Below are 57671 nucleotides of genomic sequence, written 5' to 3' on the forward strand. Positions count from 1 at the left end.
GTGCCCGAATGGTCAGGATGGAGGCATGGGATTCCACGTCGATTCCGAGGCCGGGCGGCTGCGGCGCGTCATTCTGCACCGGCCCGATCTCGAGCTCAAAAGGCTCACCCCGAGCAACAAGGACGCGCTCCTCTTCGACGACGTGCTGTGGGTGCGCCGGGCGCGCGCGGAGCACGACGGGTTCGCCGACGTGCTGCGCGACCGCGGGGTGACCGTCCATCTCTTCGGCGACCTGCTCACCGAGGCCCTCGACATCCCGGCGGCCCGGTACCTGGTCCTGGACCGGGTCTTCGACGAGAAGGAGTACGGTCCGCTCGCCACCGACCACCTCCGGGCCACTTTCGACGCCCTGCCCTCCGCGGAGCTCGCCGAGGCCCTCGTCGGCGGCATGACCAAGCGGGAGTTCCTCGACGCCCACCCGGAGCCGACCTCCGTGCGGTTCCATGTGATGGAACTCGACGACTTCCTCCTGTGGCCCCTCCCCAGTCACCTGTTCACGCGCGACACCTCCGCCTGGATCTACGACGGGGTCTCCATCAACGCCATGCGCTGGCCCGCGCGTCAGCGCGAGACCGTCCACTTCGAGGCGATCTACCGGCACCACCCGCTCTTCCGCGACGAGGACTTCCACCTCTGGTCCGAGGGCCAGTCCGACTACCCGTCCACCATCGAGGGCGGCGACGTGCTCGTCATCGGAAACGGCGCGGTGCTCATCGGCATGAGCGAACGGACCACGCCCCAGGCCGTCGAGATGCTCGCGACCAAGCTCTTCGCCGCCGGGTCGGCCCGGACCATCGTCGCGCTCGACCTGCCGAAGAGCCGTGCGTTCATGCACCTCGACACGGTGATGACCATGGTCGACGGCGATACGTTCACCCAGTACGCGGGGCTCGGCATGCTCCGCTCCTACACGATCGAACCCGGCGCCGGGGACAAGGAGCTGAAGGTCACCGATCATCCGCCGGAGCACATGCACCGGGCGATCGCCGCCGCGCTGGGGCTCAGCGAGATCCGGGTGCTGACCGCCACGCAGGACGTGCACGCGGCCGAGCGGGAGCAGTGGGACGACGGGTGCAACGTCCTGGCGGTGGAGCCGGGGGTCGTCATCGCCTATGAGCGGAACTCCACCACCAACACGCATCTTCGCAAGCGGGGCATCGAAGTGATCGAGATTCCGGGGAGTGAGCTGGGGAGGGGACGGGGTGGGCCCCGGTGCATGAGCTGTCCGGTGGAGAGGGACCGCGTGGGGGCGTGAAAGGGTCAGGCGCCGTATAGAAATGTGGGGCGTCGTATAGACTTCCATTCGTTCCCGTGTTCGTCCCGTCCCCTCGTACTTCTGGAGCGCCCCCATGGCGACAGTTCCGACCGCCCTCGCCGGACGCCACTTCCTCAAGGAGCTGGACTTCACCGCCGAGGAGTTCCGTGGTCTGATCCAGCTGGCCGCCGAGCTGAAGGCGGCCAAGAAGGCCGGGACCGAGACGCGGTACCTGACGGGGAAGAACATCGCGCTCGTCTTCGAGAAGACCTCGACGCGTACGCGCTGCGCGTTCGAGGTGGCCGCCGCCGACCAGGGCGCCCACACCACCTACCTGGACCCCGCAGGCTCCCAGATCGGGCACAAGGAGTCCGTCAAGGACACCGCCCGCGTGCTCGGCCGGATGTTCGACGCCATCGAGTACCGCGGGCACGGTCAGGACATCGTCGAGGAACTGGCCGCGCATGCCGGGATCCCCGTCTACAACGGCCTCACCGACGAGTGGCACCCCACGCAGATGCTCGCCGACGTGCTCACCATGACCGAGCACTGTGACAAGCCGCTGACGGAGATCGCCCTCGCCTACCTGGGCGACGCCCGCAACAACATGGGCAACTCCTACCTGGTCACCGGCGCCCTGCTCGGGATGGACGTCCGCATCGTCGGGCCCCGGGTGCTGTGGCCGGAGCAGACCGTCGTCGATGCGGCCCAGCGGCTCGCCGAGGACTCCGGCGCCCGGATCACGCTCACCGAGGACGTGAAGGAGGGAGTCAGCGGCGCCGACTTCGTCGCCACGGACGTGTGGGTGTCGATGGGTGAGCCCAAGGAGGTCTGGGGCGAGCGCATCGCCCTCCTCGGCCCGTACGCGGTGACCATGGACGTGCTGCGCGCCACCGGCAACGACCAGGTGAGGTTCCTGCACTGTCTGCCGGCCTTCCACGACCTCGGCACCGCCGTGGGCCGCGAGATCCACGAGCGGCACGGGCTGACCGAGCTGGAGGTCACCGACGAGGTCTTCGAGTCCGGGCACTCCGTCGTCTTCGACGAGGCGGAGAACCGGATGCACACCATCAAGGCGGTCCTGGTCGCGACCCTCGCCTGACCAGGGCCGTGGCCTGACCAGGGCCGTGGCCTGACCGGGGCCTTGGCCCGAGGGGCTGCGACGACGGCCGTAGCGGCTGCGACGACGACCACAGCGCAAGCCCCACATCCTCCCGTACGATCCCCGGCGGAACCGGAACCACCCCTTCCGTGTCCGTCGAGCGGCCCACTCGGCCGCACCCCACCACTGAAAAGAGCACCACCCGTATGCCCGGCAGTCCTGCCAACCCGTTCCGCATCAAGTCCCCGCGGCTGCTCGTCGCCGAGGCCGGCGCCGATCTCTCCGGGCACGGCCTCAAGCGCCACATGGGCCTGTTCCAGCTCGTGTGCTTCGGCGTCGGCGCGATCGTCGGCACCGGCATCTTCGTCGGACTGTCCGACTCGGTCGCCCAGGCCGGGCCCGGCGTCGTCGTCTCCTTTGTGCTCGCCGCCCTGACCTGCGTTTTCACCGCGTTCGCCTTCGCCGAGCTGGGCGGCGCGATCCCGGTCTCCGGGTCGTCGTACTCCTTCGCCTACGCCGGGCTCGGCGAAGGGACGGCCTTCCTCGTCGGCTGGTGCCTGCTCCTGGAGTACGGCGTGTCCGTGTCGGCCGTCGCGGTCGGCTGGAGCCAGTACGTCAACGAGCTGCTGCACAGCCTCACCGGATGGCAGCTGCCCGCCGCGCTCTCCGCCGGGCCGGGCGACGGCGGGATCGTCAACCTGCCGGCCGTGATCGTCATCGCCCTGGCCTCAGTCCTCCTCGTGCGCGGGGTGCGCGAGAGCGCCCGGGCCACCGCCGCCATGGCCGTCCTCAAGCTGGCGATCCTGGTCGCCTTCTGCGCCATCGGGTTCACCGCCTTCAAGCACGGCAACCTGACGCCGTTCGCGCCGGCCGGCCTCGGCGGCATCGGCGCGGGCACCACGGCCGCCTTCTTCTCGTACATCGGCTTCGACGCGATCACCACCGCCGGTGAGGAGGCCCGCAACCCGCGGCGCGACGTCCCCGTCGCGATCCTGGTCTGCATCGGACTGGTCACCGTGCTGTACTGCGCGGTCGCGCTCGCCGCGATCGGCGCCATCGGCGGGCCCGCGGTCGGCGGTCGGCCCGCCGCGCTGTCGTACGTCGTCAACCAGGTCACCGGCTCCACGGTCGGCGGCGGTGTCATCGCCTTCGGCGCGGTCGTCGCCATCGCCTCGGTCGTGCTCGCCGTGATGTACGGCCAGACCCGCATCCTCATGTCCATGGCGCGCGACGGACTCATCCCGCGGGTGTTCGAACGGGTCTCGCCGAGGACCTCGACGCCGGTCGGCGGCACCCTGATCGTGGCGATCGTCTTCGCGATCCCGGCGGCCTTCGCCTCGCTGGACTCGGTGGTCAACCTGTGCACCATCGGCACGCTCGCCACGATGGCGGTGGTCAATGTGGCCGTGATCGCGCTGCGCCGCCGTGAACCGGGCCTCGCCCGCAGCTTCCGCGTGCCGCTCTACCCGGTGATGCCGCTGCTCGGCGTCGGCTTCTGCCTGTACCTGATGTACGAGACGGGCTGGGCGACCTGGGCGCAGTTCGCGGTGTTCCTCGTGGTCGGGTCCCTCGTGTACGCGCTCTACGGGCGCCGGCACTCCCGGCTCACGGCCGGGGCCGTCACAGCGGACGCCGCTGAGCGGGAACCGCAGGCAGTCTGAACCACACCGCCTTGCCGGACTCGGTGGGGCGGTGCCCGCAGGACGAGCTGAGCGCGCGGATCAGCAGCAGCCCCCGGCCGTGCTCCTGCCAGGGGTCGGGGGCCACCGGGAGCGGGTGGGTGAGGTGGCCGGGCGGCGCCGGGTCCGGGTCGTGCACCTCCACCGTGCAGCCGGTCGGCAGCAGCTCCACGACCAGCTCGATCGGCCCGTCCCCCGCGGTGTGCTCCACGGCGTTCGCGACCAGCTCCGCGGTCAGCAGCTCCGCGGTGTCGCTGTCGGCCGCGTGCTCCAGCTCCGCCAGTGCCGTACGGACCAGCGCCCGGGCGACGGGCACGGCGGCGGTGGTGTGCGGCAGGGCGATGCGCCAGCAGGCGAGTGCGGGGGATTCGTACAAGGCGGGTCCGTTCATGGCGCAGGCGGTCCTGCTTTCAACAAAGGGCATCGTACGGCGCGCCCCTCGGGGGGCGGTCGGCGGGTTTCGCCGGGGGCGTCGTCGGCCCCGGTACCGGGCTGCTTACCCGTACCGACGGCCCGTCGCGCACCCCCGGGCCTGCCGTTACCGGCCTGTCGAGAAGGTGTGACAGCCCGGGCGGTCTCTCCGCCGTAGCACCAGTCGTATCGCGCACTCATGACGACAGTCACAGATTGGTGATAACTTCGTGGGGCCGAGCAGCAGCGAGGACCGCCGCCCCCGTCCGAGGAGGCCGCCCGTCATGAGTCCCTTCACCGGCTCCGCCGCCCGCACCTCCGACTGGCGCCATGTGCGGTGCGTCCACGACAACGGGGTCGCCACGGTCACCCTGGCCCGCCCCGGAAAGATCAACGCGCTCACCTTCGGCGCCTACGCCGACCTGCGGGACCTGCTCGCCGAACTGTCCCGGGAGAAGTCCGTGCGCGCCCTGGTCCTGGGCGGAGAGGGGCGCGGCTTCTGCTCGGGCGGAGACGTGGACGAGATCATCGGCGCCACGCTGTCCATGGACACCGCCCGGTTGCTGGACTTCAACCGGATGACCGGGCAGGTCGTACGGGCCCTGCGGGAGTGCCCGTTCCCGGTGATCGCTGCGGTGCACGGGGTGGCCGCGGGTGCGGGCGCCGTCCTGGCCCTGGCCGCGGACTTCCGCGTGGCGGACCCCACCGCGCGCTTCCAGTTCCTCTTCACCAGGGTCGGGCTCTCCGGCGGTGACATGGGAGCCGCGTATCTGCTGCCCCGGGTGGTCGGGCTCGGCCACGCGACCCGGCTGCTCATGCTGGGCGAGCCGGTGCGGGCGACCGAGGCCGAGCGGATCGGCCTGATCAGCGAGCTGACGGAGGATGGCGGCGCCGACGAGGCGGCAAAGTCGCTGGCCCGCCGCCTGGCCGACGGCCCGGCGCTGGCGTACGCCCAGACCAAGGCCCTCCTCACCGCCGAACTCGACATGCCGCTCGCGGCATCGGTGGAACTGGACGCGGCGACCCAGGCCCTGCTGATGAACAGCGAGGACTACGCGGAGTTCCACGCGGCCTTCTCCGAGAAACGGGCGCCGAAGTGGCAGGGGAGGTGACCATGACCGGCACCGGAGGGCGGCCGCTGCGCGTCGCCGTCATCGGCGGCGGCCCCGGCGGGCTCTACGCCGCCGCCCTGCTCAAGCGGCTCGACCCGGCCCGCGAGGTCACCGTCTGGGAGCGGAACGCCCCCGACGACACGTTCGGGTTCGGTGTCGTCCTGTCCGACGAGACCCTCGGCGGCATCGAGCACGCCGACCCCGTCGTGTACGCCGCGCTGAAGGACGAGTTCGTGCGGTGGGACGACATCGACATCGTGCACCGGGGCGTGCGACACACCTCCGGCGGCCACGGCTTCTCCGCGCTCGGCAGGCGGCGGCTCCTTCAGATCCTGCACGAGCGCTGCCGCTCACTCGGCGTCGACCTGCGCTTTTGCGCCGGGGCCCCGCACCCGGCCCGGCTCTCGGAGGCGTACGACCTCGTCATCGCCGCCGACGGAGTGCACAGCGGCACCCGCGAGGAGTACGCCGAGGTGTTCCGGCCCTCGATCGAGCAGCACCGCTGCCGGTACATCTGGCTCGCCGCCGACTTCGCCTTCGACGCCTTCCGCTTCGAGATCGCCGAGACGGAGCACGGCGTGATGCAACTGCACGGCTATCCCTATAGCGCGGACGCATCGACCGTCATCGTGGAGATGCGCGAGGAGGTGTGGCACGCGGCCGGGTTCGCCGAACTCGACACCGCCGAGACCATCGAGCGCTGCGCCAAGATCTTCGCCGACGCCCTGCGCGGACGGCCGCTGCGCTCCAACAACTCCACCTGGACCACCTTCCGCACGGTCGTCACCGAGCACTGGTCCCACGGCAACCTGGTCCTGCTCGGCGACGCCGCGCACACCGCGCACTTCTCCATCGGCTCCGGTACGAAACTCGCGGTGGAGGACGCGCTCGCCCTGGTCGCCTGCCTGGAGGAGCACACCTCGCTGCCCGAGGCCCTGGCCGCCTACGAGGAGGAGCGGCGCCCGGTGGTCGCCTCCACCCAGCGCGCGGCCCGCGCCAGCCTGGAGTGGTTCGAGAAGCTGAGGCTGTACCTCGGCCAGCCGCCCCGCCAGTTCGCCTTCAACCTGCTCACCCGCAGCCGCCGCGTCACCCACGACAACCTGCGGCTGCGCGACCCCCGCTTCACCGAGGCGGTGGAGCGAGACTTCGGCTGCCCGCCCGGCACACCCCCGATGTTCACCCCCTTCCGACTGCGCGGCCTGACCCTGCGCAACCGGGTAGTGGTCTCGCCGATGGACATGTACTCGGCCGTGGACGGCGTCCCCGGCGACTTCCACCTCGTCCACCTGGGCGCACGGGCGCTCGGCGGCGCCGGGCTGGTGATGACCGAGATGGTGTGCGTGAGCCCCGAGGGCCGCATCACCCCGGGCTGCGCCGGCCTCTACACCGGACGTCAGGCCGAGGCGTGGCGGCGCGTCACCGACTTCGTGCACAGTCAGGCGCCGGGCACCGCGATCGGGGTGCAGCTCGGGCACTCCGGCCGCAAGGGCTCCACCAAGCTGATGTGGGAGGGCATGGACGAGCCGCTTCAGGAGGGCGACTGGCCGCTCGTGGCCGCCTCGCCGATCCCGTACAAACCGGGCGGCCAGACGCCTCGCGAGCTATCCCGCGCCCAACTGACCGACATCCGCGAGCAGTTCACCTCCGCCGCCGCCCGCGCCGCCCGCGTCGGCTTCGACCTCCTGGAACTCCACTGCGCCCACGGCTACCTGCTCTCCGGCTTCCTCTCACCGCTCACCAACCACCGCACCGACGCCTACGGCGGCTCGCTCGCCGGGCGGCTCCGCTTCCCGCTCGAGGTCTTCGACGCCGTGCGCGCGGTGTGGCCCGAGGAGCGGCCGATGACCGTGCGGATCTCCGCGACCGACTGGGCAGAGGGCGGCACCACGGCCGAGGAGGCCGTCGAGATCGCCCGCGCGTTCGCCGCGCACGGCGCCGACGCCATCGACGTGTCCACCGGGCAGGTGGTGGCGGAGGAGAAGCCGGCGTTCGGGCGCTCGTACCAGACGCCGTACGCCGACCGGATCCGCCACGAGACGGGCATTGCGGTGATCGCGGTGGGCGCCATCTCCTCCTGGGACGACGTCAACTCGCTGATCCTGGCCGGGCGCACCGACCTGTGCGCCCTCGCCCGGCCGCACCTGTACGACCCGCACTGGACCCTGCACGCGGCGGCCGAACAGGGCTACAGCGGGCAGGGTGCGGTGTGGCCCGCGCCCTACCGGGCGGGCAGCAGGCGCCCCAACACCGGCCGCACGGACGCCCCCAAACCCCGCCTGACATTGGGGGGTTGAAAGAAGACCTACGGCAGATCCGGCACGCCCGCGAACGCAGCCCCCGCGTCCCGCAGCCGCTCGTGCAGCGCCCGGAAGACCGCCGCCGAGCGGGCGCCCGGCCAGTTCGCGGGCAGCAGGCCGGCCGGCAGCCCCGGGTCGGCGTAGGGCAGATGGCGCCAGGAGTCCAGGGCGAGCAGATAGTCGCGGTACGCCTCCTCGGCCGGCGTGTCCTCGCGGGACTCCCAGTCGCGCAGCACGCGCGCGTGGCGGTCGAGGAACGCCTCGTGCTGCTTGGCGATCGCGGCCAGGTCCCACCAGCGCCCCACCGCCTCCGCGGTCGGCGCGAAGCCGAGGTGGTCCCCGCGGAAGAAGTCCACGTACGCGTCCAGGTGCAGCCGCTCCAGAGTGTGCCGACTTTCCTCGTACAGGCGTGCGGGGGCGATCCACACCCCGGGGGCCGCGGTGCCGAAACCGAGCCCCGCCAGCCGGGAGCGCAGCAGGTGCCGCTTCTGCCGCTCCGACTCCGGCACGGAGAACACGGCCAGCACCCAGCCCTCGTCCTTCGGGGGCGCCGTCGCGTACACCCGGCGGTCGCCGTCCTCCAGCAGCTGCCGTGCGTCCGGCGACAGCGCGTACCCGGCCGCGCCCGTCGCCGTGCGCTCCGGCACGAGCAGTCCGCGCCGCTTCAGCCGCGACACCGACGACCGTACGGAGGGCGCGTCCACGCCGACCGCGGCGAGCAGCCGGATCAGCTCGGCCACGGGGACCGGGCCGGGGGTGAAGCGGCCGTAGGCGCCGTAGAACGTGACGATGAGGGACCTCGGGGCGTGCTGAGCGTGCTGATCGGACACGTTGATCACTTTAGATCGTCGGCGTCACTCATGATCACCTCGCACGGGCACCGGGTCGGCGTCCGCCCGCAGCCGGAACCGCTGGAGCTTGCCCGTCGCCGTGCGCGGCAGCGCGTTGAGGAAGACGAACTCACGCGGGCACTTGTACGGCGCCAGCTCCGACGTCAGGAAGGCGCGCAGCGCAACCGGGTCGCTTCGCGCGCCCTCCCTGAGGACCGCGTACGCAACCACGATCTGCCCGCGCACCTCGTCGGGCCGCCCGACGACCGCCGTCTCGACCACGTCCGGATGGCGCATCAGGGCGTCCTCGACCTCGGGCCCGGCGATGTTGTACCCGGCGGAGATGATCATGTCGTCGGCGCGGGCCACATAGCGGAAGTAGCCGTCGGGCTCGCGGACGTAGGTGTCGCCGGTGATGTTCCAGCCGCCTCGGACGTACTCCCGCTGCCGTGGATCGGCGAGATAGCGGCAGCCGACCGGTCCGCGCACCGCGAGCAGCCCGGGCTCGCCGTCCGGTACGGGTACGCCGTTCGCGTCCTGCACCCGCGCGTGCCACCCCGGGACCGGAACCCCCGTGGTTCCCGGCCGGATCCGGTCGTCCGCGGCCGAGATGAAGATGTGCAGCAGCTCGGTGGCGCCGATGCCGTTGACGATGCGCACACCGGTGCGCTCGTGCCAGGCCCGCCAGGTGGCCTCGGGAAGGTTCTCGCCGGCCGACACACAGCGCCGCAGCGAGGTCGTGTCGTACGCGTCCAGCTCCTCGAGCATCGCCCGGTAGGCGGTCGGCGCGGTGAACAGCACCGAGACCCGGTGCTCGGCGATCGCGGGCAACAGCGCTCCGGGGCCCGCCTGTTCGAGCAGCAGGGAACTGGCGCCGGCCCGCAGCGGGAAGACGACGAGTCCGCCGAGCCCGAAGGTGAAGCCGAGCGGCGGACTGCCCGCGAAGACGTCGTCGGGACGCGGACGCAGGACGTGCCTCGAGAAGGTGTCCGCGATGGCGAGCACGTCGCGGTGGAAGTGCATGCATCCCTTCGGGCGGCCCGTGGTGCCGGAGGTGAAGGCGATCAGCGCCACGTCGTCGGCCGCCGTGTCCACCGGCGCGTACGGCTCCTCGGGCACCGGCAGACGCAGCAGGTCGTCGGGGGCGTCTCCGCCGTACGGGGTGATGCGCAGCCCGGGGACATCGGCCTTCACCAGGTCGTCCAGCACGCGGACGTCGCACAGGGCGTGGCCGACCCGGGCGATGTCGCACATCGTGCGCAGCTCGTGCGGGCGCTGCTGGGCGAGCACGGTGACCGCGATCGCGCCCGCCCTCAGGACCGCGAGCCAGCAGGCGGCGAGCCAGGGTGTGGTGGGGCCGCGCAGCAGGACACGGTTGCCGGGGACGACGCCGAGGCGGGAGGTGAGCGCGTGCGCGACGCGGTCGACACGGGCGCGGAGCTGTCCGTACGTCCACACGTCGCCGTCCGCCGTGCGGAAGGCAGGGCGGTCGGGGGCGGTGCGGTCGAGCAGCTCGACCGCGGCGTTCAGCCGTTCGGGGTAGCGCAGCTCGGGCAGGTCGAAGCGGAGTTCGGGCCACTGCTCGCGGGGCGGGAGATGGTCACGGGCGAAGGTGTCGCGGTGGGCGGTGGGGACCGGTGGCGGAGCCCCGGCCGACGCGCGGCCGGCGGTGTCCGTGGCGCTCGCTGTGTCCGTGGCGCTGATGGCGTCCCTCGGGTCCATGGCGTCTGGCCCCCTTGTCGTGGTGGGCTCGCGCATCGAGCGTATCGTGTTGGTGACGACAGTCAACGGTCCGCGATACGTTCGGGTGAGCAGCCCACCCGGCCCCGAGGGGCCGTCAGGGAGAGGGGACCGGCCATGACCGCATTCTCGCTCGACCCCGCCCAGCTGGCCTGGCGTGCGGAACTGCGCACCCTGGCCGAGCAACGGCTGCGTCCGCTCGCCGAGAAGGGTGAACCCGGCCGCGTCAACCGCGCCCTCGTCACCGAGCTCGGCCAACTCGGTCTGCTCGACCGGCTGTTCATTTCCGGGGCGCTGGAACTGTGCCTGATGCGGGAGTCCCTGGCGTACGCCTGCACCGAGGCGGAGACGGCCCTCGCCCTGCAAGGGCTGGGCGCCCACCCCGTGCACGCCTACGGGACACCGGCCCAGCGCGCCCGCTGGCTGCCCGGCGTCCGGGCCGGCACCACGGTCGCCGCCTTCGCGCTGACCGAGCCGGACGCGGGGTCGGACGCGGCGGCGCTGTCCCTCGCGACCGAGGCCGACGGCCCCTCCGGGTGGCGGCTCACCGGCCAGAAGTGCTGGATCTCCAACGCCCCGGAGGCCGACTTCTACACCGTCTTCGCCCGCACCACCCTCGGCGCGGGCGCCCGCGGGGTGACCGCGTTCCTCGTCCCCGCCGACCGCCCCGGCCTGACCGGCGCCCCCCTCGACATGCTCTCCCCGCACCCCATCGGCACGCTCGCCTTCGACGCGGTGCCCGTGACCGACGACGACCTGCTCGGGGAGGCGGACCGCGGCTTCCGGGTCGCCATGGGCACCCTCAACCTCTTCCGCCCCAGCGTCGGCGCGTTCGCGGTCGGCATGGCACAGGCCGCCCTCGACGCGACGCTCGCCCACACCGCCGCACGGGACGCCTTCGGAGGTCGGCTCAAGGACCTCCAGGCGGTCTCCCACCAGGTCGCCGAGATGGCCCTGCGTACCGAGGCGGCCCGTCTCCTGGTCTACTCGGCGGCGACGGCGTACGACGAAGGAGCCCCGGACGTCCCGATGCGGGCCGCCATGGCGAAGTTGCTCGCCACCGAGACCGCGCAGTACGTCGTCGACGCCGCCGTGCAGCTGCACGGCGCCCGCGCACTGCGTCGCGGCCACCTCCTCGAACACCTCTACCGCGAGGTGCGCGCCCCGCGCATCTACGAGGGCGCGAGCGAGGTACAACGCGGCATCGTCGCCAAGGAGTTGTACGCCACCGTGGAGGCCCCGTGACCAGCGAGCGCGTCAACCCGCCCGCCCTCTCCCCGGCCAAGGGCTTCTCGCACGCGGTCGTCGCCACCGGCACCCGCGTGGTCTTCCTGGCGGGCCAGACCGCCCTCGACGGCGACGGCAAGGTGACCGGCGACACGCTTCCCGAGCAGTTCGAACACGCCCTCGCCAACCTGCTCACCGCCCTGCGCGCCGCCGGCGGCACCCCCGGCGACCTCGCCCGCGTCACCGTGTACGCCACCGACGTGGCCGACTACCGCGCGCACGCCCCCGAACTGGGGCGCGTCTGGCGCCGGCTGGCGGGCCGCGACTACCCCGCGATGGCCGTCGTGGGGATCACACGCCTGTGGGACGAGCAGGCGCTCGTGGAACTGGACGGGTTCGCCGTGCTGCCGTAGCCCTGCCCACGGGCATAACCTGTGCGTGCCTCGGGGGAGTCGAGGGGAGTCGTCACATGCCCGAGATCACGCTGACCGCAGGCCCCGTCGCCTACGAGGACACGGGCGGCGACGGCCCGGTCGTGGTCCTGCTGCACGGCCTGGTGCACGACCACACCGTCTGGCGCAAGGTGATGGCCGATCTGCGCGCCGACCACCGGGTGATCGCGCCGACCCTGCCGTACGGAGCCCACCGCAGTCCGATGCACCGGCCGCCCACACCGGACCTCGTGAACGACCTGATCGCCGAGTTCCTGGACCGCCTCGACCTGCGGGACGTCACCCTGGTGGAGAGCGACTGCGGACGCGCCCAGACGGTGGCCGCGCGGCACCCCGAGCGTCTGGCCCGCCTGGTCCTCATCTCCTGCGAGGCCTTCGACAACTACCCGCCGGGCGCGCCCGGAAAGATGATCGGCCTGGCCTGCGCCGTCCCCGGCGGTGTCCTGCTCATGGTCCGTGTCCTGGGCTGGAAAGTCCTGCGCCGGCTGCCGGTCGGCATCGGTGCGCTCACCAAGTACCCCGTGCCGGACGAGATCGTGGACGACTGGCTGCGCCCGCTGCGCACCGACAAGGCCATCCGGCGCGACTTCCGCCACTACAACACCCACGTCCGCAGGACCGAACTGCTCGAAGCCGTGGAGGGTTTGAGGACGTTCGACAAGCCGGCCCTCGTCGTCTGGGCGAGGGAGGACCTGATGATGCCGCGCGAACACGGACGACGCCTCGCCGACCTGCTCCCGAAGGGCCGGCTGGTGGAGGTCGAGGACTCCCGCACCCTGATCGCCGAGGACCAGCCGGAGCGACTGGCGGCGGTGCTGCGGGAGTTCATCAAGACGACGTGAGGGCGCGTGTCGACGCCCTCACGCCTTGGTGTTGCCTACCAGGCCTCAGTCGGAGCAGGGCGTGCCGAACACCGGCGGGTGGCCGCCCGCCGTAGCGATGGTGACCGGCCCGAAGCGGTGACCGCACACGCACGGTGTGATGGTCGCCCTGAACGAACCGCTGTTGTCGGAGTTGAAGTTGTCGTTCACCGCGAGGTAGAGCTCCCCGCTGCCCACCAGCGTCGTCGGGCCCGCCCCGATGTAGTGCCACGGTCCGTTTCCGATCCGGGCGATCAGCGACCAGGCCGGCACACCCGGCAGCGGGAAGTCCGCGCCCGCGAGGTGCCTGCTGTCGCCCCACGGACTGTAGGTCGTGGTGACGTTGCGCTGGATCGCGACCGTTCCGGTCGCCGTGATCCTCACGGCACTGCTTACGCACACGCCTGTGTCGATCACGCCCGTGGCACCGGGGATCGAGGTGGGGCCGGCCGTTGCCGGGACCTGGACGGTGGTGCTCGGGGCGGACTGCGCGACAGGGCACGCGGGCACGTCGGCGCGGTGCTCGGCCGCCACGGCGGTGCCGGGGGGCACCGCCAGCGCGAGCGCCGCCGTGGCGGGGACACACAGCCATCGGCTGCGGGCCGCGGCCCGTGCGGCGGCCTTGAGAACGGTTCTTGCGTTCATCCGCCAAGACTCCTGGAGGGTGAGGGGGTGCCGTCAGCGACCCAGTAGCGCATGGGGCAGGTCCAGGTAGGCCACAGGACTCGACGCACCGTGCGGGAACCAGCCGAACGGCTCAAGGCCGGAACTCGCCACCGAAGGGGTGACGATCACGGGCGGCACCGGAGCCTCCCGGTACCTGTGGAACCCCCCAGTCCAGGAGGTGCTCCCATGTTCCTGCGCCAGCTCGCCGGGCCGGTCGTCGGTACCGCTCTGCTCCTGTCCGCCGCCCCCGCCGCGTGTGCCCTCTCCGCGGCGCCCGACGAGGTGAGCGTCGACCCGACCGGGTACCTGGCGCCCGACGGCACGCTCACCCTCTCCGGCACCTACCGCTGTGCCGGCGGCACCGGGGGCCCGGTCTTCGTGTCCTCCTCGATCTCCCAGGGCGCCTCCCGCGTGCAGCACGGTGTCGGCGGCACCCCGGCCGTGTGCGACGGCGCCGAGCACCGCTGGACCAACTCCGAGACCCGCCAGGGCGCGTACACCCCGGGCCGCGCCCACGTCGAGGCCACGCTGATGGAACTGAACGGCTCCGGGCTCCCGCTGCCCCGCTTCCACGCGGTCCGCCGCCAGGATGTCACCGTGACGGCGAAGGACTGATCTGCGCCGGGGCGTCGGCCGGTTCAGGGTCGAACGCGGAGAGCCCGACCGGGCGGCCGGGGACGGCGACCGGAAGTCCCGGAGGAGGAGTCCCAGGAGACCCCCAAACTGCGCGGGCGCGGCCGGACCGCTGGGCCCGGCTGCTCACCGCCGGTCGACGTGCCGGCGGAAATCCCCTGGCGCCGTGGCGGGGAAGGGCGGAGACTCGGCCTCATGGCTGACATGCGGTCGTTCCGGGAGGCGGTCACCGCTTGGGCGGCCGGCGGCCCCGGCGACCCCGCGCGCGAGCTCGCCGTGCGGCTGCCCGTCCGGGCGGCCGTCCTGCTCGAGGGGCTGAGCGATGCGGCGGCGGTCGACGCGCTGGCCGTCGGCCGCGGCCGGGACCTGGCGGCCGAAGGCGTCTGCGTCCTTCCGATGGGCGGTGCGATGAGCGTCGGGCGCTTCGCCGGCCTCCTCGGGCCACCCGGCCTGGGCCTCCGCCTCACGGGACTGTGCGACCAGGCGGAGCGCCGCTACTACGTCCGCGCTTGGGAGCGGGCCGGTGCAGCACAGCAAGGGTTCTTCGTCTGCGCGGCGGATCTGGAGGACGAGCTCATCCGTGCGCTGGGCGTGACACGGGTGGAGGAACTCGTCCGGGCGCAGGGCGACCTGCGCGCCTGGGAGACCTTCCTTCGCCAGCCCGCACAGCGGGGCCGCACCTCGCAGCAGCAGTTGCGGCGCTTCCTCGGCACGAAGAAGGGGCGCAAGATCCACTACGGCCGTGTCCTCGGCGAGGCCCTCGACACCGACCGCATACCCGCCCCACTCGACGGCCTGCTCACCAGCCTCTGACCGCTGGGCGACGCCTGCGGGCGAGCTGGTTGGCGGCGAGCGGATCGATGCGGTTGTTGCAGACGAATGCCGCTCCTGCGGTGATCGCGTCCAAGCGTCCACCGCAGGCTCGGGTGCGGAGTCCACTGTCTGGCCGCGACCTGCACACCACCGGGCGACGGCCGCCGAACCTGGCCCGGTACGCCTTCCTCGACCCCGCCGCACAGCGCTTCTACGCGGACTGGGCGCAGGTGGCCGACCAGACCGTCGCCATCCTGCGCCCCGCCGCCGGCCGCGACCCCCACGACCGGGACCTCCACGACCCGGTCGGCGAGCCGTCCACCCGCAGCGACGTCCTCCGCAGCCGTTGGGGCACCCACAACGTCCGCCATCACGGCACCGGTTCGAAGCGGTTCCACCACCCGGTCGTCGGCGACCTCAGCCTCGCCTGGCAGAGCGCGGAGTTGGTCGGCGCGGCCGGGCTCGGCCTCACCATCTACACCGCCGAGCCGGGCTCGCCCTCCGAAGAGACTCTGCGCCTGCTCGCTTCCTGGGCCGCCACGGACGCGGCCCAGCCCACCGGTGGTACGGCGGCCTCCACCGACAAGACCGGTGAGCGCCGCACCGCACGATCTCAGCGACCGGTCGTCAGATGTCCCGGAAGATCTCGATCTGCGCCCCCACCGAGTTCAGCCGCTCCGCCAGGTCCTCGTAGCCGCGGTTGATGACGTACACGTTGCGCAGCACGGACGTGCCCTCCGCCGCCATCATCGCCAGCAGGACGACCACGGCGGGGCGCAGCGCGGGCGGGCACATCATCTCGGCGGCGCGCCAGCGGGTCGGGCCCTCGACCAGGACCCGGTGCGGGTCGAGCAACTGCAGGCGCCCGCCCAGGCGGTTGAGGTCGGTCAGGTAGATGGCCCGGTTGTCGTAGACCCAGTCGTGGATCAGCGTCTTGCCCTGCGCGGAGGCCGCGATGGCCGCGAAGAACGGCACGTTGTCGATGTTCAGGCCGGGGAACGGCATCGGGTGGATCTTGTCGATCGGCGCCTCCAGCTTGGAGGGCCGCACGGTCAGGTCCACCAGCCGCGTGCGGCCGTTGTCGGCGGAGTACTCGGGCGTGCGGTCGTGGTCGAGCCCCATCTCCTCCAGCACCGCGAGCTCGATCTCCAGGAACTCGATCGGCACTCGGCGCACCGTCAGTTCCGACTCGGTGACCACTGCGGCGGCCAGCAGGCTCATCGCCTCGACCGGGTCCTCGGAGGGGGAGTAGTCGACATCGACGTCGATGGTCGGTACGCCGTGGACGGTGAGCGTGGTGGTGCCTATGCCTTCGACCTCGACGCCGAGCGCCTCGAGGAAGAAGCACAGGTCCTGGACCATGTAGTTGGAGGAGGCGTTGCGGATGACCGTGACGCCGTTGTGCCGTGCGGCGGCCAGCAGCGCGTTCTCGGTCACGGTGTCGCCGCGCTCGGTCAGGACGATCGCCCGGCCGGGGGAGACGGACCTGTCCACCACCGCGTGGTACAGCCCCTCCGTGGCGGTGACCTCGAGCCCGAACCGGCGCAGCGCGATCATGTGCGGCTCGATGGTGCGCGTCCCGAGGTCGCAGCCGCCCGCGTACGGCAGTTTGAAGCGGTCGAAGCGGTGCAGCAGCGGCCCGAGGAACATGATGATGGACCGCGTACGGCGGGCGGCCTCGGCGTCGATGGCGTCCAGGTCGAGGTCCGCGGGCGGGACGATCTCCAGATCGACTCCCTCGTTGATCCACCGGGTTCGTACACCGATCGAGCTGAGCACCTCCAGCAGGCGGTAGACCTCCTCGATGCGGGCGACGCGCCGCAGCACCGTGCGCCCCTTGTTGAGCAGCGAGGCGCACAGCAGCGCCACGCAGGCGTTCTTGCTCGTCTTGACGTCGATCGCGCCGGAGAGCCGGCGACCGCCGACCACGCGCAGATGCATGGGGCCCGCGTAGCCCAGGGACACGATCTCGCTCTCCAGGGCGTCCCCGATGCGGGCGATCATCTCAAGGCTGAGGTTCTGGTTGCCCCGCTCGATGCGGTTGACGGCGCTCTGACTGGTACCGAGTGCCTCGGCGAGCTGCGCCTGGGTCAGGCCACGGTGCTGGCGTGCGACACGGATGAGCTTGCCGATGCGTACGAGGTAGTCGTCTGACATGAGACTGAGGTTATCTCAGATATGAGATGCGGCATCTTGTGGGGTCCATTCGAGTGAAGAGAGCGGAGTGATGCCTGGTGGCAGGGGTGTGTCGCGGCAGGCTCCGGTCGCGCATGACCTACCGGGCCCCATGTACTAGAGTTATCTCGACATCGAGATATCTGCCGAGGCGTACCGCAGTAGCCGCTCTGGTAAGGGTTACCTAACTTAGCCTGACCTTAGCGGATCGGCCGAGATGCCGTGGCGGCAGGATCGTGGTGGTACGCGCACATCAATGAAGGAGACTGTCGTGTCGGCGAACAGCTTCGACGCCCGCAGCACGCTGCAGGTGGGCGACGAGTCGTACGAGATCTTCCGGCTGGACAAGGTGGAGGGCTCGGCCCGCCTGCCCTACAGCCTCAAGGTCCTGCTGGAGAACCTGCTCCGCACCGAGGACGGCGCGAACATCACCGCCGACCACATCCGCGCCCTCGGCAACTGGGACTCCCAGGCCCAGCCGTCGCAGGAGATCCAGTTCACGCCGGCCCGCGTGATCATGCAGGACTTCACCGGCGTGCCCTGTGTCGTGGACCTCGCCACCATGCGCGAGGCCGTCAAGGAGCTGGGCGGCGACCCGGCGAAGATCAACCCGCTGGCGCCGGCCGAGCTGGTCATCGACCACTCCGTCATCGCCGACAAGTTCGGCACGAACGACGCCTTCAAGGTCAACGTCGAGCTGGAGTACGGCCGCAACAAGGAGCGCTACCAGTTCCTGCGCTGGGGCCAGACCGCCTTCGACGAGTTCAAGGTCGTCCCCCCGGGCACCGGCATCGTCCACCAGGTCAACATCGAGCACCTCGCCCGCGTGGTGATGGTCCGTGACGGCAAGGCCTACCCGGACACCCTGGTCGGCACCGACTCCCACACCACGATGGTCAACGGCCTCGGCGTCCTCGGCTGGGGCGTCGGCGGCATCGAGGCCGAGGCCGCGATGCTCGGCCAGCCGGTCTCCATGCTCATCCCGCGCGTCGTCGGCTTCAAGCTCACCGGTGAGCTGCAGCCGGGCACCACCGCCACCGACCTCGTGCTCACCATCACCGAGATGCTCCGCAAGCACGGTGTGGTCGGCAAGTTCGTCGAGTTCTACGGCGAGGGCGTCGCCGCCACCTCGCTGGCCAACCGCGCCACCATCGGCAACATGTCGCCGGAGTTCGGCTCCACCGCCGCGATCTTCCCGATCGACGACGAGACCATCAAGTACCTGAAGCTCACCGGCCGCTCCGAGCAGCAGCTCGCCCTCGTCGAGGCCTACGCCAAGGAGCAGGGCCTCTGGCTGGACCCGAAGGCCGAGCCGGACTTCTCCGAGAAGCTCGAGCTGGACCTGTCCACGGTCGTCCCCTCGATCGCCGGCCCGAAGCGCCCGCAGGACCGCATCGTCCTCGCGAACGCCGCCGAGCAGTTCAAGCAGGACGTCCGCAACTACGTCGACGTCGTGGACGAGGCGGGCCAGGAGTCCTTCCCGGCCTCCGACGCCCCGGCCGTCGCCCCCAACGGCGCCCCGTCGAACCCCGTCCCGGTCACCGCCCCCGACGGCACGACGTACGAGCTGGACCACGGCGCCGTCACCGTCGCCGCCATCACCTCCTGCACCAACACCTCGAACCCCTACGTCATGGTCGCCGCCGCCCTGGTGGCCAAGAAGGCGGTCGAGAAGGGCCTGACCCGCAAGCCGTGGGTCAAGACCACCCTCGCCCCGGGTTCCAAGGTCGTCACCGACTACTTCGACAAGGCGGGCCTGACCCCGTACCTGGACAAGGTCGGTTTCAACCTGGTCGGTTACGGCTGCACCACCTGCATCGGCAACTCCGGCCCGCTGCCGGAGGAGGTCTCCAAGGCCGTCAACGACCACGACCTCGCGGTCACCTCGGTCCTCTCCGGCAACCGGAACTTCGAGGGCCGTATCAACCCCGACGTCAAGATGAACTACCTGGCGTCCCCGCCGCTGGTCGTCGCCTACGCCATCGCGGGCTCCATGAAGGTGGACATCACCAAGGAGGCGCTGGGCACCGACCAGGACGGCAACCCGGTCTACCTGAAGGACATCTGGCCCTCCGAGGCCGAGGTCGACGAGGTCGTCGCCAACGCCATCGGCGAGGACATGTTCTCCAAGTCCTACAGCGACGTCTTCGCCGGCGACGCCCAGTGGCAGTCCCTCCCGGTCCCGACCGGCAACACCTTCGAGTGGGACCCGGAGTCCACCTACGTCCGCAAGCCCCCGTACTTCGAGGGCATGGGCATGGAGCCGGCCCCGGTCGAGGACATCACCGGCGCCCGCGTCCTCGCCAAGCTCGGCGACTCGGTCACCACCGACCACATCTCCCCGGCCGGCGCGATCAAGGCCGACACCCCGGCCGGCAAGTACCTCACCGAGCACGGTGTCGAGCGCCGCGACTTCAACTCCTACGGTTCCCGCCGCGGCAACCACGAGGTGATGATCCGCGGTACGTTCGCCAACATCCGCCTGCGCAACCAGATCGCGCCGGGCACCGAGGGCGGCTACACCCGCGACTTCACCCAGGAGGGCGGGCCGGTCTCCTTCATCTACGACGCCTCGCAGAACTACCAGGCCGCCGGCATCCCGCTGGTCGTCCTGGCCGGCAAGGAGTACGGCTCCGGCTCGTCCCGCGACTGGGCGGCCAAGGGCACCGCGCTCCTCGGCGTCAAGGCCGTCATCGCCGAGTCGTACGAGCGCATCCACCGCTCGAACCTCATCGGCATGGGCGTCCTGCCGCTGCAGTTCCCCGAGGGCCAGTCCGCCGCGAGCCTCGGCCTGACGGGTGAGGAGACCTTCTCCATCACCGGCGTCACCGAGCTCAACGAGGGCACCACGCCGCGCACGGTCAAGGTCACCACCGACACCGGTGTCGAGTTCGACGCGGTCGTCCGCATCGACACCCCCGGTGAGGCCGACTACTACCGCAACGGCGGCATCATGCAGTACGTGCTGCGCAGCCTGATCCGCAAGTAGGCGATCCGGCACGGCAGTCGAGGGCCGCACCCCCGCCCGGGGGTGCGGCCCTCCGCCGTCTTCGCACCGCCGCCCGAACGGGGACATCGCCGGTGCTCAGTGCGGACACAGGGTTTCCTCGGCGGACCGGGGCAGGATGACACCATGTCCGGCACTCCCGCTTCCCCAGGCGGTCCGATCCGTGGAGCGTTCCGGGCCGTACGGAGTTCACGATCGAACTGCCCATCCATGAAAGGTCGTTGACGGGGAGCCCTAGATCCATCCCGCCACCTGCGCCACCGCGAACGGCGCCGGCACCAGGGTCGTCATGCCGAGCCACAGGTGCAGCGGTCGGCCCTCCTGCCACGGCATGAGGACGTCCACCACCAGCACCATCCCGAGGACGAACCCCCCGCCCAGCACCGCGCCGAGCGTCATACCGACGGTCTGGCCCGGTGTCGAGCCGCCGCAGCCGAACCCGGTGACGCAGTGGAGCAGCAGGTACCTGTTCAGCAGCCACCGGACGCACACGCCGGGGACGATCGCCAGCACGCCGATCAGAAGGTTCGCCACCGCGGGCGCCCACCAGGAGCCGGCGGTGGCCTTCTCGCGGCCACCGTCCGCACCGGAACCGTGCACAACCCGTCCTTCTCCCCGGTCATCGCGTTCGTACAGGTAGATGACCACGAGAGCACTGGGGTTGCCCCGCGCGCGCCCCGGAGCAGTGAACACCGCTCCCACGAGTGACGGTTGGGGGCCGACGGGGGGTCCGGGCCTCTGGGCGGACCGGGTGGCCGCTGTGCGTGCCACCCGGTCCGCGAGCCGGCCCGGCCCGGGGGGAGTAGGCCGGACCGGGGTCTGATGGCTTGTGTCGACCGGTGGAGGCGACAACGTTGTCGAATGGTCTGTACATGACTGTACCTCGGCGGCGGACAACGATGTCAAGGGTCTCCGGTGCGGTTCACTCTCAAGGGGGCATCCCGGTGCTCCGGCCGAACGACGGCTTCCAGAAGTGGCGTTCCAGAAGCGGCCTTCCGTATGCGCCCTTCCGTAGGCGGCCTTCCGCAGACGGTCTTCCGCCGTGCGCCCCGCGCACGCTACTGTCCCTGCGGCTTGTGCGACCCGTGGTGCGCGACCCGTCCGAAGGAGGAGGGGCCGCGTCATGCGTTTCCGTCCGACATCCCTGCTGCTGGCCGCCGCCCTGGCGGTCGGCGGCGCCACCCCCGCGCTCGCCGCGGGCGCCCGACCATCACCCGACCTGGTGCGTGACCCCACCGCGTACGTCGACCCGCTCATCGGCACCCGGAACGGCGGCAACGTCTTCCCCGGCGCCGTCGTCCCGTTCGGCATGCTGTCCTGGAGCCCCGAGAACACCCGGGGCGACGCGACGAGAACGGCCGCGCCCGGCGGCTACCAGTACGACGCCACCCGCATCCGCGGCTTCAGCCTCACCCACATGTCCGGCACCGGCTGCGCGGGCGGCAGCGGCGACGTCCCGTTCTTCCCGTACGCGGGCGAGGTCACCTCCTCACCGGCGAGCGACACCAAGGACGCCGTGTACGCGGCCGACTTCACGCACGCCGACGAGAGGGCCGAGCCCGGTCACTACACGGTGGGCCTCTCCTCCGGTGTCACGGCCGACCTGACGGCGACCGCGCGCACCGGCTCGGCCCGCTTCACCTTCCCCGAGGGCAGACCGGCCTCGCTGCTGATCCGCACCGCCAACTCCGAAGTGGGCTCCTCGGATTCGACGGTCACCATCGACCCGGAGACCCGCACGGTGTCCGGTTCCGTCACCTCCGGCGACTTCTGCGGCTACCTCGATCCAGAGGGGCGGCGCAGCTACTACACGCTCTACTTCACGGCCCGCTTCGACCGCGCCTTCACGGCGACCGGCACCTGGCAGGACGACAAGCTGAACCCGGGCTCGACGCACACGACCGGTGACACGGGAGGCTTCTCGCACGGCGGCCGTCCCGTCGCGGGCAAGGGAGCGGGCGGATACGTCCAGTTCGCACCGGGTCCGGATCCGGTGAACGTCAAGGTCGGCATCTCCTACGTCGGCCAGGCGGGAGCGGAGGCCAACCTGCGGGCCGAGAACCCCGAGGGTCGGTCCTTCGAGTCCGTCGAGCACGCGGCTCGGCGGGCCTGGCGTGACCGCCTGGGCGCGATACGGGTCGGCGGCGGCACCGACCAGGAGCGCACCACCTTCTACACCGCGCTCTACCACGCCCTGCTGCATCCGAACGTGATCAGCGACGCCGACGGGCGCTACCGCGGCAGCGACGGCCAGGTGCACCGGGTGAGCCCCGGCCACCAGGCCCAGTACGGCACCTTCTCCGGCTGGGACGTCTACCGCGACCAGGTGCAACTGCTGACCCTGCTGAACCCGGACACCGGTTCCGACATAGCGCAGTCCCTGTACGAACTGGCCCGGCAGAACGGGGGAGTGTGGGATCGCTGGCTGCACGGCGCGAGCGGCACCCACGTCATGAACGGCGACCCCGCACCGACCGCCCTCGCCGGCATCCGCGCCTTCGGCGGCACGCGCTTCGACCTGCGCGGCGCACTGGACTCGCTGGTGAAGGCGGCGACTGTCCCGACCGAGCAGGACCTCTCGCCGGCGGGCAAGCCGGTGTTGTCGGTGGGGCAGCGCCCGTCCCTGGACAAGTACCTGGAGCACCACTACATGCCGTCCGTCTCCAACGCCTGGGGCGGCGCGGCCGAAACCCTGGAGATGTCCACGGCGGACTTCTCGCTCTCCCAGCTTGCCCAGGCGGCGGGGGAGAAGGACACCGCAGCGGCCTTCGCACGCCGTTCCGAGTGGTGGCAGAACAACTTCAACCTGGCCGCCGACCCCGGTGGCGGCTACATCGCGGGCCGAAAGGCGGACGGCAGCTGGGTCACCGGTTTCACCCCGTCGACCGGCAACGGCTTCGTGGAGGGCACGGCGGCCCAGTACACCTGGATGGTGCAGCACAACCCGGCGGGGCTGTTCGCGGCGATGGGCGGCCGTGACAAGGCACTCGTCCGCCTCGACGCCTTCTTCCACGACGCCCACGGCGGCTGGGCGTTCACCGGCAGCGGCGGCGACAAGGCGGAGCTGGACAACGAGCCGTCGATCAACACCCCCTACCTGTACGACTACGCGGGCGCGCCCTACAAGACCCAGGAGACGGTACGGGCGGCGATGACCGAGCTGTGGTCGACCAGGCCCGAGGGCATCCCCGGCAACGACGACCTCGGCGCCATGTCGTCCTGGTACGTCTTCTCGGCGCTCGGCATGTACCCGCAGGTGCCGTCCCGCGCCGAACTCGTCCTCGCCTCCCCGCTCTTCCCGCGCGTCCTGATCCACCGCCCCCACGGCAACGACATCGAGGTCCGGGCCGAGAGCGCGGCCGGGGACGCCCCGTACATCCAGTCCCTCAGAGTCGACGGGCACCTCACCGAACGCCCCTGGCTGCCCGCGTCCTTCGTCCGTGACGGCGGCCGGCTCGACTACACCCTCTCCACCGTGCCGGACCGTTCCTGGGGCGGCGACCCCGCCGACGCGCCGCCGTCCTTCCGCGAGGGCGAGCAGCCGTACCAGATCGGCGTCGGCCCGACCACCGCGACCCTCGCCCCCGGCGGCAGCACCCGGATCGGTATCCGCGCCCTGGCCCTGAGCGGCGGCACGGGCCCCGAGGTGCGGTTCACGGTCGACACCCCGGACGGGGTGACGGCCGACCCCGCCCAGGGCACGGTCAAGGACGGCGCCCAGGAGATCACCCTGACCGCAGACCCGTCGGCCCGGCAGGGCTTCCACGACGTCAGGGTCACCGTGACCTCCGACGGCACCTCCTCCGTCCAACCGGTGGCGCTGACGGTCGCGGCCCCCGGCACACTGCTCGCCGCCTACAACAACACCGGTGTCTCGGACGACCAGGGCGACCACGACGAGGCCGACTACGACGGCGGCGGCTGGAGCTACTCCCGCCAGGCCCTGGCGGACGCCGGTCTGACGGCGGGCAGGCAGGGCACGGTGGACGGTCTGACCTTCACCTGGCCGAACTCGCCGAGCGGCCGACCGGACAACGCGTCCGCGACCGGACAGACCATCGAGCTCACCGGCCCCGCAGCGAAAGTGAGCTTCGTCGGCAGCGCCGTCAACGGCAACCAGCAGACCAAGGCGACCGTGACCTACACCGACGGCACCAGCGACAGCATCGACCTCTCCTTCACCGACTGGACCGTCGGCGGAGGCGGCGGCACCGTCCAGTACGGCAACGAGGTGGTCGCGAAGACGGCGTACCGCAACGTCGCAGGCGCCGACAAGGACCCGGTGGCGACCTACGTCTTCGCCACCCGGCCCTTCGAGGCCCCCGCCGGCAGGAGCATCAGGAGCGTGACGCTGCCGGACGACACCGACCTGCACGTGTTCACCCTCGCCACCGGCTGATCACCGCTGTTTCAGCGCGAAGGGGCGGACCCGGGTTGGCCCGCCCCTCCTCCGTGCCGGCGTGACGTCAGGCCAGCAGCTCCACCTCCGCCAGCGTCGACTCCGTCGTGAAGGTCAGGCGGTAGTGCGCGTACGTGCCGGGGTGCGGGATGGAGAACACCCTCGTCTGCCGGTCCCAGGTGAACGACTCGCTCGACCGCTGGTCCAGGGTCGTCCACTGCGTGCCGTCATCGGAGGCCTCCAGGGTCCAGCCCGTGGGGGCCGACGCGCGGTCCGCCGGGGACGTCAGCGTGTACTGCACCGCCTTGGTGTCGCCCGTGATCGGCAGGTCCACGCTCGTCACGGCCGCCTCCGTCACCGAGGTGTTGTCGAAGAGCGGACCGTCACCCTTGAGCGCGTCCGCCCGCGGTGAGGGCACCTCGTCGTCCCGCGTGATGGACACCGGTGCCGCGTTCTTGCCGGTGCCCCAGGCCGAGGGCCGCGGACCCATGTCGAACTCCAGCACTCCGCCCCGGGAGAGCAGGGAATGCGGCAGCGATGTCGACGTCCACTCCTTGCCGTCGACCCTCAGGCCCTGGACGTAGACGTTCCGCGCGCTGTTCCTCGGGGCCTTGATGACCAGGTCCCTGCCGTTCTCCAGGTGCACGGTGGCCTTGGTGAACAGCGGGGACCCGATGGCGTACTCGCCGCTGCCCATCACCAGCGGGTAGAAGCCCAGCGCCGAGAAGACGTACCAGCCCGACTGCTCGCCGTTGTCCTCGTCGCCGTGGTAGCCCTGCCCGATCTCGCTGCCGGTGTACAGGCGGGAGAGCACCTCGCGGACCTTCTCCTGCGCCTTCCAGGGCTGACCCGCCGCGTCGTACATGTAGATCACGTGATGCGCGGGCTGGTTGGAGTGCCCGTACATGCCCATCCGCACGTCCCGGGCCTCCGTCATCTCGTGGATGACGCTGCCGTATGAACCCACGAACTGAGGAGAGGCCGTCTCCGGTGTCGCGAAGTACTCGTCCAGCTTGTCCGCCAGCTTCGCCCGGCCGCCGTACAGGTTGGCAAGGCCCCGGCTGTCCTGCGGGACCGTGAAGGCGAAGCCCCACCCGTTGGTCTCCGTGTAGTCGTAGCCCCACACGCGCGGGTCGTACTTCGACGGATCCAGCCGCCAGTCGCCCTGCGCGCCGCGGCCCTGGAAGAAGCCCACCCTCGAGTCGAAGAGGTCGACGTAGTCCCGGGCGCGGTTGAGGAAGTAGGCCGACTCCTCCTCGTAGCGCTGCTTGCCGGTCCTCTCGTACAGGGCCTGGCCCATCCTGGCGATGCCGTAGTCGTTGATGTAACCGTCCATCGCCCACGACAGGCCCTCGCGGGTGGCGGTGCTGGTGTAGCCGAGGAACGGTGAGGTGGCCATGCCCTTGCGGCCCACCCCGGACGACGGCGGCAGGACCGTCGCGTTCTTCACCGCCGCGTCGTAGGCGGCCTGAGCGTCGAACTTCACGCCCTTCACATAGGCGTCGGCGAACGCCACGTCCGACGAGGTGCCCGTCATCAGGTCCGCGTAGCCGGGGGAGGACCAGCGGGAGGTCCAGCCGCCGTCCTTGTACTGCTGCACGAAGCCGTCGACCAGCTCGCCCGCCTGAGCCGGTGTCAGGAAGGAGTACGCGGGCCAGGTCGTCCGGTAGGTGTCCCAGAAGCCGTTGTTGACGTACACCTTGCCGTCGACGATCTTCGCCCCGGTGTGCGTGGGGGTGTCCGGGCCCGGCATCGGGGAGAACGGGGAGGCGTACCGGTAGGCCGATCCCACCTTCTCGAAGCCCGAGTTGGGGTAGAGGTACAGCCGGTACATCGACGAGTACAGCGTCGTGAGCTGGTCGGTGGTCGCGCCCTCGACCTCGATGGTGCCGAGCAGCTTGTCCCACGTCCCCTGGGCGCGTGCCCTGACGTCGTCGAACGAGGTGCCGTCCGGGATCTCCTGGCGCAGATTGTCCTTCGCCTGGTCGATGCTGATGAGGGAGGTGGCGAGGCGCAGCGTGACCGTGTGGTCGGCGCCCGGCTTGAAGCGCAGATAGCCCTTCACGCCCGAGGCCGCCCCGTCCGTCACCGGCGCGTCGAACACGCCGTACACGAACAGGCGCGTGGCGCCCGTCGACAGACCGGACTTCACGTCCGAGAAGCCGGTCACGACCCCGCCCGCCCTGTCGAGGGTGAGCCCCGCCTGCTCGGTCACATTGTCGAAGATCACGCTCGCGTCGTCGCCGGGATAGGTGAACCGCAGCACCGCCGCGTGGTCCGTCGGCGTCATCTCCGCCTTGAGTCCGCCCTCGAAGGTCACGCCGTAGTAGTAGGGGCGCGCGATCTCGTTCTCGTGCCGGAACGGCAGCGCCCGCGCGCTACGCCCGGTGTCCGGAGTGCCGGACGCGGCCGACGGCATCACCTGGAACGTCTGCCGGTCACCCATCCACGGGCTCGGCTCATGACTCGCGCTGAAGGCCTGGATCGTGGGCAGATTGTCGGAGTTGTTGGCCCGTGCGTAGTCGTACAACCAGCTCAGCGAGCCGGCGTTGGTCACCGGCGTCCAGAAGTTGAAGCCGTGCGGCAGCGCGGTGGCCGGGAAGTCGTTGCCCCGGGAGAAGGAGCCGCTGGAGTTGGTGCCACGGGTGGTCACCGCGTAGTGGGACAGGTGCGCCCTGAGCTTGTCCGGGGGCGCGGGCTTCAGCGCGAGGTCGTCCAGCCAGCCGCGGAACTTCGCCGGCCCCTTCGGCGAGTCGTACGCCACCAGGATCCGGTCCACGGTCTTGCCGGCCGCCACCGAACCGATCTGCGAGACCACGTCGTTCCACTGGTTGACGTACAGCACCTTCGCCGCACCCTGTCCCGTGGGGCTCAGCGGGAAGCCGTGCTGGTCGAGCGCGCCGAGGTCACTGAGGTGGGTGCCGTCGGTGAAGACCAGGTCGACCGAGACGTCGGTGGCGTCGTAGTCCCGGTCGCCGTCCGCCATCGCCGGGAAGATCCGGTACGACAACTGCGTGTCCCGCTCGACGCGTACGTTCACGTCGAAGACCTTGTTGAACGAGTACGCCCGCCCGTCGGCGGTGTGCGACCCGGAGTAGCGCAGCGCCCGCTTGCCCGTGAAGCCGGCACCCGCCTTGGCGGTGGGGGAGCCGAGCGGACCGCGGTCCACCAGCGTGCGCATGTCCTTCGGCGTGGGGTCGGTGCTGCTGCTCGTGGAGAACTGCACATCGGCGAGCTGCAGTATGCCGCCGCTGTGGTTCCTGGTGATGTCCAGCCGGAAGTGCGCGTACTCGGCCGGCTCGGCGAGATCGAACGACCTGGTCTGGAAGCGCTGGTCGAACGATTCACCGGTGCGGGTGTCCAGCGTCTTCCAGTCCTTGCCGTCGGTGGACCCCTCAAGGGTCCAGTCGGCCGGGTCCCGCTCGGCGTGGTCGTTGGCCGAGGTCAGCGCGTACGTCACCACCTTGACCGGCTCGTCCAGGTCGAACTCCGTCCAGCCCGTCGGCGCGAACGTCAGCCACTTGGTGCCCGGCTCGCCGTCGATCAGGTTGTCCGCGACCTCGCCGGCGTCCGTGTTCTCGACGCTGGCCCGGACATCGGTCACCTCATCGGTCACATTGCCCGGAATGCCCGTCGTGTACCCTCCGTCCACGCCGGACGCCCGCTTGGTGCCGTCCGCCGTCGTGTCCACTGCGTTCAGCCACGTCGGGGCCGGATCCCCTGGCTCGAAGGAGGAAGCGAACTCGCGGTCCGCGGCAGCCGCTTCGCCGGGCAGGGCCACCGCCGCGCCCTGGGCCGCCACCAGCAACGCGAAGGCGGCCGTTGCCACGACCGCCGTAGGAGCCCATCTGTGCCGAGATCTGTGCTGCATGCGCGAGCACCCTCCCTGCGCCTGTTGAGAATGGACAACGTTGTCACTTCGCCTGCGCAAGGACCAGTAGGTGGTCAAGTGACCAGTGATGTCAAGGGCGTTGGCTGTGGCATTCGGGCTCAATGCAATGGGTATCGCGTTCGAGAGCCGGGCGGGCACTCCGTATTTCCACGAGGTCTCAACTCGGAAACGCACGGTGGCAACCTTGCTTGCGATATTGCTCCGGCGACGGAGAGTGGACTATACCTGTCGGCGTCCGGGCAGCCGTCATCTTGCCGTACGACGGCTGTGGACAGGCACGACCCGGGGAAAGCGGGAGGCGGCGGACCGACTCGAGAACGAACCACCGCCGCACCGTCCCCCTGAATCGCTCATGCACGACCCCTGCTTCACCATCACCGCGGTGCCGGGGAGAAGCCGGTGCACCGCCTGAGTCCTGGAGAAGGCGAGCACTTGAGCATGGGATCCACTTCCGGCGAGCACACCACCACCCCCGAAGGCGTCGGACGCCGCAGCCTGATCAAGCGTTCCGTCGCGCTGGGCCTGGTCTCCGTCCCCACGATGAGCTTCCTGTCCGCCTGCGCCAGCAGCGGGGGCGGCGGCCAGGACAAGGCCAAGGCGGGCAAGAAGACCAAGCAGAACCCCCTCGGCGTCAACGACACGGCACAGATGGAGTTCGTGCTCTTCGACGGCGGCTTCGGCAAGGAGTACGCCCAGGACGCGGTCAAGATCTACCAGAAGGACTTCCCCAAGGCGAAGGTGAAGTTCTCCGCCACCCAGAAGATCCAGTCCACCCTGCAGCCGCGCTTCAACCAGGGCAACCCGCCGGACCTCATCGACAACTCCGGTGCCGAGCAGATGGACATGGGCGTCCTCGTCAGCCGCAACCAGCTCGCCGACCTCACCCCGCTCCTCGACGCCCCCTCCTACGACGACCCGTCGAAGAAGGTCCGCGACACACTGCGTCCCGGCATCGTCGAGATGGGCCAGTTCGACGGCAACCCCGTATGGATCATGTACTACGCCTACACGGTCTACGGCGTCTGGTACTCGCAGAAGCTCCTCGACTCGCTCGACGAGAAGTACCCCGAGACCTGGGACGAGATGCTCAAGGTCTGCGAAAAGGCCAAGAAGAAGGGCATCGCGGGCTGGACCTACGCCGGCAAGTACCCGTACTACATCCCCTTCTCCCTGTACCCGATGATCGGCAAGGTCGGTGGCCGTGAGGTCCTCGACGCCATCGACAACCTGGAGCCGAACGCCTGGAAGCACCCCGCCGTCAAGGCCTGCTTCGAGGCGTACTACGAGCTCTACAAGAAGGGCTACATCCTCAAGGGCACGCCGGGTCTGGACCACATCCAGTCGCAGACCGCCTGGGCCCAGGGCAAGGCGCTGTTCATCCCGAACGGCTCCTGGGTGGAGAACGAGTCGGCGAACGTCATCCCCGCGGACTTCAACCTGGCCGTCTCCGCGCCCTCCGGCATCGACTCCTCCGACAAGCTGCCCTTCGGCACCATCTGGGCCTCCGGTGGCGAGCCCTTCATCGTCCCGGCCAAGGCACAGAACCCCGCGGGCGGTATGGAGCAGCTGCGCATCATGCTCAGCGAGGCGTCCTCGAAGAACTTCACCACCAAGGTCAAGTCGCTGACGGCGTTCAACGGCGGCACCACGGGCATCAGCCTCACCCCGGGTCTGAAGTCGGGTGTGGCCGCGCTGGAGAAGGCAGGAAGCAACGTCCTGAACCCGCGGCTGCAGGACTGGTACGTGCAGCTGCAGAAGGAGAAGATCGGCGTGTCCGGCCTAGGCGAGATGATGGCGGGCCGTATCACCCCGGCCGAGGCCATCAAGCGGATCCAGGGTTTCGCCGACGAGACCGCCAAGGACACGTCGATCAAGCACTACAAGCACCAGTGAGGGCCCGTCAGGGGCAGGTCTGCCAGGGGCAGGTCTGCCAGGGGCAGGCCTGTCAGCGGCAGGTCCGTCAGCGGCAGCGGAGGCGGCCGCCCGCACGGCCGGATCGGGGTCGGTAGCCATGCATCACGGCAAGTACCGGTTCATCGTGGGGTTCCTGACGGTTCCCCTCGGCCTGTACGCGCTCTTCGTCGTCTGGCCGTTCATCCAGTCCATCTACTACTCGTTCACGGACTGGACCGGCCTGAGCCCCGAGTTCCAGATGGTGGGCTTCGACAACTACACGCGGATGATCCACGACGACATCTTCTGGAAGTCGCTGTGGCACAGCCTGCTGTTCGCGCTGGTGCTGCCGCCGGTGACGATCGGTCTCGCGCTGTTCCTCGCCTTCATGATCAACGTGGGTGGGCGGCGGCGGAAGGGCGGGCCGGTGATCTCCGGTGTCCGCGGCTCGTCCTTCTACAAGATCGTCTACTTCTTCCCGCAGGTGCTCTCCATCGCGATCGTCGCCCTGCTGTTCGCTTTCGCGTACAACCCGGACAGTGGCGCCGTCAACTCGCTGCTGCGCGGCATCGGGCTCGGAAGCGTCCAGCCGCTGTGGCTCGGCGATCCGGGCCTCGCCCTGTGGTGCGTGATGGCGGTCCTCGTCTGGTCCACGGTCGGCTTCTTCGTGGTCCTGTTCTCCGCGGGCATGGCCTCCGTACCGGCGGACCTGTACGAGGCGGCGCTCCTGGACGGGGCGAACCGCACCACCACGTTCTTCCGGATCACCCTGCCGCTGCTGTGGGACACCGTGCAGTCCGGCTGGGTGTACATGGGCATCCTCGCCCTGGGCGCGGAGTCGTTCGCGGTCGTACAGATCATGACGACCGGGCCGGGCGGGCCGGACTACTCGACCACCGTCATGGTGCTGTACGTCTACCAGAAGGCCTTCCGCGACGGTCAGGCCGCCTACGCAACCACGATCGGTGTCGCCCTGCTCGTCGTCACGCTGCTGTTCGCGGCGGTCGTGATGCGGCTGGGCCGGCGTGAGCGGCTGGAGTACTGACCATGGAGACCACCGAGACCCCCGCCCCGAACCCGGCCGAACCGCACGTCCCCGTCGCAAAGGCGGACACCCCGGTCGGCGGGCCGCCCCGGGCGAAGCGGGAGGGCACCGTCCTGAACGTCTTCTCGCACGGCATGCTGATCCTGTGGGCGTTCATGGTCGTCATGCCGCTGCTGTGGGCGGTGATGACCTCCTTCAAGGACGACCGCTCGATCTTCGACTCGCCCTGGTCGCTGCCGGACAGGCTGCACTTCGAGAACTGGGCGCGGGCCTGGACCGACGCCAACATGAGTGACTACTTCCTCAACACCGTCCTGGTGGTGGGCGGTTCGCTCATCGGCACCCTGGTGCTCGGCTCGATGGCGGCGTACGTCCTCGCCCGCTTCGACTTCCCGGGCAACCGGTTCATCTACTACCTGTTCATCGGCGGCATGAGCTTCCCCATCATGCTGGCGCTGGTCCCGCTGTTCTACGTCGTGAACAACATGGGGCTGCTGAACACGATCCACGGGCTGATCCTCGTCTACATCGCCTACTCGCTGCCCTTCACGGTGTTCTTCCTGACCGCGTTCTTCCGCTCGCTGCCCACCTCGGTGGCCGAGGCCGCGTTCGTGGACGGGGCCTCGCACTCCCGTACGTTCTTCCAGATCATGCTGCCGATGGCCAAGCCGGGCCTGATCAGCGTGGGAATCTTCAACTTCCTGGGCCAGTGGAACCAGTACATGCTCCCGACGGTCCTGAACACCGACCCCGACAAGCGCGTCCTCACCCAGGGCCTGGTGCAGCTGGCGGCCAGCCAGGGATACAAGGGCGACTGGTCCGGACTCTTCGCCGGCCTGGTGATGGCGATGCTGCCGGTCCTCGCGGCCTACATCGTCTTCCAGAGGCAGGTGGTCCAGGGCCTGACGGCGGGCGCCCTGAAGTAGTGATCGACTTTCTCCGCCCCTGCCTGCCGGCGTCTTCCCCGTGAACCGGGGACGGCGCCGGTGTGTCCGTCCGCCCTCTTTTTGATCTCTCCCGATTTCCGTCAAGGACTTGACTGCGGTAACCCGTTCAGCGGAGCTTGGAGTTCACAACTTGTACGTGACCCGGATCCCGCTGCTGGGCTCCGGGTCACAGGGGCGGGCCAAGGCCGCCGCGCTGAGGGCAGGAGTGGATGAGTCGATGGAGACTCCGGGATCGCAGTCGTCGCTGCATCGGGCAAATCTGGAACGCGTCGTCCGGGCGGTGCGCCTTGCCGGGTCGTTGACCCAGGCCGAGATCGCGAGGACGACCGGTCTGTCCGCGGCGACCGTCTCCAATATCGTTCGGGAGCTGAAGGACGGCGGAACCGTCGAGGTCACGCCTACCTCAGCGGGTGGCCGCAGGGCCCGCAGCGTCTCCCTCAGCGGTGACGCCGGCATCGTCATCGGCGTCGATTTCGGGCACACCCATTTGCGCGTCGCGATCGGGAACCTCGCCCATCAGGTGCTCGCCGAGGAGTCCGAGCCCCTGGATGTGGACGCCTCCGCCGCACAGGGCTTCGACCGGGCGGAAGAGCTGGTCAGCAGGCTGATCGACGCCACCGGAGTGAGCCGGTCCAAGATCGCGGGGGTGGGCGTCGGTGTGCCCGCCCCCATCGATGTCGAGTCGGGCACACTCGGCTCCACGGCCATCCTGCCGGGCTGGACCGGCACCAAACCCGCCGAGGAGCTGCGGGGGCGGCTCGGCGTGCCGGTGCACGTGGACAACGACGCCAACCTCGGCGCCCTCGGCGAGCTGGTCTGGGGCAGCGGCCGAGGCGTCAAGGACCTGGCGTACATCAAGGTGGCGAGCGGTGTCGGCGCCGGATTGGTGATCGACGGCAAGATCTACCGCGGGCCTGGCGGCACAGCGGGAGAAATCGGCCATATCACTCTCGATGAATCCGGTCCCGTCTGCCGCTGCGGCAACCGGGGCTGTCTGGAGACCTTCGCGTCGGCGCGGTACGTGCTCCCGCTGCTCCAGCCCAGCCACGGCTTGGACCTCACCATGGAGGACGTGGTGAGGCTGGCGCGGGACGGGGATCCGGGCTGCCGTCGGGTGATCGCCGATGTCGGCCGCCACGTCGGCAGCGGAGTGGCCAACCTGTGCAATCTGCTGAATCCCAGCCGTGTGGTCCTCGGCGGCGATCTCGCCGAGGCCGGCGAGTTGGTGCTGGGACCCATCAGGGAGTCCGTCGGCCGCTACGCCATCCCCAGTGCGGCACGTCAGCTGTCGGTGCTGCCCGGAGCCCTCGGGGGCCGCGCGGAGGTGCTCGGGGCACTCGCTCTCGCGCTGAGCGAGATGGGCGATTCGACCCTATTGGACGGTACGACGACGGCTGCCGCACCCGCCTTCATTTAGAAAACGCATGACGCCGTTGCCATCTCGTTAAGTATTTACTTCTTGACGTCGCACGTGTGGACGAGTTGACTTCCAGCCACCTCGGCCGCAGCGCTGCGGCCCTGTCAGGGAGGCACCCCCAAATGAACGCAACGATGCGTAGAGTCGTGATCGGCGCCACCGCGGTCTCCATGGCCGTGACGCTGGCCGCCTGCGGCAAGGCCGGCGACAAGAAGAGCGACTCCGGTAGCGGCAGCGGTAGCGGCTCGGGCGGCAAGACCATCGGTCTGCTGCTCCCCGACAGCGTCACCGCCCGCTACGAGAAGTTCGACAAGCCCCTCTTCGAGGCCAAGGTCAAGGAGCTGTGCTCGGACTGCAACGTCGAGTACGCGAACGCGGCCGGCGACGCCGCCAAGCAGGCCCAGCAGGTCAGCAGCATGATCACCAAGGGCGTCAAGGTCATCGCGATCAGCGCCCAGGACTCTGCCGCCATCAAGTCCTCCATCCAGACCGCCGTGAACAAGGGCATCAAGGTCGTCGCCTACGACCGCCTCGCCCAGGGCCCGGTCTCCGCGTACGTCTCCTTCGACAACGTCAAGGTCGGCGAGCTCCAGGGCCAGGCGCTGCTCGACGCGCTCGGCTCCAAGGCGAACAAGCAGTCGAAGATCGTCATGGTCAACGGTGACGACGCCGACCCGAACGCCGCGCAGTTCAAGCAGGGCGCCCACAAGGCCCTCGACGGCAAGGTCACCATCGCCTACGAGCAGTCCGGCCTGTGGAAGGACACCGTCGCCGCGCAGAAGATGTCGGCGGCCATCACCCAGCTGGGTGCCAAGAACGTCGCGGGCGTCTACTCCGCCAACGACGGCATGGCCGGCGGTATCGCCACCACCCTCAAGGGCGCCGGTATCAGCGGCATCCCGCTGACGGGCCAGGACGCTGAGCTCGCGGCCATCCAGCGCATCGTCGCCGGCACGCAGTCGGCCACCGTCTACAAGGCCTACAAGCCCGAGGCCGAGACCGCCGCCCAGCTCGCGGTGGACCTGCTCGAGGGCAAGGACGTCAAGTCCCTGGCCACCACCACGCTGACGAGCGGCTCCGGCGACAAGGTGCCCTCGACGCTGCTGACCCCGGTGTCGGTCACCAAGGCCAACATCAAGGACACGGTGGTCAAGGACGGGCTCTGGAGCGTCCAGGACATCTGCACCGCCGAGTTCGCCAAGGCCTGCAAGGCCGCCGGCCTCGAGTAAGCCCTCGGGTCGAAGATTCCGCGGTCCCGCGAAGCCTCCGCCGACGCCCGCCCCGGCTCTCCAACCCCGCTGCCGGGCGGGCGTCGGACGGAAACAACCGTTGCCAAAGGCAGCGGATTCGCGCATGTTCACCTTGTAAACCGTGCCTTGTGCACGCCCCTCCGCGCCCTACCCCAAGCGCGGCATCCCCGCCGGTCAGGCGGCGAAGGAGATGGTTCACGTGTCCGCTACGCCCGTGCTGGCGTTGCGCGGAGTCTCCAAGCGATTCGGTGCGGTTCAGGCCCTCACCGATGTCGACCTGGAGGTCCACGCCGGAGAAGTGGTCGCCCTGGTGGGCGACAACGGCGCAGGAAAGTCGACCCTGGTCAAGACGATCGCGGGCGTCCACCCCATCGATGACGGTGTCATCGAGTGGGAGGGCAAGCCGGTCAGCATCACCAAGCCGCACGACGCCCAGGGACTCGGCGTCGCGACGGTCTATCAGGACCTCGCCCTGTGCGACAACCTCGACGTGGTCGGCAATCTCTACCTCGGGCGCGAGCTCCTGCACCGGGGCGTCATCGACGAGGTGACGATGGAGAAGAACGCCCGGGAACTGCTGAGCACCCTCTCGATCCGTATCCCGAGCGTGCGCATCCCGATCGCGAGTCTGTCCGGCGGTCAGCGCCAGGTCGTCGCCATCGCCCGCGCTCTGATCGGTGACCCGAAGGTCGTCATACTGGACGAGCCCACCGCCGCCCTCGGCGTCGAGCAGACCGCCCAGGTCCTGGACCTGGTGGAGCGGCTGCGCGACCGGAACCTCGGCGTCATCCTGATCAGCCACAACATGGCCGACGTGAAGGCGGTCGCGGACACCGTCGCCGTCCTGCGTCTGGGCAGGAACAACGGATCCTTCTCCGTGAAGGACACCAGCCACGAAGAGATCATCGCCGCGATCACGGGTGCGACGGACAACGCCGTCACCCGTCGTGCGGGGCGTCGCACCGCGGAGGCGGCCAAGTGAGCGACACGTCCAAGACCGTGAAGAGCGACTCGACGACGATCGAGGAGTCGGAGTCCGTGTCCAACATGACGCCGGCTCAGGCCGAGGACCCCACCGCTGCGCCGGTCGCCGTCGTCGACCCGCGCCTGCTGGTCCGCGAAGAGGGCTTCAAGGGCTACATCAGCGAGTTCAAGCGCAAGGTGAAGGGCGGTGAGCTGGGCTCCCTGCCGGTCGTCGTCGGCCTGATCGTCATCTGGACGATCTTCCAGCTCCAGAACAGCCGGTTCCTCAGCGCCGACAACCTCTCCAACGTCAGCTACTTCCTCTCGGCCACCGGCATGCTCGCCATCGGCCTGGTGTTCGTCCTGCTGCTGGGTGAGATCGACCTGTCCGTCGGTTCGGTCAGCGGCCTCGCGTCCACGGCGTTCGCGGTCTTCGTGACCAACCACGGCATGAACGCCTGGCTGGCCCTGCTCCTGACCGTCCTGACCGGCGTCGCCATCGGTGCGCTGCACGGCTGGTTCTTCGCCAGGATCGGCGTACCCGCGTTCGTCGTGACCCTGGCCGGCTTCCTCGGCTGGAACGGTCTGATGCTGTGGCTGCTGGGCTCCAGCGGCACCATCAACATCCCGGCCGACTCGGGCCCGGTGCACCTGCTCGGCCAGAACTCCTTCTTCATGGACCAGCAGATCATCGGCGCCTACCTCCTGGCCGGCCTCGGTGTAGTCCTGACGCTGGTGGGATCGTTCAACGACCAGCGGCGCCGCCGCGCGGCCGGGGTGCCCTTCCGGCCCACCAGCGAGATCCTGGTGCGGGTCGGCGCGCTCGCCGTGGCCTCCTTCACCGCCGCGGCCGTGCTGAACAACTCCGCGGGTGTCTCGAACGCCCTGGTGATCTTCCTCGCGGCGCTGGTGATCGTCGACTTCGTGCTGCGACGCACCACCTACGGCCGCAAGGTCTTCGCGGTCGGCGGCGGCATCGAGGCCGCCCGCAGGGCCGGTATCAACGTGCCCCTGGTCCGCATCACCGTGTTCGCCATCTCCGGTGGGTTCGCGGCGCTCGGCGGCATGTTCTTCGCCGGTCAGACCGCGAGCGCGACGCTGAACGCCGGTGGCGGCAACACGCTGATGCTGGCGATCGCGGCCGCGGTCATCGGCGGCACCAGCCTCTTCGGTGGCCGGGGCAACGTGTGGTCCGCGTTGCTCGGCATGTTGGTCATCCAGTCGATCCAGACCGGTCTGGACCTGCTCAACATGAACACGTCGATCCAGTACATGATCACCGGCGCGGTGCTCCTGGGCGCCGTGGTGATCGACTCGGTGTCCCGCAAGAGCCAGAAGGCCGCAGGGCGCGCGTAAACGCTCCGCGGGAGCACCGTGGGGGTGTCACACCTCCGCGCCCTGTTGCGAGGCTGCGGTACCGCACTTCGTGACAGACATCGCAAGGACCCTGTGCCCGGCGCCAACGGCGGTGCCGGGCACAGTCCTGTGTACGGCAACGTGTTTCGGCGGACACGTCGGGGGGATCCATGGGGCCATCGGTGATCCGCACAGGGGGAACATTAGACTCGACAGGCCCGGCGAACGCTCGACACAGCTCAACTGCAAGGAGGCACGGGTGCCGCTGCTGACCCGCATCAGGGGACCGCGCGATCTGGACCGGCTCAGCCTGGAGGAGCTGGACCAGCTGGCAGAGGAGATCCGGACCTTCCTCGTCGACGCCGTCTCCAAGACCGGCGGCCACCTCGGTCCGAACCTCGGTGTGGTCGAGCTCACCATCGCCCTGCACCGCGTCTTCGACTCGCCCAAGGACAAGGTGCTGTGGGACACGGGCCACCAGGCCTACGTCCACAAGCTGCTCACCGGCCGTCAGGACTTCTCCGGGCTGCGCAGCAAGGGCGGTCTGTCCGGCTACCCCTCGCGCGCCGAGTCCGACCACGACGTCATCGAGAACTCGCACGCCTCCACCGTCCTCGGCTGGGCCGACGGCCTGGCCAAGGCCAACCAGCTGCTGAAGCGCGACAGCCACGTCGTGGCCGTCATCGGTGACGGCGCCCTCACCGGCGGGATGGCCTGGGAGGCGCTGAACAACATCGCCGACGCCAAGGACCGCCCGCTGGTCATCGTCGTCAACGACAACGAGCGCTCCTACGCGCCCACCATCGGCGGCCTCGCCAACCACCTGGCCACCCTGCGCACCACCGACGGCTACGAGAAGTTCCTGGCCCGCACCAAGGAGGTCCTGGAGCGCACGCCCGTCGTCGGCAAGCCGCTCTACGAGACCCTGCACGGCGCCAAGAAGGGCCTGAAGGACTTCATCGCCCCGCAGGGCATGTTCGAGGACCTGGGCCTGAAGTACGTCGGCCCGATCGACGGGCACGACATCGAGGCCCTGGAGTCCGCCCTGGCCCGCGCCAAGCGGTTCGGCGGCCCGGTCATCGTGCACTGCCTCACCGAGAAGGGCCGCGGCTACCGGCCCGCCGAGCAGGACGAGGCCGACCGCTTCCACGGCATCGGCCCCATCCACCCCGACACCGGTCTGCCCATCAAGGCGGCCGCCGCCAGCTGGACCTCCGTCTTCGGCGACGAGATGGTCAGGCTCGGCCGGGAGCGCGACGACATCGTGGCCATCACGGCCGCGATGCTCCAGCCGGTGGGCCTGAAGAAGTTCGCGGACGCCTTCCCGAACCGGATCTACGACGTCGGCATCGCCGAGCAGCACGGCGCGGTCTCCGCGGCCGGCCTCGCCACCGGCGGTCTGCACCCCGTCTTCGCGGTGTACGCCACCTTCCTCAACCGCGCCTTCGACCAGGTGCTCATGGACGTCGCCCTGCACAAGTGCGGTGTGACGTTCGTGCTCGACCGGGCGGGTATCACGGGCGACGACGGCGCCTCACACAACGGCATGTGGGACATGTCGATGCTCCAGGTGGTGCCGGGCCTGAGGATCGCCGCGCCGCGCGACGCCGAGCAGCTGCGGGCCCAGCTGCGCGAGGCCGTCGACGTGGACGACGCGCCGACCGTGCTGCGCTACTCCAAGGGCGTCGTCGGCCCGGCCGTCCCCGCCGTCGGCAAGGTCGGCGGCATGGACGTGCTGCGCAAGGCCGAGGCCCCCGTGCCGGACGTCCTGCTGGTCTCCGTCGGCGCGCTCGCGCCCATGTGCCTGGAGATCGCCGACCTCCTCGACAAGCAGGGCATCTCCACCACCGTCGTCGACCCCCGCTGGGTCAAGCCCGTCGACGAGGCGCTGGCCCCGCTCGCCGAGCGGCACCGTGTGGTCGTCACCGTCGAGGACAACTCCCGGGTCGGCGGCGTGGGTTCGGCGATCGCGCAGGCGCTGCGCGACGCGGGTGTGGACGTACCGCTGCGCGACTTCGGCGTCCCGCCGCGCTTCCTCGACCACGCCTCCCGCAAGGAGGTCCTCGCGGAGATCGGCCTGACCGCGCCGGACATCGCCCGCCAGGTCACCGGGCTGGTCTCCAAGCTGGACGGCAGCCGCTACGACCGTACGGGCGCCGCCCAGGCCGTGGACTCGGTGGAGCCCGCCCGCGACTGAGACCACCCGCCGCCCGCGCCCGGGCCGGTTTCTCCATCCTTTACGGTGGCGAAACCGGCCCGTTTGCGTGAATCTGCCCGTGCCGGGGCACACGGAGTACGCCCCCTCTCGATCATGTCGGGGGCGGCGAGTGCGCGGGAGGTACGCCATGAGGAGCACCCTCTTCCGGACGAAGAACGTCGAGCAGTCGATCCAGGACACCGAGGAGCCGGAGCACGCGCTCAGAAAGACCCTGTCCGCCCTTGACCTGACCGTGTTCGGCGTCGGGGTCATCATCGGCACCGGCATCTTCGTGCTCACCGGCAAGGTCGCCAAGCAGAACGCGGGCCCCGCCGTCTCCCTGTCCTTCGTCGTGGCCGGCGTCGTCTGCGCGCTCGCCGCGCTCTGCTACGCGGAGTTCGCCTCCACGGTGCCGGTCGCCGGATCCGCGTACACGTTCTCCTACGCCACGCTCGGCGAGCTGCCCGCCTGGATCATCGGCTGGGACCTGGTCCTGGAGTTCGCGCTCGGCACGGCGGTGGTCGCCGTCGGCTGGTCCGGGTACATCCGCTCACTGCTCGACAACGCGGGCTGGCACCTGCCGGCCTATCTCGGCGGACGGGAGGGGGCGCACGGATTCGGCTTCGACATCCTCGCCGCCGCGCTCGTCCTTTTCCTCACCGCGATCCTCGTCCTCGGGATGAAGCTGTCGGCCCGGGTCACCCAGCTCGTCGTCGCCATCAAGGTGGCCGTGGTGCTGATCGTGATCATCGGGGGCGCCTTCTTCGTCAACAGCGCCAACTACAAGCCGTTCGTCCCCGAGCCGCAGGCGGTGCCGGCGGGCGGCAGCCTCAAGGCGCCGCTCATCCAGCTGTTGGTCGGCTGGGCACCGTCCAACTTCGGCGTGATGGGCATCTTCACCGCCGCGTCCGTCGTCTTCTTCGCCTTCATCGGCTTCGACATCGTGGCGACCACCGCCGAGGAGACCCGCAATCCGCAGCGCGACATGCCGCGCGGCATCCTCGGTTCCCTGTTGATCTGCACGACGCTGTACGTGGCGGTGTCGATCGTCGTCACCGGCATGGAGCACTACAGCAGGCTGTCCGTGGACGCCCCGCTCGCCGGCGCGTTCAAGGCCATCGGCCACCCCTGGTTCGCGGGTGTGATCAGCTTCGGTGCCGCCGTCGGCCTGACCACGGTCTGCCTGATCCTGTTGCTCGGCCAGACCCGGGTCTTCTTCGCGATGAGCCGCGACGGGCTGCTGCCCCGCTTCTTCTCCCGCGTCCACCCGCGCTTCAAGACCCCGCACCGGCCGACCATCCTGCTCGGCGTGGTCATCGCCGTGGTCGCGGGCTTCACCAGCCTCAGCGAACTGGCCGAACTGGTCAACATCGGCACGCTGTTCGCGTTCATCGTCGTCGCGATCGGCGTGGTCATCCTCCGCCGCACCCGCCCCGACCTGCCACGCGCCTTCCGCACTCCCTTCGTCCCGGTGGTGCCGATCCTGTCGGTGTGCGCCTCGCTGTGGCTGATGCTGAACCTGCCCACCGAGACCTGGCTGCGGTTCGCGATCTGGCTGGTCATCGGGTTCGTCGTGTACTTCCTCTACGGCCGTTCGCACAGCCGTGTGGGCCGTGCCGAGGAGTCCACGGCGGGCGGGGTGAGCGAGCCGCCCGGAGGCGCCACGCGGTGACCGCGGCGTTCCGCACGGGGGTTCAGCGCACCGTGCGCGGGCCCGTCACCTCCGCGCCGAGATCCGTCACCCGGCGCCGTAGCTCCCGGTCCGCCGTGACGACCAGGACCGCGCGATCCCCGGCCTCGGCGACCAGCTCGACGATACGGTCGTCCCCGCTGCCGGGGGCCGCGTCCACCCGGATGCCGGGCACGGGCTCCACGCCGCGCGCCGCACCCTCCACCACCAGAACCAGCTCCAGCGGCCCGGGAAAGCCGGGCAGCCCGTCGGCGGCGAACGGCACGAGACGGTCCCGCAGCCGGTCGGCGGCGCCCCGCCGGTCCCGCCACCAACCGTCGGGCACCGACCCGACGACGTTCGCGCCATCGACGATCACCAGGAGCGGGACACTCATGCCCCCAGCGTCCCACGAGCCTGTCCGGCCCGCGCTGGGGACGCCTCATTGAAATCGGGGGAGTGTCAACGGTCCCCGGCTGAACGGCCCCTGGCTGCCGCGTGGCCGGGACGGCGGCTCTGACCGGCCCCGACGCCACCGGCCTTGCAACAGACAACGAGAAAGGGCCTCCGCCTTGCGCGGAGGCCCTTTCACCGTGCCACGGCCGTTACGCCGGAACCGACGCCACGCCCGGCTCGAGGAACGTCTTGCCGTTCACGCGCTCCGAGACGCCCTCGCGGTCCAGGTACGGCGTGATGCCGCCCAGGTGGAAGGGCCAGCCGGCGCCCGTGATCAGGCAGAGGTCGATGTCCTGGGCCTCGGCGACGACGCCCTCCTCCAGCATCAGGCCGATCTCCTGCGCCACCGCGTCCAGGACGCGGGCGCGGACCTGCTCCTCCGTCAGGACGGTGTCGCCCTGCTTCAGCAGCGCGGCGACCTCCGGGTCCAGCTCGGGCTTGCCGCTGTCGTAGACGTAGAAGCCGCGCTTGCCCGCCTCGACGACCGCCTTGAGGTTCGGGGAGACCGTGAAGCGGTCCGGGAACGCCCCGTGGAGGGTCTCCGAGACGTGCAGGCCGATCGCCGGGCCGACGAGCTCCAGCAGGACCAGCGGGGACATCGGCAGGCCGAGAGGCTCGACCGCCTTCTCCGCGACCTCGACCGGGGTCCCCTCGTCGATGACGTTCTGGATCTCGCCCATGAAGCGGGTCAGGATGCGGTTCACGACGAACGCCGGGGCGTCCTTGACCAGAACCGCCGTCTTCTTCAGCTTCTTGGCCACCGCGAAGGCGGTCGCGAGCGAGGCGTCGTCGGTCTTCTCGCCGCGGACGATCTCAAGGAGCGGCAGCACGGCGACCGGGTTGAAGAAGTGGAAGCCGACGACCCGCTCGGGGTGCTGCAGCTTCGACGCCATCTCCGACACCGACAGCGAGGAGGTGTTGGTCGCCAGGATCGCGTGCGCGGGCGCGACCGCCTCGACCTCCGCGAACACCTGCTGCTTGACGCCCATTTCCTCGAAGACCGCTTCGATGATGAAGTCGGCGTCCGAGAAGCCCTCGGCCTTGTCCAGGACACCGGTCACCAGCGCCTTGAGGCGGTTGGCCTTGTCCTGGTTGATCCGGCCCTTGCCGAGCAGCTTGTCGATCTCGGCCTGGACGTAGCCCACGCCCTTGTCGATGCGCTCCTGGTCGATGTCCGTCAGGACGACCGGGACCTCCAGGCGGCGCAGGAAGAGCAGGGCGAGCTGCGAGGCCATCAGACCGGCGCCGACGACGCCGACCTTGGTGACCGGGCGCGCCAGGTTCTTGTCGGGGGCGCCCGCCGGGCGCTTGCCGCGCTTCTGGACGAGGTTGAACGAGTAGATGCCGGCGCGCAGTTCCCCGCCCATGATCAGGTCCGCGAGGGCCTGGTCCTCGGCGTCGTAGCCCTGCTGCAGGTCGCCGTTCTTCGCGGCGGCGATGATGTCGAGGGCGCGGTAGGCGGCCGGGGCCGCGCCGTGCACCTTGCCGTCCGCGATGAAGCGGCCCTTCGCGACGGCCTGGTCCCAGGCCTCGCCGCGGTCGATCACCGGGCGCTCGACGACGATCTCGCCCTTGAGGACGGACGCCGTCCAGATCAGCGACTGCTCCAGGAAGTCGGCGCCCTCGAAGATGGCGTCGGCGATCCCCAGCTCGTAGACCTGCACGCCCTTGAGCTGCTTGTTCTGGTTGAGGCTGTTCTCGATGATCACCGAGACGGCCTTGTCGGCGCCGATCAGGTTCGGCAGCAGGGTGCAGCCGCCCCAGCCGGGGACCAGGCCCAGGAAGACCTCGGGGAGGGAGAAGGCGGGCAGCGACGCGGACACCGTGCGGTAGGTGCAGTGCAGGCCGACCTCGACGCCGCCGCCCATCGCCGCGCCGTTGTAGTAGGCGAACGTCGGGACGGCCAGCTTGGACAGGCGCTTGAAGACCTCGTGGCCGCCCTTGCCGATGGCCAGCGCGTCCTCGTGCCGCTTCAGCAGCTCGACACCCTTGAGGTCGGCGCCGACCGCGAAGATGAACGGCTTGCCGGTGATGCCGACGCCGACGATCTCGCCGTCTGCGGCCTCCTTCTCGACCTGGTCGATCGCGGTGTTGAGGTTCGCGAGCGAGGCCGGGCCGAAGGTGGTGGGCTTGGTGTGGTCCAGGCCGTTGTCGAGGGTGATCAGGGCGAACCGGCCCACACCGAACGGCAGGTCGAAGTGGCGTACGTGCGCCTGCGTGACGACCTCGTCCGGGAACAGCTCGGCCGCGCCCTTCAACAGCTCAGCGGTGGTGCTCACTTGTCGCCTCCGTCGAAGTGCGGGTTCTCCCAGATGACCGTCGCGCCCATGCCGAAGCCGACGCACATGGTGGTGAGGCCGTAGCGGACCTGCGGCTGCTCCTCGAACTGGCGGGCGAGCTGCGTCATCAGCCGGACGCCCGAGGAGGCCAGCGGGTGGCCGAAGGCGATCGCGCCGCCGTACTGGTTGACGCGCTCGTCGTCGTCCGCGATGCCGTAGTGGTCGAGGAAGGCCAGGACCTGGACGGCGAAGGCCTCGTTGATCTCGAACAGACCGATGTCGGAGATGGACAGGCCCGCCTTGGCGAGGGCCTTCTCCGTGGCCGGGATCGGGCCGTACCCCATGACCTCCGGCTCGACGCCCGCGAAGGCGTAGGAGACGAGACGCATCTTGACCGGCAGGTCGTTCTCGCGGGCGAAGTCCTCGCTCGCGATGATCGAGGCGGTGGCGCCGTCGTTCAGACCGGCCGCGTTGCCCGCGGTGACCCGGCCGTGGACGCGGAACGGCGTCTTGAGGCCCTGCAGGTTCTCCAGGGTCGTACCCGGGCGCATCGGCTCGTCGGCCGTGACGAGGCCCCAGCCGGTCTCGCCGCCCTCGGGGTTGGTGCGGCGTACGGAGATCGGCACCAGGTCCTGCTGGATCTTGCCGTTGGCGTACGCCTTCGCGGCCTTCTCCTGGGAGCGCACGGCGTATTCGTCGGCGCGCAACTTGGTGATGTGCGGGTAGCGGTCGTGGAGGTTCTCCGCGGTCATGCCCATGAACAGCGCGGACTCGTCGACCAGCTTCTCGCTCACGAACCGCGGGTTCGGGTCGACGCCCTCGCCCATCGGGTGGCGGCCCATGTGCTCCACGCCGCCCGCGATGACGGCGTCGTACGCGCCGAAGGCGATCGAGCCGGCCGTGGTCGTCACGGCCGTCATCGCCCCCGCGCACATGCGGTCGATGGAGTAGCCGGGGACCGACTGCGGGAGTCCGGCGAGGATGCCCGCGGTGCGGCCGAGGGTCAGGCCCTGGTCACCGATCTGCGTGGTCGCGGCGATGGCGACCTCGTCGATCTTCTTCGGGTCGAGACCCGGGTTGCGGCGCAGCAGCTCCCGGATCGCCTTCACGACGAGGTCGTCGGCGCGGGTCTCGTGGTAGATGCCCTTCGGGCCCGCCTTGCCGAACGGGGTACGGACGCCGTCGACGAAGACGACGTCCCTGACGGTACGAGGCACGATGGCTCTCCTCCAGGGTGCGGGATGGCACTGCTGCGACACGCTGAGCGCGCGCTCAGTCCCATGCTACTTGTGGGTAACCAAGCTGCCCAGTCCCGCACGCCCAAGCGGTGAAGGTCACACCGTCGGCGGACGGTGGGAGCCCCGGCAGCCGCCGTGGGACCCGGTCCCCTACGGCGACTGCGTACCCTGCACGGACAGCGCCTTCACCAGTGCCGGGGTGACCTGCTCGACCTGCCAAGCCCTCGCCCCGTACCCGGCCAGCGCGGAGGCCACGGCCTCCTCGTCCACGGGCTTCGGCGGCTCCCAGCACAGGCGCCGCACGGTGTCCGGGGAGATCAGATTCTCCTGGGGCATGGTGAGCTGCTCGGCCAGGGCCGACACCGCGGCGCGCGCAGCGGACAGCCGGGCGGCCGCCGCCGGATCCTTGTCGGCCCAGGCCCGCGGCGGCGGCGGGCCCGTCACCGGCTGCCCCGGCTGCGGCAGCTCCGCCTCCGGCAGCGCCCTGGCGCGGTCGATCGCGGCCTGCCACTGCTCCAGCTGGCGCCGCCCCATGCGGTGCCCGAAGCCGTTCAGCGCGGCCAGGGCGTGCACGTTCGGCGGCAGGGCGAGGGCCGCCTCGACGATGGCGGCGTCCCCGAGCACCTTGCCCGGCGAGACGTCCCGGCGCTGTGCGATCCGGTCCCGGGTCTGCCACAGCTCCCGGACGGCCGCCATCTGCCGGCGGCGGCGCACCTTGTGCATCCCGGACGTGCGGCGCCAGGGGTCCTTGCGCGGTTCGGGCGGCGGCGCGGAGGCGATCGCGTCGAACTCCTGCCGGGCCCACTCCAGCTTCCCCTGCCGCTCGAGTTCCTTCTCCAGGGCGTCCCGCAGGTCCACGAGCAGTTCGACGTCGAGGGCGGCGTAGCGCAGCCAGGGTTCGGGCAGGGGCCGCGTCGACCAGTCGACGGCGGAGTGGCCCTTCTCCAGGATGAAGCTGAGGACGCTCTCGACCATGGCGCCGAGGCCGACCCGCGGGAACCCGGCGAGGCGCCCGGCCAGCTCGGTGTCGAACAGACGGGTGGGCACCATGCCTATCTCGCGCAGGCAGGGCAGGTCCTGGGTGGCGGCGTGCAGCACCCACTCGGCGTCGGAGATCGCCTCGCCCAGGGCGGACAGGTCGGGGCAGGCCACCGGGTCGATCAGCGCGGTGCCCGCGCCCTCGCGGCGCAGCTGCACGAGGTAGGCGCGCTGGCCGTACCGGTAGCCGGACGCACGCTCGGCATCGACCGCGACGGGGCCGGTGCCGGCGGCGAAGGCGGCGATCACCTCGGCGAGGGAGGCCTCGTCGGCGATCACGGGCGGAATGCCGTCTCGCGGCTCGAGCAACGGGATCGGCGCCGTTTCGACGTCGTCCGGAGGGGCGCCTCCGGTGGTTCGCAGTGGACTGTCTGCTGCGGTCTCTTGGGCGTCGGTCACCTGTCAAGGGTATCTGTGTGTCGACTACGCCCGCCGACGGAACGTTCCGTCGACGGGCGATGGGGGGTCGTAAACCAGTCATGTGTCACATGGGTCGTTCGGGTCCGCACGAGGGCGCGGTGCCGGTGTGCGTGACGGGACGGCTGGCGTCCCGGGCGTGCGGCCAGTCCCCGGACGCGGCTCGGCGGCGGCTCGGTGCGGACGCGCACCGGGGCGGGTGGAGGAGGGGCAGAAGTCAGGGAGCCAGGGGGTCGGGTGGTCAGGGGGAGGGGGGTCAGTGGATGATGCCGGTCCGCAGGGCCACCGCCACCATCCCGGCACGGTCGCCGGTGCCGAGCTTGCGGGCGATGCGGGCCAGGTGGCTCTTCACGGTCAGCGCGGACAGGCCCATCGAGACGCCGATCGCCTTGTTGGACTGCCCCTCGGCGACCAGACGCAGCACCTCCACCTCGCGGCCGGACAGCTCGCGGTAGCCGCCCGGGTGGCTCGGGGCACCCGGGGGGCGGCGGTGCAGGCGCGCGGCGGCGGCGCCGATGGGGGCGGCACCCGGCCGGGTGGGGAGCCCGATGTTGGTGCGGGTACCGGTGACGACATAGCCCTTGACTCCGCCCGCGAGGGCGTTGCGGACCGCTCCGATGTCGTCGGCGGCGGACAGGGCCAGACCGTTGGGCCAGCCCGCCGCCCGGGTCTCCGACAGGAGGGTGAGACCGGAGCCGTCGGGGAGGTGGACGTCGGCGACGCAGATGTCGCGCGGATTGCCGATACGAGGACGGGCCTCTGCGATGGACGACGCCTCGATGACGTCGCGCACTCCGAGCGCCCAGAGATGGCGGGTGACGGTGGAACGAACGCGCGGGTCGGCCACGACGACCATGGCGGTCGGCTTGTTGGGGCGGTAGGCGACCAGGCTTGCGGGCTGCTCGAGGAGAACGGACACCAGGCCTCCTGGATGGGTGCGGGGACGGGGCCGGCTCGGGGAAGCGGCCGGGACGAACGTGCTTTCAAGGTCACAGTCGTCTTCGGCACCAAACTCGTGCTCCTTTAGAGAATGATCACGATTTGGTGAGTAACAATCCGTGCAATTCGGACGCGCGAGCGATCATCTGGGGATCGAGTCGGTTCGGTCCATGGTCAATACGAGGCCGAAAGTGGCCGTATCGACAAAGAGATGGCAAGGAAGGTCAAGGCGACATTGACAGCGGCGGTGGGCGCGCCGGGGTCAGCGGGGCTGCGGCCCGCGACGCTGAGGCAGCGTCACCACCGAGGCATCGCCCGGCCCCGCCGGGGGCAGGCCCGCCACCTGGCACAGCAGGTCGCACCAGGAGGCCAGGTGCGCCGCGGTGTCCGGGACGCCTCCGATGCCCTCCCGGGGCGTCCACGAAGCGCGGATCTCGATCTGGGAGGCGGCCGGACGGGTGGCGAGACCGCCGAAGTAGTGCGAGCTCGCGCGCGTGACGGTCCCGCTCGGCTCGCCGTACGCCAGCCCGCGGGCCTGCAGCGCGCCGGTCAGCCAGGACCAGCACACGTCGGGCAGCAGCGGGTCCGCCGCCATCTCCGGTTCCAGTTCCGCGCGCACCAGCGTCACCAGGCGGAAGGAGCCCTGCCAGGCCTCGTGCCCGGCCGGGTCGTGCAGCAGGACGAGACGCCCGTCGGCGAGGTCCTCCTCGTCGGCGACCACGGCGGCCTCCAGCGCGTACGTGTGCGGGGCGAGCCGCTGCGGCGGGCGCGACGGCTCGACCTCGATCTCCGGCCGCAGGCGTGCGGCCTTCAGGGCGTCGACCGCGGCGCGGAAGGGCAGGGGAGCCGTGTCCATCGCATCGCCCTCCCCCTCCGCGTCGTCCATTCCGCCGTCGCCGTCCGTCAGTCGTTCCTGAGCCGCAGCCATGCGGGGAAGATTAAGGGGAAGAAAGCGCGTCCGCTTGGAGAGACACCCGTTGCCGCCGGGGGTTCGGCTGCCGTGCGCGGGTTCGTCATGGCTGGTTCCTGTCGTAGGGCGGCCGGGTCCTTGGGAGTGTGGCGCGCCGACGCGGCTCAGCCGCGCACGGACACAGCCCCGCGCCGCTGTGAGGGCGCTCCCGCCCCGAGGCCGAAACGCTCCGGTGGCGTGCGAGACTTTTTGCGTGAGTGTCAATGACCGCCCCGCCACGGGCCAGCCGACAGCGACGTACGACTCCGCCTTCCTCAGGGCGTGCCGGCGGGAGCCCGTGCCGCACACGCCGGTGTGGTTCATGCGGCAGGCCGGGCGCTCGCTGCCCGAGTACCGCAAGGTGCGTGAGGGCATTCCCATGCTCGAGTCCTGCATGCGGCCCGAGCTGGTCACCGAGATCACCCTCCAGCCGGTCCGCCGGCACGGCGTGGACGCGGCGATCTACTTCAGCGACATCGTCGTGCCCCTCAAGGCGATCGGCGTCGACCTCGACATCAAGCCAGGCGTGGGCCCCGTGGTCGAGCGCCCGATCCGCACCCGCGCGGACCTCGCCCGGCTGCGCGACCTGACACCCGAGGACGTCTCCTACGTCACCGAGGCGATCAAGCTGCTCACCGCGGAGCTGGGCGAGACCCCGCTGATCGGTTTCGCGGGCGCGCCCTTCACCCTCGCGAGCTACCTCATCGAGGGCGGGCCGTCCCGTACGTACGAGCACACCAAGGCGCTCATGCACGGCGACCCGCAGCTGTGGTCCGACCTGGTGGACCGGCTCGCGGACATCACGGCCGCCTTCCTGAAGGTCCAGGTCGAGGCCGGTGCCTCGGCCGTCCAGCTCTTCGACTCCTGGGCCGGTGCCCTGGCCCCCGTCGACTACCGCCGCTCGGTGCTGCCCGCCTCGGCCAAGGTCTTCCGGGCCGTCGAGGGCTACGGCGTCCCGCGCATCCACTTCGGTGTCGGCACCGGTGAGCTGTTGGGGCTGATGGGCGAGGCCGGCGCGGACGTCGTCGGTGTCGACTGGCGCGTCCCGCTGGACGAGGCGGCCCGTCGCGTCGGCCCCGGCAAGGCACTCCAGGGCAACCTGGACCCGGCGGTACTCTTCGCCCCGCGCGAGGCCGTCGAGACCAAGACCCGCGAGGTCCTGGACGCCGCCGTCGGCCTCAAGGGCCATGTCTTCAACCTCGGCCACGGTGTCCTGCCGTCCACGGACCCGGACAGCCTCACCCGGCTCGTGGAGTACGTCCACACCCAGACGGCCCGCTGAGCGCAGCGTCGCCGGCCGCCGCAGCGCGGGGTGCGACGAGCGTCGCTCGTGCACTTCGGCGGCCGCGCCCAGCGGCAGGACCCCGGTCGCCCGGGAACGCGGCCGACCGGAGGCGAGCAGGCGGTTGATCGTGCCTGCCGCCTCGGCGGGTTCGGCTGTCGTGGCAGCTTCACCGACGACGACATCGGCCTGATCAGGACGGCCAGGTCATTCGGTCCAGACCGACGACGACGATGGCGACGTCGTCGTCGGCCCCGCTGGTGAGGCCGAGGCGGGCGAGGAGGGCGTCGGCGAGGTGTTCCGCGCCGAACTCGGTGCAGGCGGCGAGGGTGGAGGTCAGGCGGGTCAGGCCGGCGTCGATGTCCTCACCGCGGCGTTCGATCAGTCCGTCGGTGTAGAGGACGAGGGTGTCGCCGGGGGTGTAGGTCGTGGTGGCCTGGGGACGGGGAACGTGTTCGGGGCGGGCGCCCAGCGGTGGGTCGGTGGCCTGGTCGAGCAGGTCGCAGGTGCCGTCCGGGTGCAGCAGGACGGGCGGGGGGTGGCCGGCACTGCTGTAGATGAGCAGGTGGCTGTGGCAGTCGACCAGGACCTGTACGGCGGTGGCGGCCAGTGCCCCCTCGATCGAGCGCGCGTACAGCCCCAGGACCTCCAGGGCCCGGGCGGGGCCGGGGACGGCGCGGGTCGCGGCGCTCAGTGCGCTGTGGAGCATGCCCATGACGGTTGCTGCCGCAAGCCCGTGGCCGACGACGTCGCCGACCGCGACGGTGAAGCGGCCCGCGCTCAGGTCGACCGCGTCGTACCAGTCGCCGCACACGTTCAGTGATCCGGCTGCGGGCAGGTACCGCACGGCGACGTCCGGGTGCCGGGCCAGGTCCGGAGCGTGGAGCATGGCTTCCTGCAGGGCGACGGCGATGCGCCGTTCACGGGCGTGCGCCTGCCGCAGTTCCTCGTTCAGCTGCTGCAGTTGCCGCGCCCGGGCGTACAGCTCGGCTTCCATGGCCGCTTCCCGGCCGGGGCTGACCGACGGCAGGTGCGCGGTGCGGCGGGCGCGGACGACGTCGGTCATGTCCTCGGACCGGTGGATGATCCAGGCGACCCTCCCGTCCGGGCCGAGGACGGGCACGTTGATCGCGGTCCACCACCGCTCCTTGAACACCTCGGGGTTACCGGCGACCGGGATGTCGTATTTCTGCAACGCCATGTGATCGGTCTGGCCGGAGGACAGGACACGGTGCAGTGATGCTTTCAGCGTCGCCACCCCGTCGGCCTCCGGGTCGGTCGGGTTGTCCGGGAAAGCGTCGAAGAGGTACTGCCCGACCAGCTCCGCCCGGTTGCGTCCGGTCACTTCGCAAAAGGCCGGGTTGGCATCGGCGATCACCAGGTCCGTGCCGAGCATCAGGCACGGGCTCGGAACGGCGGCGAACGCCCCCCTGTAGTCGATCTGCGGTGTCACATGCGTTCCCTGCCAGTCGCTCGCTCTTCAATCTACGAAAGGTCCAGCTCCCGCGCCCGCCGAGCTCGCTCGTGGGCAGCGGGTGGCAGCGGCGTGTGCCGGAAAGCCGCGCGACGCATGGAGGAGGCGGATCGAGGGGGACATCGCACGGCGTCCGCGCGTGCCGACCACGGAGGTGCAGAAGCCGTCGACCGGGGACCCGGCCGCGTGTTTGTGCTGGGTCGGCCGTAGCCTGCGGCCATGACAGAGATCCAGGCCGCAACCCCCCGTGAAGCATTCGAGCTGCTGCTGGCCGGTAACCAGCGCTTCGTCGCGGGCGCCCCCGAGCACCCGAACCAGGACGCCGCCCGCCGCACCGAGGTCGCTCCGTCCCAGCGTCCGTTCGCGGTGCTGTTCGGGTGTTCCGACTCGCGCCTGGCTGCCGAGATCATCTTTGATCGCGGTCTGGGCGATCTCTTCGTGGTGCGCACGGCCGGCCACGTCATGGGTCCCGAAGTGATCGGCAGCATCGAGTACGGCGTCGACGTGCTGGACTGTCCCCTGGTCGTGGTCCTCGGCCACGACTCGTGCGGGGCGGTCGGCGCGGCGTGCGCCGCGCTGGAGGACGGCGTGGCGCCGGCCGGCTACGTCCGGGACGTCGTCGAGCGCGTCACTCCCAGCGTGCTGGCGGCGAGGGCGGCCGGACGCGTGAGTGCCGACGAGATCCTCGCGGAGCACACGAGGCACACCGTCGACCTGCTGCTGGACCGCTCCCGCCTCCTGGCCGAGCGGGTCGCCGCCGGGCAGGCCGCGGTGGTGGGCCTGTGCTACAGCCTGGCCGACGGGACGCCGCGCCTTGTCGCGGCCCGTGGCCCGGACATGCCCGTCGCCTCGGCTCTGTAAGGCTCACTCGGCTCTGTAAGGCTCAGAGGCAGGGTCCTGCGGATCGGGCACGAGGTCGCCCACTGGGGGCGGCGCAGGACCTGGCCGCCTTGGGCGCGAATCTGATGAACCCGGTGCACCGGCTGACCCTCCCGGAGACCGCGCAGGCAGGCGTCACGCGGCGGTTCCGGGTTTTCCAGACCTGTGCCGAGTCCGCCCCATCGCTCACCAGCCCGGCCGCGCGCGCCTGCCCCACAGCATGCCGCGGGGTTCGGGCGGCGGCGGGGTGCCCTGGCGCAGGGGCAGGGCCAGGATCATGCCCACGATGAAGCCGACCACATGGGCCGCGTAGGCCACGGTCCCGGCCGAGGAGACACCGTTCCCGGACGAGTAGACCGCCTGCAGCACGAACCAGAAGCCGAGCACCATCCACGCGGGCAGCCGCAGCGGCAGGAACAGCAGGAACGGCGCGAGGATCCAGACCCGCACCCTGGGATAGAGCACCAGGTAGGCGCCGAGCACGCCCGCGATCGCGCCCGACGCGCCGATCAGCGGGTCGCTCGAGCCGGCGTTGAGGTACGCGTAGCCGTACCCCGCCGCGTACCCGCACGCGACGTAGAACAGCGCGAAGCGGATGTGACCCAGGCGGTCCTCGATGTTGTTCCCGAAGATCAGCAGGAAGAGCATGTTGCCGAGCAGGTGCAGCCAGCTGCCGTGCAGGAACATCGCCGTGAACACCGACGCCGGCGGCGACTTGTGGTAGCCCGGCGGGGCCACCACACAGCCGGGCCCGTGCGGGCCGACCCCGACGGCGCCCGTCGGCACGAGCCGCGGCAGCTGGTCGTGGATCAACTCGCGCGGCACCGCGGCGTAGTGGTCCAAGAACGCCTGGAGGTGGCAGAACTGGGACAGGTCGCTCTGCCCCGCCACGGAGGCCGCCAGGCCGGGGGTGAACAGGAAGACGACGACATTGGCCGCGATCAGTGCGTACGTCACATAGGGCGTACGGCGCACCGGGTTCACATCATGGACGGGGATGACCACAAGGAAGTACTGCCCTGGATCGGCCGGGTGAATCGGTGAACGCGGCGGTCCGCGGCTGCGTATGACTCCTCAACCGCCCGCGGTGCGGGGAAGGCGTGTCGCGGGGACGACGTGAGGAACAGGCGATGAACGACCGAGTTACTCCTCCGATCCACGCCCTGCCCGACGGCGAGGCCGAACTCGCGCTTGTCATCCAGCTGCCCTGGGAGGACGTCGCGCGGCTCGGCCAGGAGGCCGCCCGGCTCGCGACCCAGATGCAGCGGCCCGTGACCCTCGACGAGGCGGTCGGTCACCGGCTGCGGTCCTCGCGGGGCGCTGCCGCGCATGCGAAGCCGATGGCTCAGCCACAGCCGCCCGCGGTGGCCTCCAGCGCGTCCGTGTCCTCGTTGCCGTCACGGCCGCCGGGGGAGCAGGCTCGGCAGGCCATTGAGAGGATCAACGGGGTCGGGCAGCACGAGACGGCCTGATTCGGGGGCTCGCCGTGGGGGCTGCGACTGTCGGCCGGGTGCCGGTTGTCTCCGGCTGGTCGCGCAGTTCCCCGCGCCCCTGCAGGGGCGCTTTCACTCACCCGGCGCTTCTGCGAACCGCCGCCGTCGCCTTGCGGGCCGCCACCAGGATCGGGTCCCACACCGGTGAGAACGGCGGGGCGTAGCCCAGGTCCAGGGCCGTCATCTCCTCCACCGTCATCCGCGCGGTCAGCGCCACCGCCGCGATGTCCACGCGTTTGGCCGCGCCCTCCCGGCCGACGATCTGGACACCCAGCAGGCGGCCCGTGCGGCGTTCGGCGAGCATCTTGACCGTCATGAGGGCCGCGTTCGGGTAGTAGCCCGCGCGGCTCGTCGACTCGATCGTGACCGTCTCGTACCGCAGCCCCGCCCGCCGCGAATCCTTCTCGCGCAGCCCGGTGCGGGCGATCTCCAGGTCGCAGACCTTGCTCACGGCCGTGCCGACGACGCCCGGGAACGTGGCGTAACCGCCACCCACGTTGGTGCCGATGACCTGCCCGTGCTTGTTGGCGTGCGTGCCCAGCGGAATGTGCCGCTCACTGCCGGAGACCAGGTCGAGGACCTCGACGCAGTCGCCGCCGGCCCAGATGTTCTCGTGACCGCGCACCCGCATCGCGAGGTCGGTGAGCAGCCCGCCGTGGTCGCCGAGCGGCAGTCCCGCGTCCCGCGCCAGGGCCGTCTCGGGCTGTACGCCGATCCCGAGGACCACCACGTCCGCCGGGTACTCGGCGTCCTGCGTGCCGACCGCGCGGACCCGGCCGTCGTCATCGGTGAGGATCTTGGTGACTTCGGCGTTGTTCACCATGGTGATGCCGAGGCCCTCCATGGCCCGGTGCACCAGTCGACCCATGTCCGCATCGAGCGTGCTCATGGGTTCGCTGCCGCGGTTGACGACGGTGACCTCGTAGCCGCGGTTGATCATCGCCTCGGCCATCTCCACGCCGATGTAGCCCGCGCCGACCACCACCGCCCGGCGCCCCTTCGTGGCGGCAAGGGCGTCCAGGAGCGCCTGGCCGTCGTCCAGGGTCTGCACCCCGTACACCCCGGGCGAGTCGGCGCCGGGCAGGTCCGGGCGGATCGGGCGGGCCCCGGTCGCGATCACCAGCTTGTCGTACGACGTCCACGCCTCGGCCCCGGAGTCGACGTTCCGGGCGCGGACCCGGCCGCCCGCCACGTCGATCTCCGTGACCTCCGTCCGCATCCTGAGGTCGATGCCGCGCGCCCGGTGCTCCTCGGGCGTACGGGCGATCAGCTCGTCCCGGGTGGCGACGTCGCCGCCCACCCAGTACGGGATGCCGCACGCCGAGAACGAGGAGAAGTGACCGCGTTCGAACGCCACGATCTCCAGTTCGTCGGGGCCCTTGAGGCGGCGCGCCTGCGATGCGGCGGACATGCCCGCCGCATCACCGCCGATGACGACCAGGCGCTCCCGCGGAGGGCTCGTACGGCTGGTACGGCTGATATTCATGCGAACACGCTACGGGCAGGGGGCATCTCAGTCCTGATCGCCCCGGCTTTCGTGCTCGGGTGCCGTGCGGGCCACCGGGAGCGGACCCAGGGCGGTCGCCGCCGGTACCGGGTCCGGGCGGCGCGGCAGCCGGGGGCGTACCACCCGGGTCCAGAGCAGCATCAGGACGGCCGCGAGCACCAGGAAGGGGAGTGCGGCGCCGATCGCCAGGGCGATCCACCGCAGGAGGGTGACGAAGACGTGCCAGCCGCCCGCCAGGGCGTCCAGGAAACCCGGCCGGTCGTCCTTCGCCGCCTTCGCCACCGGCGTCTCGGACAGCGACAGCGTGATGGTGGCCAGGCTGGTGCGGTCCTTCAGGGACGCCTGCCGGGCGAGCAGGGCCTCGAGGTCGGCCTCGCGGGAGCTCAACTCCCCTTCCAGGGCGACCACGTCACTGAGTTTGCCCGCCCGGTCCATCAGCTCCCGCACCCGTGCCACGCTGGCGCGCTGCGACCTGATGCGGCTCTCGACGTCGACGACCTGGTCGGTGACGTCCTCGGCCTTGGCGGTGCGCTCGATCAGCTTTCCCGCACCCTCGAGCGCGGTGAGCACCTGGTCGTACTTCTCCGTGGGGACGCGCAGCACGAGCCGGGTGCGTTCGTCGCCCTCGGTGTCGCGGGTGGTGCTCTCGTCGCCGACGAACCCGCCCGCGTTCTCGACGGTCGTGCGCGCCTGGTCGAGGGCCTTGGGCACGTCCCTGACCTGCACGGTCAGCGATGCCGTGCGGATGATGGCGTTCGTCGTGAGCTTCGGTGTGCTGCCGCGTGCCGTCGAGCCGGCGCCCGTGCCGCTGTCGGCGGCGCCCTGCTGCTGCGCACCCTTGGCCGGGCCGGCCTTGCTGTCGCTCGACGCGCCGGTGTCGTCGGCGCTGCAGCCCGCCAGCGCGAGCGCGGCGGCGAGCAGCGTCGCGGCCAGCACCCGCACCGGGCGTGGGGAGCGTGGAGTGTGCATCGGTCGAACCCCCGGAAGTCGTCGTGACGGACACTTCTTCGACTCCGGGCCCCTGCGGAACGTTGGCCGGATCCGGTCCCGATGCGGTCACGGTCGGGACTCGGAGGAGACACCGGGCGCCCGCCGGGCTGTCAGTGGGGTCTGAGAGGCTGGGCACATGAGCGCAGTGGACGCCCGCGGGGGTGCGGGGCATGTCGTCGTCATCGGGGGCGGGATCGCGGGCCTGGCCGCGGCCCACCGGCTGCTGGACCGGGGCGCGCGGGTCACGGTCCTGGAGGCGTCCGACCGGGTCGGCGGCAAGCTGCTGCCCGGCGAGATCGCGGGCGTGCGGGTCGACCTCGGGGCCGAGTCGATGCTGGCCCGGCGGCCCGAGGCGGTGGCGCTCGCCCGGGAGGTGGGCCTCACGGACCGTCTCCAGCCGCCCGCCACGGCGACCGCCTCGATCTGGACCCGCGGCGCCCTGCGGCCCATGCCGAAAGGGCACGTCATGGGCGTCCCCGGCACGGCCTCCGCGCTGTCCGGCGTCCTGTCCGACGAGGGCCTCGCCCGGATCGAGCGCGACGCGGAGCTGCCGCGCACGGAGATCGGCGACGACGTGGCGGTGGGGGAGTACGTGGCGGCGCGCCTCGGCCGCGAGGTCGTCGACCGCCTGGTGGAGCCGCTGCTCGGCGGGGTGTACGCGGGCGACGCGTACCGGATCTCCCTGCGCTCGGCGGTCCCGCAGCTCTTCACGGCCGCCAAGGCGCACGACTCGCTGACGGAGGCGGTCCGCGAGATCCAGGCGAAGGCCGCCTCGGCACAGCAGACCGGACCGGTCTTCATGGGGATCGAGGGAGGTGTCGGCCAACTGCCGCTCGCCGTCGCCGAGTCGGTGCGCTCGCGGGGTGGTGAGATCCGGCTGAGGACCTCCGCGGACGCACTGCGCCGCACGTCCGAGGGGTGGGAGGTGGTCGTCGGGGACCGTGCGGAGAGGGCGGACGCGGTGGTGATCGCGGCGCCCGCCGCCGTGGCCGCCCGGCTGCTGGCCGCCGAGTCCCCGGATGCGGCCGCCGAACTGCGCACCGTCGAGTACGCCTCCATGGCCCTGGTCACCCTCGCCTACCGCCGCGCCGACGTCTCCCTCCCCGAGGGCAGCGGCTTCCTCGTGCCGCCCGTCGACGGACGCACGATCAAGGCGTCGACGTTCGCCTCCCGGAAGTGGGGCTGGATCGCCGAGGAGGACCCGGACGTGCTGGTACTGAGGACGTCCGTGGGGCGGTACGGCGAGACGGAGATCCTGCGACGCGAGGACGCCGACCTCGTGGCGGTCTCGCGGCACGACCTGCGCGAGGCGACCGGCCTGGACGCCGCCCCGATCGAGACGCGCGTCACCCGCTGGACCGACGGCCTGCCCCAGTACCCGGTCGGTCACCACGCGCGCGTGGCCCGCATCCGCGCGCACGTCGCGAAGCTGCCGGCGCTCGC

43 protein-coding genes (1 of these 43 only partly in view) are annotated in these 57671 nt (G+C 70.7%); 26 read left to right on the top strand and 17 right to left on the bottom strand.

Going from position 1 to position 57671, the window contains the following annotated elements; all coding sequences use genetic code 11:
- Positions 1-25 precede the first annotated feature (25 nt).
- From ACZ7L1_RS00740 to ACZ7L1_RS00750, 3 genes are all read left to right on the top strand, one after another.
- Positions 26-1255: an arginine deiminase gene (locus ACZ7L1_RS00740; protein WP_471433022.1), complete on the top strand. Its 1230-nt coding sequence runs from the start codon at positions 26-28 to the stop codon at positions 1253-1255.
- Positions 1256-1349: 94 nt separating this feature from the next.
- Positions 1350-2357 carry an ornithine carbamoyltransferase gene (gene argF / locus ACZ7L1_RS00745; protein WP_471433023.1) on the top strand — a complete coding sequence of 336 codons (1008 nt, stop codon included), beginning with the start codon at positions 1350-1352 and terminating at the stop codon, positions 2355-2357.
- A gap of 206 nt (positions 2358-2563) precedes the next feature.
- On the top strand, positions 2564-4018 hold the full coding sequence (locus ACZ7L1_RS00750; RefSeq protein WP_471433024.1) for an amino acid permease: 1455 nt from the start codon (positions 2564-2566) through the stop codon (positions 4016-4018).
- Here ACZ7L1_RS00750 and ACZ7L1_RS00755 read toward each other — a convergent pair.
- The gene (locus ACZ7L1_RS00755; RefSeq protein ID WP_471433025.1) at positions 3978-4427 is read right to left on the bottom strand and encodes an ATP-binding protein; all 450 of its coding nucleotides are present in this window, start codon (positions 4425-4427) and stop codon (positions 3978-3980) included. The two genes, ACZ7L1_RS00750 and ACZ7L1_RS00755, sit on opposite strands and share 41 nt — an antisense overlap.
- A 304-nt stretch (positions 4428-4731) precedes the next feature.
- Here ACZ7L1_RS00755 and ACZ7L1_RS00760 point away from each other — a divergent pair, with 304 nt between their 5' ends.
- Both ACZ7L1_RS00760 and ACZ7L1_RS00765 read left to right on the top strand, forming a co-directional pair.
- Positions 4732-5559 (top strand): enoyl-CoA hydratase family protein, encoded by an 828-nt coding sequence (locus ACZ7L1_RS00760; RefSeq protein ID WP_471433026.1) that lies wholly within the window; start codon positions 4732-4734, stop codon positions 5557-5559.
- A 2-nt stretch (positions 5560-5561) separates the two neighbouring features.
- Complete coding sequence (locus ACZ7L1_RS00765; protein WP_471433027.1) at positions 5562-7853, top strand: bifunctional salicylyl-CoA 5-hydroxylase/oxidoreductase; 2292 nt, start codon at positions 5562-5564, stop codon at positions 7851-7853.
- A gap of 8 nt (positions 7854-7861) precedes the next feature.
- On the opposite strand, the gene ACZ7L1_RS00770 is transcribed toward ACZ7L1_RS00765, so the two are convergent.
- Positions 7862-8695 (bottom strand): PaaX family transcriptional regulator, encoded by an 834-nt coding sequence (locus tag ACZ7L1_RS00770; protein ID WP_471433028.1) that lies wholly within the window; start codon positions 8693-8695, stop codon positions 7862-7864.
- A gap of 15 nt (positions 8696-8710) precedes the next feature.
- Positions 8711-10408 (bottom strand): AMP-binding protein, encoded by a 1698-nt coding sequence (locus tag ACZ7L1_RS00775; RefSeq protein WP_471433029.1) that lies wholly within the window; start codon positions 10406-10408, stop codon positions 8711-8713.
- A gap of 135 nt (positions 10409-10543) precedes the next feature.
- Between ACZ7L1_RS00775 and ACZ7L1_RS00780 the strand changes: the two genes are divergently transcribed.
- Genes ACZ7L1_RS00780 through ACZ7L1_RS00790 form a run of 3 tightly spaced genes read left to right on the top strand, consistent with a single transcriptional unit; the run spans position 10544 to position 12947 of the window.
- Complete coding sequence (locus tag ACZ7L1_RS00780; protein WP_471433030.1) at positions 10544-11671, top strand: acyl-CoA dehydrogenase family protein; 1128 nt, start codon at positions 10544-10546, stop codon at positions 11669-11671.
- Positions 11668-12066 carry a RidA family protein gene (locus ACZ7L1_RS00785; RefSeq protein ID WP_471433031.1) on the top strand — a complete coding sequence of 133 codons (399 nt, stop codon included), beginning with the start codon at positions 11668-11670 and terminating at the stop codon, positions 12064-12066. The genes ACZ7L1_RS00780 and ACZ7L1_RS00785 overlap by 4 nt, the downstream gene beginning before the upstream one ends.
- Before the next feature lie 56 nt (positions 12067-12122).
- Positions 12123-12947 carry an alpha/beta fold hydrolase gene (locus ACZ7L1_RS00790; protein WP_471433032.1) on the top strand — a complete coding sequence of 275 codons (825 nt, stop codon included), beginning with the start codon at positions 12123-12125 and terminating at the stop codon, positions 12945-12947.
- Between the two features lie 45 nt (positions 12948-12992).
- On the opposite strand, the gene ACZ7L1_RS00795 is transcribed toward ACZ7L1_RS00790, so the two are convergent.
- Positions 12993-13610, bottom strand: a complete 618-nt coding sequence (locus tag ACZ7L1_RS00795) for a hypothetical protein (protein WP_471433033.1) — start codon at positions 13608-13610, stop codon at positions 12993-12995.
- Positions 13611-13817: 207 nt separating this feature from the next.
- Between ACZ7L1_RS00795 and ACZ7L1_RS00800 the strand changes: the two genes are divergently transcribed.
- From ACZ7L1_RS00800 to ACZ7L1_RS00810, 3 genes are all read left to right on the top strand, one after another.
- A complete protein-coding gene (locus tag ACZ7L1_RS00800) occupies positions 13818-14246 on the top strand; it encodes a DUF6299 family protein (RefSeq protein WP_471433034.1) in 429 nt (142 codons plus the stop codon).
- A 213-nt stretch (positions 14247-14459) separates the two neighbouring features.
- Positions 14460-15077: a TOPRIM nucleotidyl transferase/hydrolase domain-containing protein gene (locus ACZ7L1_RS00805; RefSeq protein WP_471433035.1), complete on the top strand. Its 618-nt coding sequence runs from the start codon at positions 14460-14462 to the stop codon at positions 15075-15077.
- Positions 15078-15190: 113 nt separating this feature from the next.
- Positions 15191-15781, top strand: a complete 591-nt coding sequence (locus ACZ7L1_RS00810; RefSeq protein ID WP_471433036.1) for an MmyB family transcriptional regulator — start codon at positions 15191-15193, stop codon at positions 15779-15781.
- On the opposite strand, the gene ACZ7L1_RS00815 is transcribed toward ACZ7L1_RS00810, so the two are convergent.
- A complete protein-coding gene (locus tag ACZ7L1_RS00815; RefSeq protein ID WP_471433037.1) occupies positions 15705-17234 on the bottom strand; it encodes a helix-turn-helix domain-containing protein in 1530 nt (509 codons plus the stop codon). The genes ACZ7L1_RS00810 and ACZ7L1_RS00815 overlap by 77 nt on opposite strands.
- Before the next feature lie 289 nt (positions 17235-17523).
- Here ACZ7L1_RS00815 and acnA point away from each other — a divergent pair, with 289 nt between their 5' ends.
- Entirely contained in the window at positions 17524-20241 is a 2718-nt protein-coding gene (gene acnA, locus ACZ7L1_RS00820; protein WP_471433038.1) for an aconitate hydratase AcnA, read from the top strand.
- A 252-nt stretch (positions 20242-20493) separates the two neighbouring features.
- Here the strand turns inward: acnA and ACZ7L1_RS00825 are convergent, their stop codons facing one another.
- Positions 20494-20859 carry a hypothetical protein gene (locus ACZ7L1_RS00825; protein WP_471433039.1) on the bottom strand — a complete coding sequence of 122 codons (366 nt, stop codon included), beginning with the start codon at positions 20857-20859 and terminating at the stop codon, positions 20494-20496.
- Positions 20860-21382: 523 nt separating this feature from the next.
- On the opposite strand from ACZ7L1_RS00825, the gene ACZ7L1_RS00830 reads away from it, so the two are divergent.
- Entirely contained in the window at positions 21383-24658 is a 3276-nt protein-coding gene (locus ACZ7L1_RS00830; RefSeq protein WP_471433040.1) for a GH92 family glycosyl hydrolase, read from the top strand.
- Between the two features lie 67 nt (positions 24659-24725).
- On the opposite strand, the gene ACZ7L1_RS00835 is transcribed toward ACZ7L1_RS00830, so the two are convergent.
- Positions 24726-28529 (bottom strand): GH92 family glycosyl hydrolase, encoded by a 3804-nt coding sequence (locus tag ACZ7L1_RS00835; protein ID WP_471433041.1) that lies wholly within the window; start codon positions 28527-28529, stop codon positions 24726-24728.
- 459 nt (positions 28530-28988) lie between these two features.
- On the opposite strand from ACZ7L1_RS00835, the gene ngcE reads away from it, so the two are divergent.
- The 9 genes from ngcE (at position 28989) to ACZ7L1_RS00880 (ending at position 41290) form a co-directional block, all read left to right on the top strand.
- Positions 28989-30443: an N-acetylglucosamine/diacetylchitobiose ABC transporter substrate-binding protein gene (ngcE, locus tag ACZ7L1_RS00840; RefSeq protein WP_471433042.1), complete on the top strand. Its 1455-nt coding sequence runs from the start codon at positions 28989-28991 to the stop codon at positions 30441-30443.
- 118 nt (positions 30444-30561) lie between these two features.
- Positions 30562-31488 (top strand): carbohydrate ABC transporter permease, encoded by a 927-nt coding sequence (locus tag ACZ7L1_RS00845; protein WP_471433043.1) that lies wholly within the window; start codon positions 30562-30564, stop codon positions 31486-31488.
- Positions 31489-31490: 2 nt separating this feature from the next.
- Entirely contained in the window at positions 31491-32414 is a 924-nt protein-coding gene (locus ACZ7L1_RS00850) for a carbohydrate ABC transporter permease (protein ID WP_471433044.1), read from the top strand.
- A gap of 238 nt (positions 32415-32652) precedes the next feature.
- Positions 32653-33852 carry an ROK family transcriptional regulator gene (locus tag ACZ7L1_RS00855; protein WP_471433517.1) on the top strand — a complete coding sequence of 400 codons (1200 nt, stop codon included), beginning with the start codon at positions 32653-32655 and terminating at the stop codon, positions 33850-33852.
- Between the two features lie 122 nt (positions 33853-33974).
- Positions 33975-35081 carry a sugar ABC transporter substrate-binding protein gene (locus ACZ7L1_RS00860; protein WP_471433046.1) on the top strand — a complete coding sequence of 369 codons (1107 nt, stop codon included), beginning with the start codon at positions 33975-33977 and terminating at the stop codon, positions 35079-35081.
- Between the two features lie 211 nt (positions 35082-35292).
- Positions 35293-36084 (top strand): ATP-binding cassette domain-containing protein, encoded by a 792-nt coding sequence (locus tag ACZ7L1_RS00865; RefSeq protein WP_103839247.1) that lies wholly within the window; start codon positions 35293-35295, stop codon positions 36082-36084.
- Complete coding sequence (locus ACZ7L1_RS00870; protein ID WP_471433047.1) at positions 36081-37421, top strand: sugar ABC transporter permease; 1341 nt, start codon at positions 36081-36083, stop codon at positions 37419-37421. The genes ACZ7L1_RS00865 and ACZ7L1_RS00870 overlap by 4 nt, the downstream gene beginning before the upstream one ends.
- 259 nt (positions 37422-37680) lie before the next feature.
- Positions 37681-39618 (top strand): 1-deoxy-D-xylulose-5-phosphate synthase, encoded by a 1938-nt coding sequence (dxs, locus tag ACZ7L1_RS00875; RefSeq protein WP_471433049.1) that lies wholly within the window; start codon positions 37681-37683, stop codon positions 39616-39618.
- Positions 39619-39766: 148 nt separating this feature from the next.
- Entirely contained in the window at positions 39767-41290 is a 1524-nt protein-coding gene (locus tag ACZ7L1_RS00880; RefSeq protein WP_471433051.1) for an amino acid permease, read from the top strand.
- A gap of 22 nt (positions 41291-41312) precedes the next feature.
- Here the strand turns inward: ACZ7L1_RS00880 and ACZ7L1_RS00885 are convergent, their stop codons facing one another.
- The 6 genes from ACZ7L1_RS00885 to ACZ7L1_RS00910 all read right to left on the bottom strand — a co-directional run bounded on the left by ACZ7L1_RS00885 (position 41313) and on the right by ACZ7L1_RS00910 (position 48582).
- Positions 41313-41684: a PIN domain-containing protein gene (locus tag ACZ7L1_RS00885; protein ID WP_103839251.1), complete on the bottom strand. Its 372-nt coding sequence runs from the start codon at positions 41682-41684 to the stop codon at positions 41313-41315.
- A gap of 208 nt (positions 41685-41892) precedes the next feature.
- Positions 41893-44022: a 3-hydroxyacyl-CoA dehydrogenase NAD-binding domain-containing protein gene (locus ACZ7L1_RS00890; protein WP_471433052.1), complete on the bottom strand. Its 2130-nt coding sequence runs from the start codon at positions 44020-44022 to the stop codon at positions 41893-41895.
- Positions 44019-45239 (bottom strand): thiolase family protein, encoded by a 1221-nt coding sequence (locus ACZ7L1_RS00895; protein WP_388991894.1) that lies wholly within the window; start codon positions 45237-45239, stop codon positions 44019-44021. The genes ACZ7L1_RS00890 and ACZ7L1_RS00895 overlap by 4 nt, the downstream gene beginning before the upstream one ends.
- A 171-nt stretch (positions 45240-45410) precedes the next feature.
- Complete coding sequence (locus tag ACZ7L1_RS00900; protein WP_471433054.1) at positions 45411-46697, bottom strand: HRDC domain-containing protein; 1287 nt, start codon at positions 46695-46697, stop codon at positions 45411-45413.
- Positions 46698-46971: 274 nt separating this feature from the next.
- Positions 46972-47634 carry a response regulator transcription factor gene (locus tag ACZ7L1_RS00905; RefSeq protein WP_043444816.1) on the bottom strand — a complete coding sequence of 221 codons (663 nt, stop codon included), beginning with the start codon at positions 47632-47634 and terminating at the stop codon, positions 46972-46974.
- A 282-nt stretch (positions 47635-47916) separates the two neighbouring features.
- A complete protein-coding gene (locus ACZ7L1_RS00910) occupies positions 47917-48582 on the bottom strand; it encodes a DUF3000 domain-containing protein (protein WP_471433056.1) in 666 nt (221 codons plus the stop codon).
- Between the two features lie 235 nt (positions 48583-48817).
- Here ACZ7L1_RS00910 and hemE point away from each other — a divergent pair, with 235 nt between their 5' ends.
- Positions 48818-49885, top strand: coding sequence for a uroporphyrinogen decarboxylase (hemE, locus tag ACZ7L1_RS00915; protein WP_471433057.1), 1068 nt, complete (start codon positions 48818-48820; stop codon positions 49883-49885).
- A gap of 193 nt (positions 49886-50078) precedes the next feature.
- On the opposite strand, the gene ACZ7L1_RS00920 is transcribed toward hemE, so the two are convergent.
- The gene (locus tag ACZ7L1_RS00920; RefSeq protein ID WP_471433059.1) at positions 50079-51338 is read right to left on the bottom strand and encodes a PP2C family protein-serine/threonine phosphatase; all 1260 of its coding nucleotides are present in this window, start codon (positions 51336-51338) and stop codon (positions 50079-50081) included.
- Between the two features lie 240 nt (positions 51339-51578).
- Here ACZ7L1_RS00920 and ACZ7L1_RS00925 point away from each other — a divergent pair, with 240 nt between their 5' ends.
- Entirely contained in the window at positions 51579-52220 is a 642-nt protein-coding gene (locus ACZ7L1_RS00925) for a carbonic anhydrase (RefSeq protein ID WP_471433061.1), read from the top strand.
- A 204-nt stretch (positions 52221-52424) separates the two neighbouring features.
- On the opposite strand, the gene ACZ7L1_RS00930 is transcribed toward ACZ7L1_RS00925, so the two are convergent.
- Complete coding sequence (locus ACZ7L1_RS00930) at positions 52425-53243, bottom strand: rhomboid family intramembrane serine protease (protein WP_471433062.1); 819 nt, start codon at positions 53241-53243, stop codon at positions 52425-52427.
- Between the two features lie 125 nt (positions 53244-53368).
- Between ACZ7L1_RS00930 and ACZ7L1_RS00935 the strand changes: the two genes are divergently transcribed.
- On the top strand, positions 53369-53710 hold the full coding sequence (locus tag ACZ7L1_RS00935) for a hypothetical protein (RefSeq protein WP_471433063.1): 342 nt from the start codon (positions 53369-53371) through the stop codon (positions 53708-53710).
- A 97-nt stretch (positions 53711-53807) separates the two neighbouring features.
- Here the strand turns inward: ACZ7L1_RS00935 and ACZ7L1_RS00940 are convergent, their stop codons facing one another.
- Positions 53808-55217 carry an FAD-dependent oxidoreductase gene (locus ACZ7L1_RS00940; protein WP_471433064.1) on the bottom strand — a complete coding sequence of 470 codons (1410 nt, stop codon included), beginning with the start codon at positions 55215-55217 and terminating at the stop codon, positions 53808-53810.
- Positions 55218-55244: 27 nt separating this feature from the next.
- Positions 55245-56207, bottom strand: a complete 963-nt coding sequence (locus tag ACZ7L1_RS00945; RefSeq protein ID WP_471433066.1) for a DUF4349 domain-containing protein — start codon at positions 56205-56207, stop codon at positions 55245-55247.
- Between the two features lie 157 nt (positions 56208-56364).
- Here ACZ7L1_RS00945 and hemG point away from each other — a divergent pair, with 157 nt between their 5' ends.
- On the top strand, positions 56365-57671 hold the 5' portion of the coding sequence (hemG, locus tag ACZ7L1_RS00950) for a protoporphyrinogen oxidase (RefSeq protein ID WP_471433067.1). It continues 151 nt past the right edge of the window; 1307 of the gene's 1458 nt are visible here — the first part of the coding sequence; its start codon is at positions 56365-56367; its stop codon lies beyond the right edge, outside the window.

The sequence above is a fragment of the Streptomyces sp. NPDC107546 genome, assembly GCF_055639175.1.

Coding starts and splice junctions, on each gene's coding strand:
- ACZ7L1_RS00740 (WP_471433022.1), top strand. CDS start 26: ATGGGATTCCACGTCGATTCCGAGGCCGGGCGGCTGCGGCGCGTCATT.
- argF (WP_471433023.1), top strand. CDS start 1,350: ATGGCGACAGTTCCGACCGCCCTCGCCGGACGCCACTTCCTCAAGGAG.
- ACZ7L1_RS00750 (WP_471433024.1), top strand. CDS start 2,564: ATGCCCGGCAGTCCTGCCAACCCGTTCCGCATCAAGTCCCCGCGGCTG.
- ACZ7L1_RS00755 (WP_471433025.1), bottom strand. CDS start 4,427: ATGAACGGACCCGCCTTGTACGAATCCCCCGCACTCGCCTGCTGGCGC.
- ACZ7L1_RS00760 (WP_471433026.1), top strand. CDS start 4,732: ATGAGTCCCTTCACCGGCTCCGCCGCCCGCACCTCCGACTGGCGCCAT.
- ACZ7L1_RS00765 (WP_471433027.1), top strand. CDS start 5,562: ATGACCGGCACCGGAGGGCGGCCGCTGCGCGTCGCCGTCATCGGCGGC.
- ACZ7L1_RS00775 (WP_471433029.1), bottom strand. CDS start 10,408: ATGGACCCGAGGGACGCCATCAGCGCCACGGACACAGCGAGCGCCACG.
- ACZ7L1_RS00780 (WP_471433030.1), top strand. CDS start 10,544: ATGACCGCATTCTCGCTCGACCCCGCCCAGCTGGCCTGGCGTGCGGAA.
- ACZ7L1_RS00790 (WP_471433032.1), top strand. CDS start 12,123: ATGCCCGAGATCACGCTGACCGCAGGCCCCGTCGCCTACGAGGACACG.
- ACZ7L1_RS00795 (WP_471433033.1), bottom strand. CDS start 13,610: ATGAACGCAAGAACCGTTCTCAAGGCCGCCGCACGGGCCGCGGCCCGC.
- ACZ7L1_RS00800 (WP_471433034.1), top strand. CDS start 13,818: ATGTTCCTGCGCCAGCTCGCCGGGCCGGTCGTCGGTACCGCTCTGCTC.
- ACZ7L1_RS00805 (WP_471433035.1), top strand. CDS start 14,460: ATGGCTGACATGCGGTCGTTCCGGGAGGCGGTCACCGCTTGGGCGGCC.
- ACZ7L1_RS00815 (WP_471433037.1), bottom strand. CDS start 17,234: ATGTCAGACGACTACCTCGTACGCATCGGCAAGCTCATCCGTGTCGCA.
- ACZ7L1_RS00830 (WP_471433040.1), top strand. CDS start 21,383: ATGCGTTTCCGTCCGACATCCCTGCTGCTGGCCGCCGCCCTGGCGGTC.
- ACZ7L1_RS00835 (WP_471433041.1), bottom strand. CDS start 28,529: ATGCAGCACAGATCTCGGCACAGATGGGCTCCTACGGCGGTCGTGGCA.
- ngcE (WP_471433042.1), top strand. CDS start 28,989: ATGGGATCCACTTCCGGCGAGCACACCACCACCCCCGAAGGCGTCGGA.
- ACZ7L1_RS00845 (WP_471433043.1), top strand. CDS start 30,562: ATGCATCACGGCAAGTACCGGTTCATCGTGGGGTTCCTGACGGTTCCC.
- ACZ7L1_RS00850 (WP_471433044.1), top strand. CDS start 31,491: ATGGAGACCACCGAGACCCCCGCCCCGAACCCGGCCGAACCGCACGTC.
- ACZ7L1_RS00855 (WP_471433517.1), top strand. CDS start 32,653: ATGGAGACTCCGGGATCGCAGTCGTCGCTGCATCGGGCAAATCTGGAA.
- ACZ7L1_RS00860 (WP_471433046.1), top strand. CDS start 33,975: ATGAACGCAACGATGCGTAGAGTCGTGATCGGCGCCACCGCGGTCTCC.
- ACZ7L1_RS00865 (WP_103839247.1), top strand. CDS start 35,293: ATGGTTCACGTGTCCGCTACGCCCGTGCTGGCGTTGCGCGGAGTCTCC.
- ACZ7L1_RS00880 (WP_471433051.1), top strand. CDS start 39,767: ATGAGGAGCACCCTCTTCCGGACGAAGAACGTCGAGCAGTCGATCCAG.
- ACZ7L1_RS00885 (WP_103839251.1), bottom strand. CDS start 41,684: ATGAGTGTCCCGCTCCTGGTGATCGTCGATGGCGCGAACGTCGTCGGG.
- ACZ7L1_RS00910 (WP_471433056.1), bottom strand. CDS start 48,582: ATGGCTGCGGCTCAGGAACGACTGACGGACGGCGACGGCGGAATGGAC.
- ACZ7L1_RS00925 (WP_471433061.1), top strand. CDS start 51,579: ATGACAGAGATCCAGGCCGCAACCCCCCGTGAAGCATTCGAGCTGCTG.
- ACZ7L1_RS00935 (WP_471433063.1), top strand. CDS start 53,369: ATGAACGACCGAGTTACTCCTCCGATCCACGCCCTGCCCGACGGCGAG.
- ACZ7L1_RS00940 (WP_471433064.1), bottom strand. CDS start 55,217: ATGAATATCAGCCGTACCAGCCGTACGAGCCCTCCGCGGGAGCGCCTG.
- ACZ7L1_RS00945 (WP_471433066.1), bottom strand. CDS start 56,207: ATGCACACTCCACGCTCCCCACGCCCGGTGCGGGTGCTGGCCGCGACG.